The 54431-nt window shown below is 69.9% G+C and carries 57 protein-coding genes and 2 tRNA genes (1 of these 59 running past the window's edge); 32 read left to right on the forward strand and 27 right to left on the reverse strand.

Annotation, left to right across the window (positions count from 1 at the left end; genetic code table 11):
- Nucleotides 1–307: 307 nt before the first annotated feature.
- Together J7U37_RS10145 and J7U37_RS10150 are read right to left on the reverse strand one after the other, a co-directional pair.
- Complete coding sequence (locus J7U37_RS10145; protein WP_056183735.1) at nucleotides 308–508, reverse strand: hypothetical protein; 201 nt, start codon at nucleotides 506–508, stop codon at nucleotides 308–310.
- Nucleotides 505–1557 (reverse strand): hydantoinase/oxoprolinase family protein, encoded by a 1053-nt coding sequence (locus J7U37_RS10150; protein ID WP_247635638.1) that lies wholly within the window; start codon nucleotides 1555–1557, stop codon nucleotides 505–507. Before J7U37_RS10150 ends, J7U37_RS10145 begins: the two co-directional genes overlap by 4 nt.
- A gap of 62 nt (nucleotides 1558–1619) precedes the next feature.
- Between J7U37_RS10150 and J7U37_RS10155 the strand changes: the two genes are divergently transcribed.
- Entirely contained in the window at nucleotides 1620–2315 is a 696-nt protein-coding gene (locus J7U37_RS10155) for a HisA/HisF-related TIM barrel protein (protein ID WP_247635639.1), read from the forward strand.
- 136 nt (nucleotides 2316–2451) lie between these two features.
- Here the strand turns inward: J7U37_RS10155 and fae are convergent, their stop codons facing one another.
- The 7 genes from fae to J7U37_RS10190 form a co-directional block, all read right to left on the reverse strand.
- Nucleotides 2452–2964, reverse strand: a complete 513-nt coding sequence (fae, locus tag J7U37_RS10160) for a formaldehyde-activating enzyme (RefSeq protein WP_056183739.1) — start codon at nucleotides 2962–2964, stop codon at nucleotides 2452–2454.
- Between the two features lie 219 nt (nucleotides 2965–3183).
- Nucleotides 3184–4086 carry a triphosphoribosyl-dephospho-CoA synthase gene (locus J7U37_RS10165; RefSeq protein ID WP_247635640.1) on the reverse strand — a complete coding sequence of 301 codons (903 nt, stop codon included), beginning with the start codon at nucleotides 4084–4086 and terminating at the stop codon, nucleotides 3184–3186.
- Nucleotides 4083–4994 (reverse strand): RimK family alpha-L-glutamate ligase, encoded by a 912-nt coding sequence (locus J7U37_RS10170; protein WP_056183742.1) that lies wholly within the window; start codon nucleotides 4992–4994, stop codon nucleotides 4083–4085. The genes J7U37_RS10165 and J7U37_RS10170 overlap by 4 nt, the downstream gene beginning before the upstream one ends.
- A gap of 187 nt (nucleotides 4995–5181) precedes the next feature.
- Entirely contained in the window at nucleotides 5182–6168 is a 987-nt protein-coding gene (mch, locus tag J7U37_RS10175; protein WP_247635641.1) for a methenyltetrahydromethanopterin cyclohydrolase, read from the reverse strand.
- Nucleotides 6165–7115 carry an ATP-grasp domain-containing protein gene (locus tag J7U37_RS10180; RefSeq protein WP_348772987.1) on the reverse strand — a complete coding sequence of 317 codons (951 nt, stop codon included), beginning with the start codon at nucleotides 7113–7115 and terminating at the stop codon, nucleotides 6165–6167. The genes mch and J7U37_RS10180 overlap by 4 nt, the downstream gene beginning before the upstream one ends.
- A 212-nt stretch (nucleotides 7116–7327) precedes the next feature.
- Nucleotides 7328–8221, reverse strand: coding sequence for an NAD(P)-dependent methylenetetrahydromethanopterin dehydrogenase (locus tag J7U37_RS10185; protein WP_056482610.1), 894 nt, complete (start codon nucleotides 8219–8221; stop codon nucleotides 7328–7330).
- Nucleotides 8222–8331: 110 nt separating this feature from the next.
- Nucleotides 8332–9300, reverse strand: a complete 969-nt coding sequence (locus tag J7U37_RS10190; RefSeq protein WP_156376060.1) for a beta-ribofuranosylaminobenzene 5'-phosphate synthase family protein — start codon at nucleotides 9298–9300, stop codon at nucleotides 8332–8334.
- 405 nt (nucleotides 9301–9705) lie between these two features.
- Between J7U37_RS10190 and J7U37_RS10195 the strand changes: the two genes are divergently transcribed.
- The 16 genes from J7U37_RS10195 to folK all read left to right on the forward strand — a co-directional run bounded on the left by J7U37_RS10195 (nucleotide 9706) and on the right by folK (nucleotide 24036).
- Nucleotides 9706–10785: a hypothetical protein gene (locus tag J7U37_RS10195; RefSeq protein WP_056183750.1), complete on the forward strand. Its 1080-nt coding sequence runs from the start codon at nucleotides 9706–9708 to the stop codon at nucleotides 10783–10785.
- Nucleotides 10779–12422, forward strand: a complete 1644-nt coding sequence (locus J7U37_RS10200; RefSeq protein WP_056183751.1) for a formylmethanofuran dehydrogenase subunit A — start codon at nucleotides 10779–10781, stop codon at nucleotides 12420–12422. The genes J7U37_RS10195 and J7U37_RS10200 overlap by 7 nt, the downstream gene beginning before the upstream one ends.
- A 49-nt stretch (nucleotides 12423–12471) precedes the next feature.
- Nucleotides 12472–13428, forward strand: coding sequence for a formylmethanofuran--tetrahydromethanopterin N-formyltransferase (fhcD, locus tag J7U37_RS10205; protein WP_056482598.1), 957 nt, complete (start codon nucleotides 12472–12474; stop codon nucleotides 13426–13428).
- The gene (locus tag J7U37_RS10210; RefSeq protein WP_247635642.1) at nucleotides 13425–14219 is read left to right on the forward strand and encodes a formylmethanofuran dehydrogenase subunit C; all 795 of its coding nucleotides are present in this window, start codon (nucleotides 13425–13427) and stop codon (nucleotides 14217–14219) included. Before fhcD ends, J7U37_RS10210 begins: the two co-directional genes overlap by 4 nt.
- A gap of 205 nt (nucleotides 14220–14424) precedes the next feature.
- On the forward strand, nucleotides 14425–14631 hold the full coding sequence (locus tag J7U37_RS10215) for a hypothetical protein (RefSeq protein WP_056183757.1): 207 nt from the start codon (nucleotides 14425–14427) through the stop codon (nucleotides 14629–14631).
- 268 nt (nucleotides 14632–14899) lie between these two features.
- Nucleotides 14900–16537, forward strand: a complete 1638-nt coding sequence (locus tag J7U37_RS10220) for a HAMP domain-containing sensor histidine kinase (protein ID WP_247635643.1) — start codon at nucleotides 14900–14902, stop codon at nucleotides 16535–16537.
- On the forward strand, nucleotides 16534–17238 hold the full coding sequence (locus J7U37_RS10225; protein WP_056183761.1) for a response regulator transcription factor: 705 nt from the start codon (nucleotides 16534–16536) through the stop codon (nucleotides 17236–17238). The genes J7U37_RS10220 and J7U37_RS10225 overlap by 4 nt, the downstream gene beginning before the upstream one ends.
- 217 nt (nucleotides 17239–17455) lie before the next feature.
- Nucleotides 17456–17545 (forward strand): pyrroloquinoline quinone precursor peptide PqqA, encoded by a 90-nt coding sequence (pqqA, locus tag J7U37_RS10230; RefSeq protein ID WP_055889187.1) that lies wholly within the window; start codon nucleotides 17456–17458, stop codon nucleotides 17543–17545.
- Between the two features lie 58 nt (nucleotides 17546–17603).
- Nucleotides 17604–18506 (forward strand): pyrroloquinoline quinone biosynthesis protein PqqB, encoded by a 903-nt coding sequence (pqqB, locus tag J7U37_RS10235; RefSeq protein WP_247635644.1) that lies wholly within the window; start codon nucleotides 17604–17606, stop codon nucleotides 18504–18506.
- Nucleotides 18507–18648: 142 nt separating this feature from the next.
- Nucleotides 18649–19731 (forward strand): pyrroloquinoline-quinone synthase PqqC, encoded by a 1083-nt coding sequence (gene pqqC / locus J7U37_RS10240; protein WP_247635645.1) that lies wholly within the window; start codon nucleotides 18649–18651, stop codon nucleotides 19729–19731.
- Nucleotides 19728–20885: a pyrroloquinoline quinone biosynthesis protein PqqE gene (gene pqqE / locus J7U37_RS10245; protein WP_247635646.1), complete on the forward strand. Its 1158-nt coding sequence runs from the start codon at nucleotides 19728–19730 to the stop codon at nucleotides 20883–20885. Before pqqC ends, pqqE begins: the two co-directional genes overlap by 4 nt.
- Nucleotides 20882–21607: a hypothetical protein gene (locus J7U37_RS10250; RefSeq protein WP_056482580.1), complete on the forward strand. Its 726-nt coding sequence runs from the start codon at nucleotides 20882–20884 to the stop codon at nucleotides 21605–21607. Before pqqE ends, J7U37_RS10250 begins: the two co-directional genes overlap by 4 nt.
- Entirely contained in the window at nucleotides 21588–21968 is a 381-nt protein-coding gene (locus tag J7U37_RS10255) for a hypothetical protein (RefSeq protein WP_056183771.1), read from the forward strand. Before J7U37_RS10250 ends, J7U37_RS10255 begins: the two co-directional genes overlap by 20 nt.
- Before the next feature lie 432 nt (nucleotides 21969–22400).
- Complete coding sequence (folP, locus tag J7U37_RS10260; protein WP_156376059.1) at nucleotides 22401–23174, forward strand: dihydropteroate synthase; 774 nt, start codon at nucleotides 22401–22403, stop codon at nucleotides 23172–23174.
- Nucleotides 23171–23545: a dihydroneopterin aldolase gene (gene folB, locus J7U37_RS10265; protein ID WP_056183776.1), complete on the forward strand. Its 375-nt coding sequence runs from the start codon at nucleotides 23171–23173 to the stop codon at nucleotides 23543–23545. The genes folP and folB overlap by 4 nt, the downstream gene beginning before the upstream one ends.
- Nucleotides 23546–23562: 17 nt before the next feature.
- A complete protein-coding gene (folK, locus tag J7U37_RS10270; RefSeq protein ID WP_247635647.1) occupies nucleotides 23563–24036 on the forward strand; it encodes a 2-amino-4-hydroxy-6-hydroxymethyldihydropteridine diphosphokinase in 474 nt (157 codons plus the stop codon).
- A gap of 89 nt (nucleotides 24037–24125) precedes the next feature.
- Here folK and xoxJ read toward each other — a convergent pair whose 3' ends face one another.
- The 6 genes from xoxJ to J7U37_RS10300 all read right to left on the reverse strand — a co-directional run bounded on the left by xoxJ (nucleotide 24126) and on the right by J7U37_RS10300 (nucleotide 30733).
- The gene (xoxJ, locus tag J7U37_RS10275; protein ID WP_247635648.1) at nucleotides 24126–24980 is read right to left on the reverse strand and encodes a rare earth element methanol dehydrogenase accessory protein XoxJ; all 855 of its coding nucleotides are present in this window, start codon (nucleotides 24978–24980) and stop codon (nucleotides 24126–24128) included.
- The gene (locus J7U37_RS10280; RefSeq protein ID WP_282103755.1) at nucleotides 24980–25585 is read right to left on the reverse strand and encodes a c-type cytochrome, methanol metabolism-related; all 606 of its coding nucleotides are present in this window, start codon (nucleotides 25583–25585) and stop codon (nucleotides 24980–24982) included. The genes xoxJ and J7U37_RS10280 overlap by 1 nt, the downstream gene beginning before the upstream one ends.
- 135 nt (nucleotides 25586–25720) lie before the next feature.
- Nucleotides 25721–27523 carry a lanthanide-dependent methanol dehydrogenase XoxF1 gene (gene xoxF1, locus J7U37_RS10285; protein ID WP_247635649.1) on the reverse strand — a complete coding sequence of 601 codons (1803 nt, stop codon included), beginning with the start codon at nucleotides 27521–27523 and terminating at the stop codon, nucleotides 25721–25723.
- A 673-nt stretch (nucleotides 27524–28196) separates the two neighbouring features.
- Nucleotides 28197–28967 carry an ATP-binding cassette domain-containing protein gene (locus J7U37_RS10290; RefSeq protein ID WP_247635650.1) on the reverse strand — a complete coding sequence of 257 codons (771 nt, stop codon included), beginning with the start codon at nucleotides 28965–28967 and terminating at the stop codon, nucleotides 28197–28199.
- Entirely contained in the window at nucleotides 28948–29685 is a 738-nt protein-coding gene (locus J7U37_RS10295; RefSeq protein ID WP_056183787.1) for an ABC transporter permease subunit, read from the reverse strand. Before J7U37_RS10295 ends, J7U37_RS10290 begins: the two co-directional genes overlap by 20 nt.
- A 55-nt stretch (nucleotides 29686–29740) precedes the next feature.
- The gene (locus tag J7U37_RS10300) at nucleotides 29741–30733 is read right to left on the reverse strand and encodes an ABC transporter substrate-binding protein (protein WP_247635651.1); all 993 of its coding nucleotides are present in this window, start codon (nucleotides 30731–30733) and stop codon (nucleotides 29741–29743) included.
- A 250-nt stretch (nucleotides 30734–30983) separates the two neighbouring features.
- On the opposite strand from J7U37_RS10300, the gene J7U37_RS10305 reads away from it, so the two are divergent.
- A complete protein-coding gene (locus tag J7U37_RS10305; RefSeq protein WP_247635652.1) occupies nucleotides 30984–31361 on the forward strand; it encodes a 4a-hydroxytetrahydrobiopterin dehydratase in 378 nt (125 codons plus the stop codon).
- A gap of 21 nt (nucleotides 31362–31382) precedes the next feature.
- On the opposite strand, the gene J7U37_RS10310 is transcribed toward J7U37_RS10305, so the two are convergent.
- From J7U37_RS10310 to J7U37_RS10320, 3 genes are all read right to left on the reverse strand, one after another.
- The gene (locus tag J7U37_RS10310; RefSeq protein ID WP_056183792.1) at nucleotides 31383–31604 is read right to left on the reverse strand and encodes a hypothetical protein; all 222 of its coding nucleotides are present in this window, start codon (nucleotides 31602–31604) and stop codon (nucleotides 31383–31385) included.
- A gap of 66 nt (nucleotides 31605–31670) precedes the next feature.
- A complete protein-coding gene (locus J7U37_RS10315; RefSeq protein ID WP_056183795.1) occupies nucleotides 31671–32516 on the reverse strand; it encodes a metallophosphoesterase in 846 nt (281 codons plus the stop codon).
- A gap of 16 nt (nucleotides 32517–32532) precedes the next feature.
- Nucleotides 32533–33171, reverse strand: coding sequence for a cation transporter (locus J7U37_RS10320; RefSeq protein WP_056183797.1), 639 nt, complete (start codon nucleotides 33169–33171; stop codon nucleotides 32533–32535).
- A 288-nt stretch (nucleotides 33172–33459) separates the two neighbouring features.
- Here J7U37_RS10320 and croR point away from each other — a divergent pair, with 288 nt between their 5' ends.
- The 9 genes from croR (at nucleotide 33460) to J7U37_RS10365 (ending at nucleotide 42784) form a co-directional block, all read left to right on the forward strand.
- Complete coding sequence (gene croR, locus J7U37_RS10325; protein WP_247635653.1) at nucleotides 33460–33939, forward strand: MaoC family dehydratase; 480 nt, start codon at nucleotides 33460–33462, stop codon at nucleotides 33937–33939.
- Nucleotides 33940–34015: 76 nt separating this feature from the next.
- Nucleotides 34016–34756 (forward strand): RNA methyltransferase, encoded by a 741-nt coding sequence (locus J7U37_RS10330; RefSeq protein ID WP_056184309.1) that lies wholly within the window; start codon nucleotides 34016–34018, stop codon nucleotides 34754–34756.
- Nucleotides 34757–34940: 184 nt separating this feature from the next.
- A complete protein-coding gene (gene crtI, locus J7U37_RS10335) occupies nucleotides 34941–36521 on the forward strand; it encodes a phytoene desaturase family protein (RefSeq protein ID WP_056482546.1) in 1581 nt (526 codons plus the stop codon).
- 17 nt (nucleotides 36522–36538) lie between these two features.
- Nucleotides 36539–36961 carry a DUF2141 domain-containing protein gene (locus J7U37_RS10340; RefSeq protein WP_056482839.1) on the forward strand — a complete coding sequence of 141 codons (423 nt, stop codon included), beginning with the start codon at nucleotides 36539–36541 and terminating at the stop codon, nucleotides 36959–36961.
- Nucleotides 36962–36968: 7 nt separating this feature from the next.
- On the forward strand, nucleotides 36969–37955 hold the full coding sequence (locus J7U37_RS10345) for an ABC transporter ATP-binding protein (RefSeq protein ID WP_247635654.1): 987 nt from the start codon (nucleotides 36969–36971) through the stop codon (nucleotides 37953–37955).
- Nucleotides 37952–39160 (forward strand): ABC transporter permease, encoded by a 1209-nt coding sequence (locus tag J7U37_RS10350; protein WP_247635655.1) that lies wholly within the window; start codon nucleotides 37952–37954, stop codon nucleotides 39158–39160. The genes J7U37_RS10345 and J7U37_RS10350 overlap by 4 nt, the downstream gene beginning before the upstream one ends.
- A gap of 123 nt (nucleotides 39161–39283) precedes the next feature.
- Complete coding sequence (gene crtI, locus J7U37_RS10355) at nucleotides 39284–40825, forward strand: phytoene desaturase family protein (RefSeq protein WP_056183811.1); 1542 nt, start codon at nucleotides 39284–39286, stop codon at nucleotides 40823–40825.
- Between the two features lie 58 nt (nucleotides 40826–40883).
- A complete protein-coding gene (locus J7U37_RS10360) occupies nucleotides 40884–41654 on the forward strand; it encodes a lysophospholipid acyltransferase family protein (RefSeq protein ID WP_056482535.1) in 771 nt (256 codons plus the stop codon).
- Nucleotides 41654–42784 carry a glycosyltransferase gene (locus J7U37_RS10365; protein ID WP_056482532.1) on the forward strand — a complete coding sequence of 377 codons (1131 nt, stop codon included), beginning with the start codon at nucleotides 41654–41656 and terminating at the stop codon, nucleotides 42782–42784. Before J7U37_RS10360 ends, J7U37_RS10365 begins: the two co-directional genes overlap by 1 nt.
- Here the strand turns inward: J7U37_RS10365 and cutA are convergent.
- A complete protein-coding gene (gene cutA / locus J7U37_RS10370; protein ID WP_247635656.1) occupies nucleotides 42763–43107 on the reverse strand; it encodes a divalent-cation tolerance protein CutA in 345 nt (114 codons plus the stop codon). The genes J7U37_RS10365 and cutA overlap by 22 nt on opposite strands.
- A 171-nt stretch (nucleotides 43108–43278) precedes the next feature.
- On the opposite strand from cutA, the gene J7U37_RS10375 reads away from it, so the two are divergent.
- On the forward strand, nucleotides 43279–44049 hold the full coding sequence (locus J7U37_RS10375; protein WP_056183818.1) for an NAD kinase: 771 nt from the start codon (nucleotides 43279–43281) through the stop codon (nucleotides 44047–44049).
- Nucleotides 44050–44100: 51 nt separating this feature from the next.
- Here the strand turns inward: J7U37_RS10375 and J7U37_RS10380 are convergent, their stop codons facing one another.
- The 3 genes from J7U37_RS10380 to J7U37_RS10390 all read right to left on the reverse strand — a co-directional run bounded on the left by J7U37_RS10380 (nucleotide 44101) and on the right by J7U37_RS10390 (nucleotide 47370).
- Nucleotides 44101–45663, reverse strand: a complete 1563-nt coding sequence (locus tag J7U37_RS10380) for a DUF2336 domain-containing protein (protein ID WP_247635657.1) — start codon at nucleotides 45661–45663, stop codon at nucleotides 44101–44103.
- The gene (locus tag J7U37_RS10385; RefSeq protein ID WP_247635658.1) at nucleotides 45660–46790 is read right to left on the reverse strand and encodes a lytic transglycosylase domain-containing protein; all 1131 of its coding nucleotides are present in this window, start codon (nucleotides 46788–46790) and stop codon (nucleotides 45660–45662) included. Before J7U37_RS10385 ends, J7U37_RS10380 begins: the two co-directional genes overlap by 4 nt.
- 181 nt (nucleotides 46791–46971) lie before the next feature.
- A complete protein-coding gene (locus J7U37_RS10390; RefSeq protein ID WP_247635659.1) occupies nucleotides 46972–47370 on the reverse strand; it encodes a rhodanese-like domain-containing protein in 399 nt (132 codons plus the stop codon).
- A gap of 87 nt (nucleotides 47371–47457) precedes the next feature.
- Here J7U37_RS10390 and ftrA point away from each other — a divergent pair, with 87 nt between their 5' ends.
- Complete coding sequence (gene ftrA / locus J7U37_RS10395) at nucleotides 47458–48453, forward strand: transcriptional regulator FtrA (protein WP_247635660.1); 996 nt, start codon at nucleotides 47458–47460, stop codon at nucleotides 48451–48453.
- 80 nt (nucleotides 48454–48533) lie between these two features.
- Here ftrA and J7U37_RS10400 read toward each other — a convergent pair.
- From J7U37_RS10400 to J7U37_RS10415, 4 genes are all read right to left on the reverse strand, one after another.
- Nucleotides 48534–48608, reverse strand: a tRNA-Gly gene (locus J7U37_RS10400).
- Nucleotides 48609–48718: 110 nt separating this feature from the next.
- A tRNA-Gly gene (locus J7U37_RS10405) sits at nucleotides 48719–48793 on the reverse strand.
- A 124-nt stretch (nucleotides 48794–48917) separates the two neighbouring features.
- Entirely contained in the window at nucleotides 48918–49394 is a 477-nt protein-coding gene (locus J7U37_RS10410; RefSeq protein ID WP_247635661.1) for an NUDIX domain-containing protein, read from the reverse strand.
- Nucleotides 49395–49399: 5 nt separating this feature from the next.
- Nucleotides 49400–50098 carry a fumarylacetoacetate hydrolase family protein gene (locus J7U37_RS10415; RefSeq protein ID WP_247635662.1) on the reverse strand — a complete coding sequence of 233 codons (699 nt, stop codon included), beginning with the start codon at nucleotides 50096–50098 and terminating at the stop codon, nucleotides 49400–49402.
- Between the two features lie 158 nt (nucleotides 50099–50256).
- Here J7U37_RS10415 and J7U37_RS10420 point away from each other — a divergent pair, with 158 nt between their 5' ends.
- From J7U37_RS10420 to J7U37_RS10430, 3 genes are all read left to right on the forward strand, one after another.
- Nucleotides 50257–51690, forward strand: coding sequence for an FAD-binding oxidoreductase (locus tag J7U37_RS10420; RefSeq protein WP_247635663.1), 1434 nt, complete (start codon nucleotides 50257–50259; stop codon nucleotides 51688–51690).
- Between the two features lie 322 nt (nucleotides 51691–52012).
- Nucleotides 52013–52306 carry a DUF2218 domain-containing protein gene (locus J7U37_RS10425; protein WP_056183833.1) on the forward strand — a complete coding sequence of 98 codons (294 nt, stop codon included), beginning with the start codon at nucleotides 52013–52015 and terminating at the stop codon, nucleotides 52304–52306.
- 94 nt (nucleotides 52307–52400) lie between these two features.
- A complete protein-coding gene (locus tag J7U37_RS10430; protein WP_247635664.1) occupies nucleotides 52401–53681 on the forward strand; it encodes an aminopeptidase in 1281 nt (426 codons plus the stop codon).
- Nucleotides 53682–53837: 156 nt separating this feature from the next.
- On the opposite strand, the gene J7U37_RS10435 is transcribed toward J7U37_RS10430, so the two are convergent.
- Nucleotides 53838–54431 carry the 3' portion of a DUF1223 domain-containing protein gene (locus J7U37_RS10435; RefSeq protein WP_247635665.1) on the reverse strand. Its footprint extends 177 nt past the window's final position, so the window shows 594 of its 771 coding nt (coding positions 178–771); the start codon falls outside the window, past its right edge; its stop codon occupies nucleotides 53838–53840.

Below are 54431 nucleotides of genomic sequence, written 5' to 3' on the forward strand. Positions count from 1 at the left end.
ACTGCGTCCAGGACGCGAATGCGCAGATCGTGACTGTAGGCACGGGCCATGGCGATCTCCCTGACGAACCTTCAGGGATCAACGCTCACCTCGCCGCAACGACTCAGGGATCGTGGAAAACGCTCTAAGTCCGCTTCAATGCATCCGCTGTTCGGAAGCGGACTGGCAAAAATCCACCCGTCCCGGACGCAGAACGCCGCCGCACCATGTCGCCTGCAAGCGGATGTTCCGGGCATCTCCAAAGGGTCGCAAACGGACGGGACCGAGCGTCAAGCTCTGACCACGAGCGCTTACGACCGCCCGCACCTCACGCCGCAGCCGGTGGCTCCGGGGCCTCGGGCTCTTCCGGCGAGTTCAGGATGTCCTCCAGCTCGTCCACCAGCATGTCGATCTGCTCGGAGGTGGCCAGGACCTTGAGGGTCTGGCCGGACTCGGTGGCCAGCGCCAGCTCGATCCCGCTGCCTGAGCGGGCGGCCAGGATGCGGGCGAGTTTCTGCGTCGTGCTCATGCGCGGGGTCTCTCTCCGGGGTTCCAGGATGGATGGGCGGCCAGCAGCGCCACCGCCACGGCGGGGCCGCAGGTGGAGGCCCAGTCGGCGCCGGCCTCGGCGAGGTTTTCGGCGATCAGGTCGGTGAAGGCGACCGCCGGCCGGCCGAGGCGCGCGGCCAGGCGCTCGGCGAGGAAGCGGCCGGCGCCGCAGACCACCAGGGGCGCATCGGCCGGGAGGTCGGGCCGCGACAGCAGCAGGGCGGCCGCATCGTGCAGCAGCCGCATCTGGCTCTCGGAGAAATGCGCCGCCAGGGCGCGCCAGTCGGCGGCGCTGCCCTCGCGATGGTCGCGGCCGACGATGCGGGCCAGCCGGGTCTCGCTCTCGGGGAGCGACTTGCCCTTCAGGTCGACGCTGTGCTGCTGGTCGGCCCCCTCCGGCAGGTCGCCGAGGATGCGGTAGATGTCGGCGGTGGTGGCGAAGGTCTCGGCCATCAGCCGGGTGCGGCGGCCCTGGAACGGAGCGTGGTCGGACAGAGCGACGAGGTGCGAGCGGACCACGCCCGTATAGACGAGTTCGCCCGTCTCCAGGCGCTCGGCATCGCTGTAGCCGGTCGCCGCCGGCTGGCCGCTCACGATGGGGATCAGGTCGGCGGTGGTGGAGCCGATATCGACCAGGAGGGCGTCGGCGAGGTGGTGTCCGATCAGGGCCGCCGTGGCGTGCCAGTTCGCCGAGGCGATGGCGGCGGCGTGCGCCGGAGCCATATCCGGATCGAGCAGCCCGGCGCGGCCGCCGTAGATCCGCACCGCGCCCGGAAGGGTCCGCCCGGCCCAGCCGGCGAGCTGCGTCACCCCGTCCTGCCGGTCGGCGAAGCAGTCGGTGAGTTCCCCCGTCATGGTGACGACGTGGTGGGCCTCGGCCCGGGCCCAATCGGGCAATTGCGCGAACGTCTCGTCGAGGGCCGGCAACCCGCGCCAGAGCCGGCAGGGCGCCTGCACCACGGTCTCGACGCCGCCGTTGCGAACCAAAGCTGCCTTGACATGGACCCCGCCGAGATCCCAGCCGATCACCGGCGTGTCAGGGGATGGAGTCTGTGGTGTCACGGGCGGGCCTGAACATCGGAGGAAGCCGGATGGCGGACGAATTCGAGATCATTCCGGTGATCGATCTGCGCCACGGAGCGGTGGTGCGGGCACGGGCCGGGGACCGCGACTCCTATGCCCCGATCAGGACGCCCTTGGCAAAGGGGTCGGCGCCGGCGGACGTCGCCCGCGGGCTGCTGGGGGCGGTGCCGGCCCGCATCCTCTACGTGGCCGACCTCGACGCGATCGTCGATGGTGCGGCGCCCGACATCGCGAGCCTTTCCGCCATCGCGGCCGCCTGCCCGGGCACAACCCTGTGGGTCGATGCGGGATTTTCGCGACCGGCCGGGGTCGAGGCCTTCCTGGCGGCCCATCTCGGCCGGCCGGTGATCGGCAGCGAGAGCCAGGCCGATGCGGATCTTGTTCGGACGCTCGGTGACCGGGCGGTGTTCTCCCTCGACACGCGCGGCGGCGAGCGGCTCGGCCCGGCGGCCCTGCACGACGCGCCGGCGCATTGGCCGCGCGACGTGATCGTGATGACCCTGGGGCGGATCGGCATCGGGGCCGGACCGGACCTCGACCGGCTCGCGGCCCTGGCGGCTTCGAATCCTTCGACGCGTCTCTACGCGGCGGGCGGGGTGCGGGGCTGGGCCGACGTGGCCGCCTTGAAGGCGCACGGCATCGCCGGAGCCCTGATCGCCTCGGCGATCCACGACGGCGCCCTGCGCGGGCCTACAAGGCTCTGAGGCACCGGACAAAAAAGAGGGGCGGCCCGAAGGCCGCCCCGTCTCATGTTCATCGTCCGAGGAAGATGGAAGCCAGTCGCTGGAGCAGGCCCCGCGGTGCGGGCGGAGGCGCGCTCTGCCCAGGACTGCCCCCGATCTAAGCGTTCGACGCGAAGGGGTGCGACGCGGAGTTGCGCTGCTCGGTGACGACGGCAGCGGTGGGCTCGCCCTTGACGGCGCGCTCGATGGAGAGCTTCACGGCGTCGTAGTTGTACTTCTGGATCTTGGCGTCGTCGGCCGCTTCCCAGTGAATGAACACGCCGACCAGGATGAACAGGTCGTCGGCCTCATCGGCGGGAATCGTGCCCTCGGCCACGCAATCCTGAACGGCCTTGGCAACGCCGTGCTGAGCAGGGCCGAACATCTGGACGGCCTGACGGGCGTCGTTGATGGTGACCTTGTTGAACATCAGGGTGTTGGGCTTGCAGGGCAGGTTCGGCGCGATGACCGCGAGCAGGCTGGTGAAGCCGTGCTTGTTGTTCACGAGGCCGTTGCAGAAAGCGGCCTCGGCCGGCGAACCGCGCGGTCCGATGATCAGATCGATGTGGGCGACTTCGTTGCCATCGCCGACGAGGGCTTCGCCGACCATAACCTTGTTGATCTTCGCCATGTGGGGTTTCTCCCAAAGTCTTGAAAAGACGTGGCCGCTCCCGAGCTCAGGGGGCGGCCGGCAGCTATCCTTGTTCACGGCGTCCAGTCCATCGAGGGACCGGACCGGTTAGCCCGGATCGCGGCGCGGACCCTACTCTGGGGTCTGGCCGGGAACAACCCTATGCGGACGGTGCAGGCCGGCAATTTATTCGTGTCCGGACGGAACCTTCGCATGAGGTTAGGAAAACCGGCGATCCGCGTCGGCTTTCTCGGCATCGTTTCCGGACGCGGCCGTCGCGTCCGCTTCGCCCAGCCCGCCGAGGAGCCGCGCCAGGAACAGCGTGGCCACGGTGAAGTCCGCACTGGTGCCGGGGTTGAGGCGCGCGGCCTTCCAGGCCGTGTCCTGCGCCAGCAGGACCGTCACCGGCGCTTGCGAGAGGTCGAGTGACAGCAGAGCCTCGGCCTCGATCCGCAGGGCTTCCGCCCGCTCGGGGCCGTGCTTGCGCGCCACGTGGCTGTCGGGCACCTGGGCCAGATAGGCCAGGAACAGGGCCGTCGTGCTCCAGGGCGGCGCCAGACCACGCGCTGCGGCGCTCGTCAGGGCCGGCAGGCCGATGGCGAAGAGATCGGCGAACCCGGTGACGTAGGCGCGCGCGATGGCGTCCCGCGGCGCGGCTTCCGCCATGGCGGCCCGCAGCGAGAGGGGGACCGCCGGATCGGTGACGTCGTGGCGCTCGGCCCGGCCGAGGCCGCCCGGGTTGGCCCGGCGAATCGCCGCGAAGACGTCGCGCGCGTCCTGTTCGTCGAAGCCGTCGAGTTCCGCCTGAAGCGCTAAGCGCAGCGGGCGACCGGTCTCCGCCGCCTTCGCCAGGGGCGCGCACAGCAGCAGGATGCCCAGGTTGGTGTTCTGGCCGACGCGCTCCATCGTCGCCTCGACGGCCCGGAGCACGCGCCGGCCGACCGGGGCGCCGGCATCCGTCAGGTGCGGCGCCGAGATCTCGGCGCTCGCCACGAAATCCGCCACCGCCATCCGGTGGCCGTCGGCGAAGGCGTGGACGTTGCCGGGCTTCAGGGCGTCGAGTTCGTCGCGGCAGCTCGCCCGATAGGCCTCCGCGATCGTGCCCGGATCGAGCCCGCTCATCCCAGGGCCGATACGAGGCGGGGCGGATGCGCCGCCCGCACCGCGTTGAGGAAGCCGCGCGCCACGGCGAGCGCGATGTCGACCTCGGTGACCCGCTGCAGCCCCGACCAGGCCGGCATCGAGTTCACCTCGAGCACGAGGTAGCCGCCCGCCCCATCCTCGACGAGGTCGATGCCGGTGTAGTCGACGCCGACCGCCGCCGCCGCGCGCTCGGCCAGTTCGGCCGCGGCCTCCGGCATCGCCCAGGGCAGCGGCCGGCCTCCGCGATGGACGTTGGTGATCCAGCCGTCGCCCTCGCGAATCATGCCCGCGATGGCGCGGCCCTCGCAGACGAAGACCCGGTAGTCGCGCCACAGCCCGTCGGTGCGGGCGATGTAGCGCTGGAGATAGTAGACCCGGGACACCGCCTCCTCGTCCGGCAGGTCCTCCGGACGCTCGATGAGCTGGAGCCCCTCCCCCTGCGAGCCGAACAGCGGCTTCAGCACCAGGGGTCGGCCCGGCCCCGCCTCCCGTGCCACCAACTCGGCGGCGGCCTCGCGCCGGGAGACCACGAAGGTCTCGGGGGTCGGCAGGCCGGCGCGATCGATGAGCAGGCTGGTCATCGCCTTGTCGACCGAGCGCTCGATGGCGCCGGGGGAATTCCACAGCGTGGTGCCGGTGGCAGCCAGCGCGTGCAGGACGCCGAGGCGCAGGGTGGTCGCCTCGAAGGTGCCGCCCGCGATGGTGCGCAGGAGGACGCCGTCCGGCAGGGTCTGGAAACCCGGCACGCGCAGGGGCTCGGGGCCCCCGGTCACCACCGCGACGTCCGCCAGGGAGAACAGCACCGGCTCGGCGCCGAGCTGTTCGAGGGCGGCCTTCAAGCGCGCCTTGTGCCAGTTGCCGTTATCGGCCGCGAGCCCGATCCGCATTGTTCTTCGTAAACCTCGACGTCGATCCCGTCTCCTCACCGCCGGAGACGGTGGCCCGTCAGGCGGGTCGGGCCGGGACTAAATCCCGCGAGAGGGGTGGGCCAGATTCGGAGAGGCCTTGGCCCCTCTCCCGGTCGCTCCGCGACCACCCTCCCCCGCAAAGGGGGAGGGTTCATGCATCGGCGCTTTACCGGAACGACGCCTCGACCAGCTCCGGCATCAGCTTGCCACCGCGAAAACTCTTGCCGGTGGTGACCGAGGTGACGATGACTTCGGCGGGGCTGAAGAGGGCGCCGTCGATCTTGTAGAAGTCGCCGTTGACCCGGGAGAAGATGTCGGCGAAGGGCGCGCCGTGGTCGGCGGAATTCGACGACGGGATCTGCTCGGCGAGCTGCTGGGCATCGGCCTCGTCGGCTTCGACGAAGAGCTGCACCCGGCCGCCGTAGATGATGGCGTCGTTGGTGCGGCCCATGGCCTGGATGAAATCCGGGTGCGGCGGCGAGAGCGGGGCGGTGCCGATGCCGTCCACGATCTTGTGCAGATCGAAGCCGACCGTGTGGGCCTTGTGCAGGGCGACTTCGAGCACGCGGGCGACGACCTGGGTCGAGCCGGCCAGGCTCTGGGTCGGGGCGTAGATGAAGGTGAGCTGCTCAGGCGCCAGGCCGGTGGCCTCGGCCACCTTGGCGATGACGGAGGCCGGCGGGCCGCCGGCGGCTTCCAGCACCAGGGCGGTCTGCTTCGCGGAATCCTTGTAGCCGAGCTCGCCGTAGAGGTCCTCCACCACCGCGACGGCGCGGCCGGGGCCGGAGCCGAGGGCGAAGAAGCCCGAATCCCCGGTCTCGTCGGCCAGCGACCAGCCGGCATACTGGCTGCCGAGGCAGGCGATGACCGGATCGGCGGCGTGCACGATGACCGAATAGGGCCAGGACGCGATCGGGCCGGAGGGCGCGATCGAGACGGTGCCGAGGCCGCCGAGGCAGATCTCGGCGATGCGGCGGCCGGCCTCGATGGAGCCGCGCACGGTGGCGCCGGCATCGACCATGCGGGCGCCGTTCTCGGTGGTCACGGACAGGCGCAGGGCCTCGGCATCGGCGACCAGCCGCTCCACCAGGGGAGCGGTCAGAGCGTTGACGCTCGGAAACGGGAATTTCGCGCCGCTCGGGCTCGTGGTCATGGGTGTCCCTCCGTCAGGGCGAGCTGGGTCCGCAATTCGGCGGCCCGGCCTCGCAACATCGCTCTCGTGGCGGCCGAGTCCGGCCCTGTGGCGAACAGGGTGCACAGGGGCGCGTGGCGCGCCACCGTGGTGCCGGGTCTTGGGCGGTCGCGCACGAAATCCGGCCAGGTGATCGGCGGTATCGGCGCGTAGCCGCTGGCCGCGTAGCAGATTTCGGACGCCGCCGCATCCACCGGTGCGGGTTCGGGATCGCCAAGGTGGCCGAGGCTCGCGGCGATATGCAGGCCGAGCAGGGGTGTCGCGCGCCGGTCGAGCACGTCGAGGGTCGCCCCCGGGCGCGGATTGATCTCGGTCAGCCACCAGGCCTCGCCGTCGACGAGGCAGTCGGCGCTGGCGAGGCCCGTGAGGCCGGTCGCCGCCGCGAGGCGGGTCACGCCCGCGACGATGTCCGCCTGCAGGCGGGGCTCGAGGATCGGCGCCTCGTGGCGGCCGCGCTCCAGGGCGCCGGCATAGCGGAAGGGATGCAGGGGAGACGGGGCGCACCATTGCTCGGTGACGCCCACCACCCGGACGGCGCCGCCGGCCGCCAGGACCGAGATTGCGACGGCGCGGCCCGGCACCCGGGCCTGAAAATAGGCACCGGGCGGCGCTGCACCGGCGGTCGCCCGGCGGATATGGGTGCCGCCCGAGCCCCCGGCCCGCTTGAGGAGCCAGGCGGACCGGTCCGGCACGGGGTCGCGGGTGACGGCCGGGTGCGGCACGCCGTGCGCCCGGCACAGGGCCGCGAAGGCGAGCGGGTCCTTCAGCGCACCGACGCAATCCGGGCCGGCGCCGAGGAGAAGGTAGCGACCCGCGATGGCCCGCATCAGTGCGGGCGCCGCCTCGAAGCCGCTGCCCAGCACGATGCCGAGGGGCTTGTCCGATCCGAGGGACGCGAGTTCGTCCAAGCGGGCGACGAGGGCATCACCCGCGAGCCCGGCCCCGAAGCGGCCCTCGGCCTGGCGGTAGCCCTCGGCGAGCGCCTGCGTGTCGGCATCGCCGAACAGGTCGAGGACGAGGGGCCGCAGACCCGCCCGCCGGGCCGCCTGGGCCAGGGCCCGGCCGGACTGGGCCGCGATGAGGAGGGTCCGTCCGGCACCCGGCTCCGATTGGGCCGCTCTCAGCCCGCCACCTCGACGGCCAGCGTGTAGGCATCGCGAAAATCGAGGCAGAGGGGCTCGTCGGCGTCGAGCATGCGGCGGAACAGGCGGGATTCGGTCTGGTACTTGACGTTGCCGACCGCCAGCGCGCCGATGCCGACACCGCGGCCCGTGGGCAGCGGCACGTCGACGGCGTTGACGTCGATGCCGGCGATGCCCGCCGGCGGCACGGCGTTGACGTCCGAGGCCACGAGCAGGTTCGGGGCGGATTCGAGATCCTCCGCCGTCAGGATCGGGATGCCGGCCGGGCCGGCCGACAGGATGACGTCGGCCTTGCCGATCGCGGCGCGTCGGGCGGCGACGGTGGAGCCGTCCACGGCCTCGACCTCGACGCCGAAGCGCCACCGCATGGTGTTGGCGATCTTGCTGACACGCTCCTCGCCGTCATGGCCGACGATCACCGCGTTGGCGCCGTGGAGGGCGCCGATCACGGCGGCGACATAGGCGACGACGCCGGCACCGCCGAAGATCACGATGCGCTTGCCCTCGAGGCCGGTGTCGAACTTCGATTTCAGGGCGCGGGTCACCTCGGCCACCATCGCGGCACCGGTGGTGAAGGAGCCGGCGGGGTCGGCGAAGATGTGGTTGGCGAAGGGCGGCACCAGGGCTTTCTTGGCCCGGTCGACCATGTCGAGGGCGTCCTCGGCGTTCTTGCCACCGATGAAGATGCCGGTGCGGACGCCGTCCTGCGGGCTGCGCGAGAAGATCGAGTCCTGAACCAGGGTCGTCACGTCCGCGAGCGTGGCGTTGGTGTAGGTCGCGATCGTCTCGAAGCCCGCATCCGCCGCCATGTTCACGTCGAACGGGCTCATATGCTTCAGGGGCGTGATCATGTGCAGGATCGAGCGGGCCATCGTCGGACTCCCTTCATGCTGTGACGCGGCCCGATCGTGCGCCGAGGCGTCGAATTGTCAAAGGCGACCCGGTCCGGGTGCCCCGAAGCTTCGGTTTAGCGGGCTTCGTCTTAAAGCGTCGTCACCGACGCGCCGGTGTTGCGCCCGCGGGCGATCAGGAATTTCAGGGGACCGGGCCGCTCCAGCCGGGCCACGAGGGCGCGCGCCTCGGCCTCCGAGGGCATCAGGGCGAAGCCGGTCGGCCCCCATGAGCTCTGGCCGTAGCCGGCCACGCCCTCCGCCGCGATCGCCGCGAGGGCTTCGGCCACGGCGGGGCTGGCGAAGCGTCCCCCCTGGTGCGGGGCGAAATGGTCGCCGATCAGCTGCTGGATCCGGGTGATGCCGGACCCGAACCCAAGCGGTTCGGCGGTGACGGCCGCCGGCAGCACCTGCATCAGCACGATGCGGCAGATCTCGGCGGCCTGGGCCTCCGGAAAGCGCGGCAAATCGCGGAACGCCGCGACCTCGCGGCTGCCGTGGACGCCGGTCATGCCGGTGTCGAGGATCAGCACGACGCGCCAGGCCTCCGGGTAGGCCAGCCGGGCGATCACCGGGGGCGGGTTGCCCTCGGGGTCGCGCCCGCCGTCGACGATGAGGCCGCCCTGGGTGAAGGCCGCAAGGCCGACGCCCGACCGGTTGCCCCGGTCGAGGGCGTCGGCGAAATCCTCCGGCGCGAAGGGGCGCCCGGCGAGGCCGGCGAGCGCCGCCGCGACGCTGAGCGCGAGCTGCGTGCCCGAGCCGAAGCCCGCATGGGCGGGAATGGCGGAGTCGATGGTGAGCGCGGCGTGACCGGGGATGCCGAGATGCGTCGCCGCCGCCAGGGCGTAGGCCGCCGCACGGCGCGATTCCGGCCCGGTGACGTCGAGGCGGTCGCTCGGCCGCGCCGTGAGGTCCACGGCGGGGGCGTCGAGGGCGAGGCCGATGCTGCCGAAGCGCCGGCCGAGGCCGCCATGCAGGTCGAGAAACCCGAAATGCAGACGGGCCGGGGCATGGACGCGCAGGCCGGCAGCGGCTGCGCCCGGTCCGCTCGTCGGGCGCATCACGTCGAGTCCCTCCATCGTGACACGTCCCTGTCCCACGCGGTCCTGTCCCATCCGACCTCGTGCCTCGGATCACTCGGCGAGCCATGACGCTTCCGCCAAGACTCCTCCGCCACGACTCTTCCGCCACGACTCCTCGGTCACGACCCCTCGGTGATGACCCCGGGCCGCGACCCTTGCGCCCGGCGGCTTCTCCCACGGAGCGGCGACCCGTCGCAAGCGCATCGGTCAAATCTTCCGGCGCGGCGCCGGGACCCTGATTCGCCCGAAGGGGTCCGGGGGGGTTGCCTGGAAAGCGGCCGCGATGCAAACGTGCCGCCCCAACGACATGGACTGGCTCAGTCCCGCCGTGCGCGACGCCGAACACGGCGCGCGCCGGGCCCTCGATTTTCCAAGGTGCAACGCATGGCGGCCTGGGTGAAGGGTGGTGCGACGGACGCGGACGCGGCGGTGGAGGCCGCCGCCACGCTCCTCGCTTCAGCGCAGAATGCTGTCCTGGCGGGGCTCTGCGCCGAGTTGAGCGCGGTGCGCGCCGCGTACCACCTCGCCGACGCCCTCGGCGCCTCCGTCGATCCCGTAGCCGGCCCGAGCCTCTATGCCGAACTCGGAGCCCTCAGCCACACCGGGGCCATGACGACGACGCCGGCCGAGACGGTCGGCCGGGCCGATGCGGTCCTCATCGTGGGCAACGCCCCCTGGGACCGTCCCATCGTGCAGGACATCGCCGGCACGCAGGCGACGCGGGGCCGCGCCGCCGGCGCCGAACGGGTGATCCTGTCCCTGGGTGGTCCGCGCAACGGCGCCACCCGGCACGTGGCCTACCCGGCGGAGGCCGGCGGCCTCGCCGTCTCGGTGGCGCACCTGCGCGCCTTCCTCAAGGGCAACCTCGCCGGCGAGGCGGCCTATGCCGATCTGGCCCGGCGCCTCGCCGCCGCTCAGTACGGCGTCGTCCTGTACGACCCGGCCGAGATCGGCGAACTCGGCGTCGAGATGCTCCAGGGCATGATCAAGGATCTCAACGAGGTCACGCGTTTCTTCGGCCTGCCCCTGGCCGATCCGTTCCAGGGTCGCGCCCTGCTGCAGCTCGCCGCCTGGACCACCGGCCAGGCCCCCCGCGTCGGGTTCGGCCGTCATGTGCCGGAGCACGATCCCTGGCGCTTCGACAGCGCCCGCCAGATCGCCGCCGGCGAGGCCGATGCGGCCCTGTGGCTCGCCTCCCTGCCCGCCCCGCGCCCCGACTGGCTCGGCACCCTGCCCAGCGTCGCCATCGTGGGCGTCGGCAGCCCGGAGGCCGGCGGCGACGTCGCCGACGTGGTCTTCGCCGTGGGCGTCCCCGGTGAGAGCGCCGGCGGAACCCTATGGGACGAGCGCCGGGCGGCGATCACCTATGCGCCGGCACCCGGCCCGACGGCCGAACTGAGCGCGGCCGGCATCCTCACCGCCATTCACGAACGCCTCATGCAGAAGAAGGCCGCCGCATGCTGATCCGGATTCACGGAGGCCGGGTCGTCGACCCGACGGCCGGCCGCGACGCGGTCGGCGAGGTCTGGATCGAGAACGGGCGCGTGGTGCCCGCCTCGGACCGTGCGCCCGACCGCACCATCGACGCCACCGGCTGCGTGGTGATGGCCGGCGGCGTCGAGGTTCATTCGCACATCGCCGGCGGCAACGTGGTGATGAGCCGCCTGCTGCTGCCCGAGCTCTACGCCAGCGAGGCCGCGCCCGAGGGTCATCCGTTCGCGCATGCGGGCGGCTCGGCCGCCTGGATCGGCGCGAACTACGCCCGGATGGGCTACACCCTCGCGGTCGAGCCGGCGATGCCGCCCGCCAACGCCCTGGCGACCCAGCTCGAACTCGCCGACATCCCGCTCCTCGATCGCGGCGCCCTGACGGTGATGGGCAACGACGACCACCTGCTCCAGCTCCTGCGGGAGCGTGAGGGCAAGGCCGCGGTGCGCGATCTCGTTGCCCTCTCGGTGGCGACTTCGCGCGGCCTCGGCGTGAAGTGCATCAACGCGGGCGGCGCCTCGGCCTTCAAGGACGGGATGCTGAAGCTCAGCCTCGACGACGAGATCCCGGTCTACGGCCTGTCGACGCGCAAGATCATGGGCGCCCTCCTCGACGCGGTCGAGGAGATCGGCGTGCCGCACCCGCTGCACGTCCACTGTAACAATCTCGGCATCCCGGGCGCGGACGAGTCGTTCGTCGCGACCCTGGAGGCGGCGGAAGGGCGGCGCATCCACTTCGCCCACGCCCAGTTCTACGGCTACGGCGTCGCCGACCCCGAGAATCCGCTGACCGGCGGCTTCCGCTCGGCGGCCGAGCGCATCACCGAGGCGATGGAGGCGCATCCCAACGCGACCTACGACGTCGGCCAGGTCGCTTTTGGCCAGACCGTGACGATCTCGCTGGACATCCTGCGCCAGTTCGCCGGCCGCAAGGGCGCCAACCCGAAGAAGTGGATCGTCAACGCGGGGGATGCGGAGGGCGGTGGCGTGGTGCCGTTCCTGTATAAGCCGCGCGGCCCCGTGAGCTCCCTGCAATGGGCGATCGGCCTCGAGCTGATGCTGCTGTCCAAGGAGCCGGAGCGCACCATCCTGACCACCGACCACCCTAACGGTGGCCCGTTCACCGATTACCCGCGCATCATCCACTTCCTGATGGACAAGGAGGAGCGCGACCGCGAGATCGCCGGCCTGCACAAGGTCATTGCCGAGCGCTCCGGCCTCTGTGCCATCGAGCGCGAGTACAGCTTCTCCGAGATCGCCCAGCTGACGCGCTCGGGGCCGGCCAAGCTGCTCGGGCTCGCCGATCGCGGCCACCTGCGCGAGGGCGCCCGGGCCGACGTCGCGATCTACCGCGACGACCCGAACCGCACCGCCATGTTCGCCCGCGCCAAGCTGGTGCTCAAGGACGGCGAGACCATCGTGGAGGACGGCGAGGTGGTGGCCTGGCGCTCCGGCCGCACCCTCGAACTCGCCGTCGAGTCCGACAAGGCGATGGTGGCCCGCTCCGAAACCTATCTGCAGGACCGTTTCGGCACGGGCCTGAAGAGCTTCGCGGTGCCGGACGAGGCCTTCCCGAAACCGGACGTGTTCGCGGAGGTCGCATGTCGGTCATGAACGAAATCGGATGTGCGCTCCGCGCAACGCGTGAGGACCGGTGACTGAGATGACGGACCTCACCCTCAACGGCATTCCGGTGATCGACACCTTCGCGGAGGCGTTCGACGTCGCCGGAACGGCGATCATCATCACCAACGACACGGCCAAGTGGGCGATGATCGCCGCCACCGTGATGACGGGCTTTGCCACCTCGGTGATCGGCTGCGGCGCCGAGGCCGGAATCGACTGCGAGCTGTCTCCGGAGGAAACCCCGGACGGGCGCCCCGGCGTGCGCGTGCTGCTGTTTGGCTTCGAGCCGAACGGCCTCAAGGACCAGCTCCTCAAGCGCGTCGGCCAGTGCATCCTCACCTGCCCGGGCACCGCCTGCTACGCCGGCGTGGAAGGCCCGACGAAGATCAAGCTCGGGGGCGCGATCCGCTATTTCGGCGACGGCTTCGCGGTGGCCAAGCGCCTGACCGACCCGGTCACCGGCAAGGCCCGCCGCTACTGGCGCATCCCCGTCATGGACGGCGAGTTCCTGTGCGAGGACTTCGTCCGCGCGGTGGACGGCGCGGTCGGCGGCGGCAACCTGCTGTTCCTCGGGCGCAAGCACGCCGACACCCTCAAGGTCGCCGAGATCGCGGTCGAGGCCGCCCGTTCGGTTTCGGGCGCGATCCTGCCTTTCCCGGGCGGCATCGTCCGCTCCGGCTCGAAGGTGGGCGCCCGCACCAAGGGCATGATGGCCTCGACCAACGATGCCTACTGCCCGACCCTCAAGGGCCGGGCCGGCACCGAACTCTCGGCCGAGGTCGGCGTCGTGCTGGAGATCGTCATCGACGCGCTGACCTCCGATGCGGTGGCGGAATCGATGCGCGCGGCCCTGCATGCGGCCACTGAAGTCGGTGCGGCGCACGGGCTGGTGGCCGTCACGGCCGGTAATTACGGCGGCAATCTCGGCCGCCACCATTATCACCTGAAGAACCTGCTCTCGAAGGAGCCGGGCAGCGAGGCTGGAGCGGCATGAGCACCCTCACCCTGCGCCAGGAGCCGCCGGAGCGGCTCGACTTCCTGCACGTCAATCCGCTGGCGCTCAGCGGCCTGACCGAGGCCGAGGCGGCCAGGCTCCCCGTCGGCACCGGCCGGCGCGGCCTGACCCTGGGCGACTGCTTCACGCTCGCCCTCGACGGCTCGGACGAACTCGTCATCGAGGGGGGCTCGTCGCGCCTCGACCGGGTCGGCGCGTCGCTGAGCGGCGGTTCCATCCGCGTCACCGGCGATGTCGGACAGCGCCTCGGCGAAGGCATGAGCAGCGGCTCGGTGACGGTGACCGGTTCGGCCGGCCCCTTCGCGGGTTCGGGCGCCACCGGCGGTACGATTACCATCGAGGGCGATGCCGGCGACCATGCCGGCGGTGCGGTCTACGCCGCCAAGGCCGGTCTCGACGGTGCCACCCTGGTGATCCGCGGCAGCGCCGGCGACTATCTCGGCGACCGCATGCGGCGCGGACTCATCCTGGTCGGCCGGGCGGGCGCCCATGCGGGCGCGCGGATGATCGCCGGCACCATCGCGGCGACGAGTCTCGGCGATCATCCGGGCTTCGGCATGCGCAGGGGCACCATCCTGACCGGCGCGGTCGGGGCGCTCAGCCCCAGCTTCGTCGAGACCGGCTCGCACGATCTCGTGTTCCTGCGCCTCCTCGCCCGCGCCCTGCGGCCCCTCAGCCCCGCCCATGCGGATCTCGCCGCCGGAGCCCTGACGCGCTACTCGGGGGATCTCGCGACCCTCGGCAAGGGCGAGCTCTGGGTGATGGCCTGAGGCCGTCGCCGGCCGTCCGGGCTCGCCTGCCGGGGCGGCCCGGCGGAATGCGCCGATCCCCTCGCCCTCGGTTGAGCCGGGGGCGATCCGGGACCAATCGCCATCCGGACTTGCACAATCCTCCCGATCGGTCGATTTTCTGCCACCGCGGGCGGCAGCATAGTGCCGGCGTTCCGCGTTTCCGCAGCGCGAACCCGGCCTCCCGATGCTCATTCTGCTCTCGATCTGCCTCCTGTCGCAGCCCTCGCAGTGCCGCGAGGACAAGATCGACCTGTCGTTCGAAGCGCGCAGTCCGAACATCTGCCTGCGCAACTCCCAGAGCGCCATCGCCAAGTGGCAGGCGGACCATCCCGAATGGCAGGTGACCAAGTGGCGCTGTGCCGTCCGGGGCAGCCAGCCGCGCGACCTCTGACCGGGACGCCCTCGCTTCCCGCATCTCCTGTCCGCGCCGGGACGCTTCCACTGGATGACGCTCCCACACGGTAGCGCTTGCAACGGAGCCGACCCTGAGCCTACAGAGCCTGCATCCGCGATGTTGTTCGCAAGATCGCCGGAGCAGACGGGATGATCAGGTAAGCACGGATGGCAGTGCAGTCCTGGTGAGGCCCGGGGAATCATCTCGGGACGATTTGGCAAAGCGGTTCGGTAAGACGATCGGGTAGGACGATGTCGGCACCACCATGCGCTCGCTGAAGGTCCGATTCGCCCTGCTGCTCGGGGGCACCGCGCTCCTCGTCGTCCTGGCGGCCATCGGCGTCCTCGCCTCGATCAGCGCCGCCGAGCGCACCATCGACCGGACGCTGGCGGCGCAGGGGCGCCTGGAACTCCTGGTCGAACTCTCCGGCCGCATGACCCAGTACGGGCTCGCCGCCCTGGAGGCGGTGAGCAACCCGGACGCGCAGCCGGAGGGACTCGCGGTGGCGCGCGCCAATGTGGACCGCGCCCTGGTGGCGGTCGACGAAGCCCTGGGGCGCAGCATCGCGGCGAGCGACGATCCCCTCGACCGGACCCAGTATGCCGCCCGCACCCGGCCCCTGGCCCAGCTGCGCGCGGCGCGCGCCGTGCTCGACCGGCAGGTGACGCAGGTGCTGCGCCAGTCCGAGGATGAATCCCGCCGGGCGGCGATCCGGGGTGCCCTCAACGGCTTCGGGGCCATGACGGGCCAGCCCCTCTCTTTCCTGATCGAGGTCGAGCGCCGCTCGATGATCGCCGGCTCCGACGCGGCGCGCGCCCTGTCCGGTACCCTGCGGATCGCCTCCCTCGCCGCCGTGGCGGGGGCCCTCGCCCTCGTGCTGCTGCTCTACCGGGCGGTGACCCGGCCGGTGCTGGCCCGGATCGAGGCGGTGCGCCGCGCCGCCAGCGCGGTCGGGCGCGGCGAACTCGACACCCGCCTGTCGGTGGCGACCCGGGACGAGCTCGGCCTGCTGGTGGCGAACTTCAACCGCATGGCCGCCCGTCTGGCCCGGCGCGAGGGCCGGCTCGCGGCGGACCGGGCCTCGCTCGAGGACACCGTTGCGGCCCGTACGCTCGACCTGCGCGCGGCCAATGCCCGCCTGGAGGCGGTGGACCGTTCGCGCCGGCGCTTCTTCGCCGATGTCAGCCATGAGCTGCGCACGCCCCTCACGGTGATCCTGGGCGAGTGCGACATCGCCGCCCGCTCGGCCGGGCGTCAGGTCGATTTCGGTCCGGTCTTCGCCACCATCCGCAAGCGGGCCCTGCGTCTGCAGCGCCGCGTCGAGGATCTGCTGCGGGTCGCCCGCTCGGAATCCGGCCAGATCGAACTGGACCGGCGCCCGGTCGCCGTCGCGGCGATCCTGTCCGACGCCGTCGACGGCATGGCGTCGGAGGCCGCGCGCCGGCGCGTGGCGCTGAGTCTGGCCCCCTCCGGCCACGACCCCAGGCTGCTCGCCGACCGGGAGTGGCTGCGCCAGGTGATCGAGAGCCTGATCGACAACGCCCTGCGCCACGCCACCGGGCTCACCCACGTGACCGTGGCGCTGGCGGCGGTGGAGGGATTGCGCGGCGTGGTGACGATCACGGATGACGGGCCGGGCTTCCCCGATCTCGGCGATGGGCTGTTCGAGCGCTTCCGCCGCGAGAGCCCGTCGGGCGAAACGGGGTTCGGCATCGGTCTGGCCCTGGCGCGCTGGGTGGTGGAGCGCCATGATGGGTCGATCCACCTGCGCAGCGGACCCGACGGCCGGGGCGCTCAGGTCGCCCTCGAATTGCCGGTCATGGACTCCGCCGTGACCGAATCCGATCCCGGGACGCAGCATCAGGACGGCCCGGACCGGGTCGGAAAGGAGACCGCGGCATGACGCGCGTATTGATCGTGGAGGATGACAGCGACATCCGCGCCATGCTGGCCCGGGGACTCGAGGCCGAGGGCTTCTCGGTCGGCGTCGCCGGCTGCGTCGACGACGCCCTGGCGGCGGCTCGGGCCGATTCACCCGAAGCCGTGGTGCTCGACATCACCTTGCCGGACGGGTCGGGCCACGATGTCTGCCGCTCGCTGCGCGAAGGCGGCTATCCGGGACCGATTCTCTTCCTCTCGGCGCGCGACGAGGTCCGCGACCGGGCCGAGGGGCTGGCGCTCGGCGCCGACGACTACATCGTGAAGCCCTTCGTCTTCGACGAATTGCTGGCCCGGCTCCAGACCCATCTCCTGCGCCGCAAGGCGTCGGAGGAGCCGCGCACCATCGTGACGGCCGGGAAGCTCGTCCTCGACCTCAACATCCGGCAGGTCGGATTCCTGGATGCGACGGCGCGCCTCACCCCCCGCGAGGCGGAACTGCTCGCCCTGCTCATGGACAACGCCAACCATCCGGTGACGCGGGGCGACATCTTCGACAAGCTCTGGGCCGGCCAGGGCGGCCTGTCGCTGAATGTCGTCGATGTCTACGTGGGTTACCTGCGCACGAAGCTCTCCGACTTCGTCCGCCTCGGCGGTCCGGTCATCGTCACCGTCCGGGGACGGGGCTTCATGCTGGACCTGAAAGGTCAGGATTTCCGGCACTGAGGCCGGATTTCCGGCACCGAGGTGGCACCCCGCGTTAACGTCGGCCGCGGATTCGCAGGGGTTGATGGGAGAAACCGGCAATTTAGCGCTTGAACTGCCGAGCCAAATTGTCGATATCACTCCGGCGACAGAAACCACTGCGCCGTCAGTGTCTTACGATCTTCTTATGGGATCGGGATGCTGCTGACGTTCAGAAGAAACCTTCAGGAGAAACACCATGACCTGGGCTGCCCCCATCGTTTCCGAGATCTGCGTCGGCATGGAAGTCACCAGCTACGAGTCCGCCGAGATCGACACCTTCAACTGATCTCTCGCAACTGAGATTCGTTGAACCCGAGGGTTCTTGAGGCAGCGTCGGTTTCCCCATGCATGTCCTGATCCTCGGTTCGGCCGCGGGCGGCGGCCTTCCCCAGTGGAATTGCCGCTGCCCGATCTGCGCCCTTGCCCGTGAGGACGCCACCCGCGTCAGGCCGCGGACCCAGTCGAGCATCGCCGTCTCCCCCGATGGGGAACGCTGGCTCCTGGTGAACGCCTCCCCGGATATCCGCCAGCAATTGTTCGACAATCCCGCAATGCATCCGCGCGAAGGCCTGCGCCATTCGCCGATCCACGCGGTTCTGCTGACCAACGGCGACGTCGACCACGTCGCCGGGCTGCTGACGCTGCGCGAGGGGCAGCCCTTCACGCTCTACGGCACCGCCGGCATCCTCGACTCGGTCAAGGCCAACCGGGTCTTCGACGTGATGGCCTCGGGCGTGGTCGCACGCGAACCGATCGCCCTCGACCGCAGTTTCGAGCCGGTGCCCGGCCTGACGGTGACGCTGTTCGCCGTGCCCGGCAAGGTGCCGCTCTGGCTCGAGGACGAGACCCTGGAACTTGGCGCCGAGACCGAGACCACCGTGGGGGCGATGATCGAATCGAACGGGCGCCGCCTCGCCTACATCCCCGGCTGTGCCCGCGTCACCGAGGGGCTGAAGGCCCGGATCGGCGGTGTCGAGGCCTTGCTGTTCGATGGAACCGTTCTCCTCGACGACGACATGATCCGGGCCGGTGTCGGCACCAAGACCGGGTGGCGCATGGGCCACGTGCCCATGACCGGCGAGGGCGGTTCCATCGCGGCGCTCGCCGATGTGGCCATCGGGCGCCGGGTCTTCGTTCACATCAACAACACCAACCCGGTGCTGGTGGAAGGCTCGGACGAGCGCCGCCGGGTCGAGGCCGAGGGCTGGACCGTGGCCCATGACGGTTTGACGCTCGACCTTTCGTGACGCGTCCGGCTGGCAATTTAGTGCCGGGACCATACATTGTGTCCGATTGAATTGCGTGATCTGAGCCGATCCCTTCACGGCTCGGTCCGCAAAGGATAAGAAAAGTTCCTAAAACCGACCCCGCAGATCCGCGAGCCACGCCATGACCGCGCCCTTTCCGACCCCGAAGACCGACGAGGCGCAGCGCCTGCTCTCGCCTGAGGAATTGGAGGCGGCGCTTCGCGACATCGGCGCGCGCCGCTACCACAACCTGCACCCGTTTCATCGCCTGCTGCACGGTGGCAAGCTGAACAAGGATCAGGTCCGGGCCTGGGCGCTCAACCGCTACTATTACCAGGCGATGATCCCGGTGAAGGACGCCGCCGTGCTGGCTCGCATGACCGACGCGTCCCTGCGCCGGGTCTGGCGCCAGCGCATCGTCGATCATGACGGCGATGCGCCCGGCGATGGCGGCATCGAACGTTGGCTGAAGCTCGCCGAGGGCGTCGGCTTCGCACGCGACTACGTGGAATCCACGCAAGGGATCCTGTCGGCGACCCGCTTCTCGGTCGACGCCTACGTGCATTTCGTGAAGGAGCGTTCGCTGCTGGAGGCCATCGCCTCGTCGCTGACCGAGATGTTCTCGCCGACCATCATCTCCGAGCGCGTCGCCGGGATGCTGAAGAACTACGATTTCATCACCAAGGACACGCTGGCCTATTTCGACAAGCGTCTGACCCAGGCGCCGCGGGATGCCGACTTTGCCATCGCGTATGTCAAGGAGCACGCCACCACGCCGGCGTTGCAGCGTCAGGCGATGGACGCCCTGACCTTCAAGTGCAACGTACTGTGGACTCAGCTCGACGCCCTGTACTTCGCCTACGTCGCCCCCGGCATGATTCCGCCGGATGCCTGGACGCCGGGCGCCGGCCTGGTGCCGGAGCGGGCGATCTCTCAGGCGGCCGGCACCGGCACGATCACGGCCCACGACGTGCCGCGCCTGCCGCGCGGCGTGCGCCTGCGCCATGACGCCGTGCGCGATCAGTACGTCCTGCTGGCGCCCGAGCGAACCTTCGACCTCGACGCCAACGCGGTGGCGGTTCTCGAACTGGTCGACGGCCAGCGCAGCGTGCGCGACATCGCCACCCTGCTCGGCGAGAAGTTCACGGCGGACCCCGCCGTGATCGAGGCCGACATCCTCGTGATGCTGAACGATCTGGCCACGAAACGGGTTCTGGAGCGATGAACGCGATCACGCCGAACGTCCCCACTCTGCCCGCACCGGTCGGGCTCCTGGCGGAGCTCACCCATCGCTGCCCCCTGCGCTGTCCCTATTGCTCGAATCCGCTCGAACTCGATCGGCGTTCGGGCGAACTCGACACCGCCACGTGGCAGCGGGTGCTGACGGAAGCGGCGGGCCTCGGCGTGCTCCATGTCCATCTCTCCGGCGGCGAGCCGACGGCCCGCAACGACATCGTCGAGATCACCCAGACCTGCGCCAAGCTCGGGCTCTACTCCAACCTCATCACCTCCGGCGTCGGCGGCGCGCTCGCCAAGCTCGACGCCTTGTATGACGTAGGTCTGGACCACGTGCAGCTCTCGGTTCAGGGCGTCGATGCCGCCAACGCCGAGAAGATCGGCGGCCTCAAGAACGCCCAGCCGCAGAAATTCGCCTTCGCCGAGCGGGTGACTCACCTCGGCCTGCCGCTGACGCTGAATTCGGTGATCCACCGGGGCAACATTCATGAGGTCGAGGGCTTCATCGACCTCGCGGTCAAGCTCGGGGCCAAGCGCCTGGAGGTCGCCCACACCCAGTATTACGGCTGGGCCTACGTGAACCGTGCCGCCCTGATGCCGAACAAGGCCGAGGTCGATCGCTCGATTCGGATCGTCGAGGCCGCTCGCGAGCGCCTCAAGGGGCAGCTCGTCATCGATCTGGTGGTGCCGGACTACTACGCGAAATACCCCAAGGCCTGCGCCGGCGGCTGGGGCCGCAAGCTCATGAACGTGACGCCGCAGGGTAAGGTGCTGCCGTGCCACGCGGCCGAGACGATCCCGAACCTCGAATTCTGGTACGTGTCCGATCATTCGCTCGGAGATATCTGGGCGCATTCGCCGGCTTTCACGGCCTATCGGGGTACGGGCTGGATGCAGGAGCCCTGCCGCTCCTGCGACCGGCGGGAGAAGGATTGGGGCGGCTGCCGCTGCCAGGCCCTGGCACTCGCCGGGGATGCGGCGGCGACCGACCCGGCCTGCTCGCTCTCGCCTCTCCACGCCAAGGTGCGGGACCTCGCCGTCGAAGAGGCGGCCGAGACCCCGCCCGATTACGTCTACCGGACCATCGGCAGTAACGTGCAGCCCAATGTGCGTACGCCGCTGAATGAGGAAGCGCCGCTTTGAAGCCCGTCACACTTGCCGCGTTGCTGATGCTCGCAGGCGCACCCGCCCTCGCCCAGACCGCGCCGGCCACGCCCGCGAGCCCCGAGGTGCCTGCCGTCACCAAGACCAACACCACGACGGCGCCCAATGCCTCGGACCTGCTCTTCGAGCAGCCGCAGATGAAGAATGTCCCGCCCGGAACGAGCCTGACCTACACCTACCTGCGCCGCAGCGGCATTTCGAAGGGGCCGTTCGGACCGCCCCTCGACGATACCATCAAGCTCGGCATCGAGCCGGGCAACGCCGCCGAGAACCGCAACATCCGGGTGCAGATGTTCTCCGGAGCCAACCGTTTCCCGGCCGGCCCGTTCGAGGACATGCCGGGCAACCCGGTGATGACGCTCTTCCTCGAGCATCACCTGATGGATCTCGCCCGCGTGCTGATGGCCAACCCGCGCTACATCAAGAACGCGATCCGCAAGGGCCTGCGCGACAACGCCACCGTGACGCCGACGCAGGTCGACTATAAAGGCCGGAAGGTGGACGCTTGGCGCATCACGACCCAGCCCTTCGTCGGCGACAAGATGAAGGAGCGTATGCGTGGCTTCGAGAACCTGACCTATACCTTCGTCACGTCCGACGCGGTCCCGGGCGAGTTGGTCTCGATCGAAGCCTCGTCCAAGAACGCCGAGGGCGGCGAACTCCTGCAAGAGAACCTGACCTATGATCAGAACGCTGGTTAAGCTCTCCCGCGGCGTGGCCGCCGGGGCCTGCGCCGTCGCGTTCCTGGCCGGACCTTTGGCCGCCGCCGAGCTCGAGAACGACTATCCCACCGAGGCGCGCGCCGATTACATCTTCGGTTGCATGGCCGCCAACGGGCAGTCCCGCGAATCCCTGTCGCGCTGCTCCTGCTCCCTCGATGCCCTCGCGTCGCTGCTGTCCTACGACAAGTACGTCCAGGCCAGCACGGTGCTGTCGCTGCGCCAGGGCATCGGCCAGCGCACCACCCAGTTCAAATCGACGAAGGTGTTCGACGACCAGGTCGCCGACCTGCGCCGTGCCCAGGCCGAGGCCGAGATCCGCTGTTATCGCGGCGGGACCTGACGGACGCACGGTGCCGCCCGCACGGGCTGGAATTTCGGCCCCTGCGGGTCGGCGCGTCGAGAGAAACCGGGATGGTGCCCCAGCGTCTCGGGGTGCCGCCCGTGGTTGTCGACAATGAAGGATCGTCCCGAGAGGCGTACGCTCCAGTAACGGTCGGCGTAACCCGATGTTGGCCCCACGTATGCGCCGCAACGCCCTCAGACGTCCGGGGTCGCGGCAAGAGCCGAAGACCGGAGTGACGGAGCGCCGTGGTCCGCGATCGACTGCCTCCGGCGTTGCTCCGGCCTCGCATTGCGTTCAAAGACAGCGGCATCCCGGTCGATCGTGCGGCGTGCCCGCCCCGGCCGCTCCGACCGTGAGAGTCCCGTGCCCCCAGATCTGCCGGCTTCGCTGACGACGCTCCTGCCCGATCTCGGGCGGCGGGTGCTCGTGATGGGCATCCTCAACGTCACACCCGATTCGTTTTCCGATGGCGGTCGGTTCGCGGACCTCGATCCCGCGCGCGCTCAAGCCGAGGCACTTGTGGCGGAGGGAGCGGCCCTGGTCGATATCGGCGGAGAATCCACCCGCCCCGGCCACGTGCCGGTCTCGGCCGAGGAGGAGCAGGCCCGCATCCTCCCGGTGATCCGCGATCTCGCCCCGCGCCTGCCGGTGCCGATTTCCATCGATACCTACAAGGCCTCGACGGCGCGCGTGGCGCTGGAGGCCGGCGCCCGCATCGTCAACGACGTCTGGGGCCTGCAACGGGAGCCCGACATCGCCCGGGTTGCGGCTGATCACGGCGCGCCCGTGATGGTGATGCACAACCGCGAGAGCATCGACGCGTCGATCGACATCGTGGCCGACATGCTGCGGTTTTTCGAACGCTCGCTGACGATCGCCCGGGCGGCCGGCATTCCGGACCGCGACATCGTGCTCGATCCCGGCATCGGATTCGGCAAGAGCTGGGAGCAGCATCTCGAAGCCCTTCGGCGCCTGCCCGAGATCGTTGCCCTGGGCTACCCGGTCCTCGTCGGGGTCTCGCGCAAGTCGCTGCTCGGGCGCCTGCACGATGCCGAGACCCGCCCGGTGGACCGGCTGTTCGGCTCCATCGGCAGCCACGTCCTGGCGGCGACGCTCGGGGCACAGATCGTGCGCGTCCACGATGTGCGACCCCATGTCGATGCCCTTCGGGTGGTCGATGCCGTGCTTCGGAGGCCCGCATGAGCGACCGCATCCTCGTCACCCGCATCGCGGTCTTCGCCTATCATGGTCTCCTGGCCGAGGAGGCCCGCCTCGGTCAGCGCTTCTACATCTCCCTCGATTGCCGGCTCGATCTCTCTCCCGCCGGCCGGTCCGACGACGTCGCCCGGACCGTGAGCTATGCCGATCTCACCGAGATCGTCACCCGCATCGCCACCGAGCGGCGCTTCGCCCTGATCGAGGCGCTGGCCGAGGCGATTGCCGAAGACATCTTGGGCCAGCACCCGGCCATCACCGAAGTTCGGGTGCGGGTGGACAAGCCGAGCGCTCCCGTGCCGGCGGTGATCGAGGGCGTCGCCATCGAGATCGTCCGAACGCGGGCGGGCGGCCGATGACGGCCGCGGACACGTTGGTGCACGTGGCTTATCTGGGCCTCGGCAGCAATCTCGGCGACAAGGCCGCGACGCTGGCCGACGCGGTGGCGCGACTCGCCGCGACGCCGGGTATCCGCGTGGTCGCGCGCTCCTCGAATTACCGCACGCCGCCCTGGGGCGACACCGATCAGGACTGGTTCCTAAACGCGGCCATCGGCGTCGAGACCACCCTGACGCCCCATGCGCTGCTGGAGGCGGGCTTGGCCATCGAGACGGCCATGGGGCGGGTCCGCGAGCGCCGCTGGGGGCCACGGGTGATCGATATCGACGTCCTGTCCTATGCGGGGGCCGCGATCTCCGACGAGCGCCTGGTGCTGCCGCATCGCTTCGTGCGCGAGCGCGCCTTCGTGCTGGTGCCGCTCGCCGAGATCGCACCGGACCTGCGCATCGGCCCCGAGACAGTGACGGAGGCCCTGGCGAAGCTCGACCCCACCGGAATCGAACGCGTCTAACCTGCGAGATGCCGGGACAGTCCGGAAACCACACGGGCGGCGGATTCTCTCCGCCGCCCGTGTGGTTCGTCAGGTCCGAGGGAGCCGCTTCAGGGCGCCGGGATCTCGAGGAGCTTGTTGCCCTCTTCCTCCAGCAGCGGCACGTCGTAATCCCGCAGGACCCGCTCGATATCGGTCCGACGCTTGCGCAGGATGGTGTTCAGTGTCCGCTTCCAGTCGTTCTCCTCCAGCCGCACGCCGAGCGCGATGCGGAAGGTGAGCGGCGGGCGGTCGGGTTCCTGCAACAGGGGTACGACGCTCATCGGCACGCCGCTCTGCTTGGCGAGCCAGCCGGCGGCGGGTCCCCACAGGATCGCGGCGTCGATGCGCTTCTCGGCGAGATCGGCGATGACCTCGGCCGAGACCGTCTGGTGCTTGCGCGACGGATCGAGCTGGTAAGGTGCGTAGGCCTTCATCGCAGTGATCAGGCCGACTTCGCCCATCCGGTTGACCGGCGGCGTACCGCCGATGACGCCGATCGATTTGCCCTTGAGCTTCGGATCGTCGAGACGCGTCACGTCGTCGAGTTCACCCTTGCGGGTGACGAGGGTGTAGGCGGAGCGATAATAGGGATTGGAGTGCTGGACGAGTTCACCGCCGGCGGCCGAGCCGATGATGAGATCGCACAGGCCGGTGCCGAGGGTGTTGCGGACGAAACCCGGTCCCTGCGTCAGCCAGTAATAGCGGATCTTGACCTTGAGTTCGTCGGCGATGATCGCCGCGATCTTGTTCTCGAAGCCGTCTTCCTTACGCTGCGAAAACGGCATGTTGCCCGGATCGCCACAGACCCGCAGCGTATCGGTCGTCACCAGATCCGGCAGCGACTGTGCGGAAACGGGTCGCGCTCCTGCCGAGAGCAGCAGGAGCGCGAGCGCGACATATGTCCGGATGCGTGAGCGGGTCATTAGCCGCCCAGGCACTCCTTCTCGGCCGCCTTGGCGGCATCGGGCTTGTCTTCCTTGTCGGTCGGGCGCACGCGCGGCATGGCGCCGGAGGCACGGGCCTTGAGGTAGACGTAGAGATCGTCAGCGTAGCACATGACGTTCTTGTTATCGCCGAAGGCCGGCATCACGCGCTCCTGGCCAGCCTGCGAGTCACGCTTGCCGCCCGCGAGGATGCCGATGAACTCCTCGTAGTTGATCGTCTTGAGCGAGTCCTTCAGGGCCGGAGCATAGGTCGAACCCATGGCGTCGGGGCCGTGGCAGACGTGGCACTCGGCATGATAGCGGCGGTAGCCCGAGTAGGCGTACCAGTCGAACTTCTTGCCGTCATTGGTGATGTGATAGGTCGGGTGACCCTCGGCGTCCTGATACTTTCCGTCCTCGACCTTCACGGCCGCGAACTTGTCGATCAGCTTCGAGTCCTTCTCGGACGCGTTGGGATCGAGCTGATTGGCGAGGGCCGGATCAGCCTTCTTCGCATCCTGGGCCTGCACGGCGAGCGTCGAGAACGACGCAAGGGCAATCGCTGCCGCGAGAGGACGGATGACGGCTTTGCTAATGGTGTACAACGACGTTTCTCCCAGGAACACCACGTCGGCTCACGAGCCGCGTGTTTCGCGTGTTGTTCTTCCAATTCTAATCATAAAGGTGCCGGCGCGGAAACCCGCGCCGGCACCCTTTGATCTACCGCTACGTGCGACCGATTAGTTCGGCAGCGAGAAGACGGTCAGCTGACCACCGAGGTTGGTGTAGTTCGAGAGGGCAGCGTAGCCACCCACCGCGCCGAGACCGGCGTTCGGGTCGGTCAGGCCGGCCGCGAGGCCGATGCCAGCCCAGCCACCGACACCCGACAGGATGCCGACGAACTGCTTGCCCTTGTGCTGGTAGGTCATCACGTTGCCGATGATGCCCGACGGGGTCTTGAACTTGTACAGTTCCTTGCCGGTCTTGGAGTCGACGGCCTTCAGGTAGCCCTCGAGGGTACCGTAGAACACCACGTCACCGGCGGTGGCGAGAGCGCCCGACCACACCGAGAACTGCTCCTGGTTCGACCACTTGATCTTACCAGCGACGCCGTCCCAGGCGATGAAGTTACCCATGCCGCCGTGGCTGTTGGGAGCCGGGTACATGGCCAGCGTCGCGCCGACATAGGGCTGACCCGGGGTGTAGCTCACCCGGAACGGCTCGTAGTCCATGCAGACGTGGTTGGTAGGCACGTAGAACAGGTTGGTCTTGGGCGAGAACGCAGCAGGCTGCTGGTCCTTGGTCCCGAGAGCCGCGGGGCAGATACCCTTGGAGTTGGTATCTTCGCCGTTCTGCTCGGTGGAGTACTTGGCCTGGACGAGCGGACGACCGTAGGTCTTCGAGCCCTTGTCCATGTCGACCTTGGAGGCCCAGTTCACCACCGGATCGAACTTCTCGGCGACCAGGAGCTCGCCGGTGGCGCGATCGAGGGTGTAGCCGAAGCCGTTACGATCGAAGTGCGTCAGGAGCGGACGCTCCTTGCCGTCAACCTTCTGATCCGTGAGGATCATCTCGTTGATGCCGTCATAGTCCCACTCGTCGTGCGGGGTCATCTGGTAGACCCACTTGGCGGCGCCCGTGTCGGGGTTACGCGCCCAGATGGTCATGGACCACTTGTTGTCGCCCGGACGCTGCTTGGGGTTCCAGGTCGAGGGGTTGCCCGAGCCGTAGTACATCAGGTCGAGCTTGGGATCGTAGGAGAACCAGCCCCAGGTGCAGCCGCCGCCGGTCTTCCACTGATCGCCTTCCCAGGTCTTCAGTGAGGAGTCCTTGCCGACCGGCTTGCCGAGCGACGTGGTCTTCTCGCCATCCATGATCATGTCGGCGTCGGTGCCGACGGAGTAGCCGCGCCACACCTTCTTGCCCGACTTGGCGTCGTAGGCGGTGACGTGGCACTGCACGCCGAATTCGCCGCCGGAGATGCCGACGATGATCTTGTCCTTCACCGGGAGAACGGTGGCGGTGTTGGTCTCACCCTTCTTGGGGTCGCCGTTGACGACGGACCAGTTCACCTTGCCGGACTTGGCGTCGAGCGAAACGACCGTGGTGTCGGCCTGGTGCAGGATGATGGCGCCATCGGCGTAGGCGAGACCACGGTTGACCGTGTCACAGCACATCACCGGGATCACCGACGGGTCCTGCTTGGGCTCGTACTTCCAGACGATCACGCCGTCCTTGTCGAGGTCGAGGGCGTAGACGATGTTCGGGAAGGGGGTGTGGACGTACATCATGTTGCCGACGACGAGCGGGGAGCCCTCGTGGCCGCGCAGCACGCCGGTCGAGAAGGTCCAGGCGACCTGGAGCTGCTTCACGTTGCTGGCGTTGATCTGGTCGAGCTTGGAATAGCGCGTGTTGGCGTAATCGACGGTCTGAAGGACCTGCTCGGCCGGGTTGGCCGTGCGCTTCAGGACGTCTTCGTTGGCGAACGCCGTGGTCGAAGCGACCATGCCGGCGCCGAGTGCGAGAAGATGTACCGCTCTCATGGATTCCTCCGACAGATCTTACAGCTGCGATCCTACGGAAAATCCGCATGATCACGCTGTGATCTGACTGTTTGCGACAGGGATAGGTTCGCTACGGTAGCGGACGCCAAGTCCTTCGCTTCCCATCCTTGAGAGGATGGTTGCAAGAACCTTACGGTCAGGGGCCGCTATCCCTTTGCGGCGCCCCTCGAAACCGAAGCTTGAATGAACTCTAAGAAAAATTCCGCCGGCGTCAACTCGCTTGCGCGCCCTCTACCTGCGACGCGCACAAGTCCTCGTGAATGATTCCAAGGGAACGACATGGCGCAGGCTGCGCAACATCATATGGTGCAGTGCAATACAAGCTGGCGCTAAGACAAAGAGTTTTTATCACCTTCCGACATTCTTCATGCGAGGGGTGCATGGGGCTGTCGCGAAAGCTTCTCTGGCATGCTTCCGGCACGCTGACCTTGGCGACGGTACGGTGGCATACCAAGCGTCTGCCAAGATCGGCGAGAGAAGTAGAACAATAATTCAGAAGGCGTGGCCGATGCGCCGGCCATCCGAGGAACTGAGCCGTTGCCGAATCTGCCCGAGTCGAGAGGTTTCGATGCGCGGTCTCGCCGCATCCGGTCGAGGAGTTCCGCCGGAGGCTTCGCGTCACGGGCGGGCCTTCGTGGGTCCGCCCTGAGAATCAGCCGGCGATGACGGTGGGGAATCGCATCGCGAGATCCGTTCGGCGGGCCTCGATCCAAGACCGCTCGCGGCTGCCCCGGGCGATTTCGAGGGGGATGCTGCCCAGCAGCGTCGCCGGCCGGCCGGACACCAGCAGCAGCCGGTCGGCGATCTCGATAGCCTCCGCGACGTTGTGGGTGACCATCAGGACGCCCATCCGGGTGCGATCGACCGCCTCCACCACGAGGGCGCGCAGTGCCGCCGCGGACGTATCGTCGAGGGAGACGAAGGGCTCGTCCAGGATCAGGATGCCGGGCTTCTGCGCCAGCGCCCGCGCCAGAGAGACCCGCCGCGCCATTCCGAGCGACAACGCACCGGGATAGCGACTCCGCCACGGCGTAAGCCCGAGTGAGGCGAACAGCGCGTCGAGATCCTGCCGGCGCGCGGTGCGCGGCAGGGCGAGGCGGACATTCTGTTCCACCGTGCGCCACGGCAGCAGGCGCGGCTCCTGGAACGCCATGGCGATGCCGGCCTCGTCCGGGTGCGGCGTGACGCTGCCCTCGTAATCGGGGTCGAGGCCGAGGAGGATGCGCAGGGTCGTGGTCTTTCCGGCGCCCGAGGGGCCGATCAGGCAGGTGATCTGGCCGGCGGCGACGGAGAAGGCGAGATCGCGCACCGCCTCCACCGGTTCCGGACCGCCGGCACCGTAGACCTTGCGGGCGATGACGACGCGCAGGGCCGCATCGCCGCGATCGGCCGAACCGCTCCCCTCAGCGCCAGCGTCGGACATAGGCTTCCAGTCGCTGCAGGATGAGGATGTCGATGGCGATCATCACGCTCATGAAGACGAGGCTGTAGCCGAGGATGGCCGCCACGTTCAGGCTCTGGACGAAGTAGTAGTTGATCGCGAAGCCGACCCCGTTCGGGCGCCCCAGAAGTTCGATCACCAGCACGATCTTCCAGGCCAGGGACAGGCCGGAGCGCGCCGCCGCCACCACGAAGGGCTGGAGCTGCGGCACCAGCACGTGGGCGATCCAGGTCCGCCGGTCGAAGCGGTAGGTCCGAGCCATCTCCTCCAATTGCGGATCGAGGCCGCGGGCGCCCTCGCGCAGGATCACGGCGACGTTCGGCAGCTTGTTGAGCACCACCGCGACGATCGCGGCCGCCTCGTTGAGGCCGACCCAGATGTAGGCCAGCACCGTGATCACCAGGGCCGGGGTATTCAGGAGGATGAGGAGCGGCGTGTCGAGGACGAGGTTGAGGCGGCGGGAGCGGCCGAGCGCGATGCCCAGCAGCACGCCCAGCGTCATCGCCAGGAAGAAGGAGATGCCCACCCGCGAGAGGGTGATGCCGACATTCCACCAGAGGTCGCCGCGCGCCGATTCCCGCGCGATGAAGTCCAGGATCGCGAGGGGGGGCGGCAGCAGCCGCGAGCCGGCAGCGGAGGCCGCGACCTGCCACCCGGCAAGGAGGATCAGCACGGAAACGAGGCGGGTGGCAAAGCCCATGGGTCAGGGCGTCATGGCGCCGGGGCCTCGGAGGGCGCGCGCCGCGCCCGGCGCCTCAGCCATTCCCGCCGCCATCGAAATAGAGGCCCGGCGGAAGGGTCGCGCCCGGCCCGACCAGGCGTTCGCCGCCCAGGCGCGCCATCACGCCGAACAGCTTCTCGCCGTCAGACCGCTCGGTCGCCAGCGGCCGGCGCGGGATGCCGGCGAGGAAGTCGCGCTTCAGGGCCTGGAAGGTGGCCTCGTCGTCCGCCGCCATCAGGGGGCGCACCACGTCCCATGCCTTCGGATCGTTGGCGAGCGCCTCCTTGGCGGCCTTGGAGGCACGGGCGAAGCCCTCGACGGTTTCCGGCTTCTCCTTCACGGTCTCGCCGTCGAGGAGGTAGCCGATCAGCGCCATCGAGCCGGTGGCGCCGAAGGCCCGCATGATGTCGTCCGAGCCGATCAGGCGGCGGAAGCCCTTGGGCTCGAGGCGGGCGCAGTAGGTCCAGTACAGCAGCCCGGCATCGAGCTCGCCCTGCTCGAGCTTCAGCGCCAGCAGCGGCGGAGCGCCGAAGGCGAGATCGGCCTGGGTCTCGAGGTCGATCCCGGCGGTGTCCCGGGCCTGCGCCTTCAGCAGCAGCCAATTCTTGTCGAGGGGGCCGCCGGCGACCCCGAGGCGCTTGCCCTTGAGGTCGGCGAGCGTCCGGATCGGGCTGTCGCCCGGAACCATCAGGGAGCCCTCGGTGGTCGAGTAGGGAAAGAAGCGGATCGACCGGCCTTCGTTGCCGAGGCGCGCCGCCCAGAGCAGGTCGCCCACGATGGTGTCGACCTGACCGCCCAGGAAAGCGATCCGCGCGGCGTCGTTGCCGGCGAGCTTGACCACGTCGAGGGTGAAGCCATTGGCGCTGTCGAGCCCGCGGGCCTTGATCACCGCGGCTTCCCAGGACACCGTCCCGAACGGCAGGCTCCCGACCCGGAACGTCGACGCGGCTGCGCGGGCCGGCCTGGCGAGGCCGAAAGGCAGGGGCCAGAGAGCCGCCGTCGCGAGCAGTGCGCGCCGTGACAGCATGGGGGACTCTCCCTGAATTCTCGGTCGAACGTCCGGTCTGTCCCGAGAGGGCCGGCGCTGGTTGGCGCTCTTCATAGGAGTTCGGGTGGAGAGCGTCCACTGGCCGATCGGGCGGGTGCCGGAGGCCGATGGTCGCCCCCGGGGGCTTTCGGTCGACGCCTCGGACCGAATTCAGTGGGTCCGGACCACCTTGCATGCTTCAGGAGTGCGGCGCAGGCTGCCCTGAAATCTTACCGGGAGGAACGGAATCATGGCCGGAACACGGGACGACGTCATCGACGACGCAACGATCACGGTGCGGCTCGCCGAGGAACTGCCGGCCTGGCGCCTCGAGGAGGGCTGGATCAAGCGGACCTACAAGACCTCGGGCTGGAAGAGCACGCTGATGGTGATCAACACGGTGGGGCACCTCGCCGAGGCCGCCTGGCATCACCCGGACATCACCGCCTCCTATGCGTGGGTCGAGGTGCGGCTGACCAACCACGCCGCCAAGGGCGTCACCGAGAAGGATTTCGCCCTCGCAGCCAAGATCGAGGAGGTCGTGGGGTGGCAGCCCGGAACCGAGGGCGGAGCCCTGGAGGGCACCCCGACCGACCCGCGCTTCGCCTACATCAAGCACGACCGGTAGCCGGACCGCGCAGCGGGCGGTTCAGTCCGCCTGCTTCACCCGGCGGCATTCGGTCTTGAGGTAGCTGGTCTTGCCCACCTCGTCCCGCAGGTCGGTGCGGGCGATGATCTCCTGCCAGCCGTTGGTGCAGCCGAGCTCGTTGGAGACGCGGACCTTGCGGACTTCGCTCGCCCGGTCGTCGGTGCAGCCCTCGATCGGGATGCCATTGGCGCAGACGAGGACCACGGCGATGAAGGCGTTCATGGGGGGCTTTCCTGAGGGGGCTCCGACACGGCTCGGATACGGTACGCCCGTGCCAGGCCTCGGGTCTCACCCGATCGTGAGAATGTGATCGGCCGAGAAATCCCGGCCTTCGACCGGGTTGGCGACCCAACGGGTGCGGCCGACCCACAGGTCGTGCCCGGCATGGAAATGCCCCGAGACCCATAGGTCGGGCCGCGCGGCTTCGGGGAGGTCTTCCAGCACGGTGGTGGCGTAGAAGGCCGGAACCCACCACGGGACGCCGGGCACGTGGCGGAACGCATCCGCTGCCCGCGGACTCGCCGGATGGTGCGTGATGCAGACCGTCGGGCCGTCATGGGGCTGCGACAGGGCGGCGATCAGCAGGGCGCGCTCCTCCGCATGGGCCGCCATCGCGTCGGCCGGCGACCAGACCGAGCCGTCGCCGTTGCGGATCGAACCCCGGAACTCGCGTGAGCCGGTCACCGGGTCGGTCATGCGCGCGGCTGCGAACGCGACCGGGTCCGGGGGATGGTCCGGCACCGTCTCGTCGAGCCAGCGACCGGCCAGCGACCAGTCGCTCCACAGGGTGGTTCCGACGAAGCGGACGCCGTCGAGGAGGATGGACGAAGCCCGCTGGAGCAGGTGGATCGCCGCGCCCGCCCGGTTCAGCCGCGCCACCTCGGCCTCCAGGGCCTTGAGGAGGTCCGGCGCGGTGCGCCCGTCCCCGGTCGGCGCATAATGCTCGTGGTTGCCCGGGACCAGGACGATCGGACGGCCCTGCGCCAGGGCCAGCAGCGCCGCGAGCCCCGATTCGGGCCGTCCCTCGTGCAGGTCGCCGGGGCAGACCAGGACGTCGAAGGGCGCACCCGGGCGCGGGATGACCTCGAGGCGACGGCGTTCCAGGTGCAGGTCGGAGATCGGGAACAGGCGCATGACGGCGCGGAACCTCTCAGGGAAGCGATGAACCGGATTCGGTTTCGGGCGCGGGCTCGGACACAGCCTTGGCCGCCCGCCATTCCGCCCGCGCCGCCTTCAGGATGTCGCTGGCCGAATCGGCATTGAGGATGGCGATGCCGGCAGCCGCGATCAGGTCCGGCCAGGCTGACAGGGTCAGGGCGGTGGCGAGACCGGCGGCGATGATGGCGAGGTTGGCGAAGGCGTCGTTGCGGGCCGAGAGGTAGGCCGCCCGGGTCAGGCTGCCGCCGCCCGAGCGGTGGCGGCTCAGCATCATCGCGCAGGTGAGGTTCACCGCCAGCGCGCCGAGGCCGGTGAGCGTGAGCGGCACCGGGGCGGGTGGCGCCATCGTGGCGAACTTCGCCCAGGCCGCATAGGCCGTGGCAAGCGCGGGCAGCAGCAGGATGCCGGCCAGCACCGCCCCGAGGCGGGCCCGGTTGCGCACGCTCCAGCCGATCCCGGCGAAGATCAGCAGGTTGATTGCCGCATCCTCCAGGAAGTCGAGGCTGTCGGCGATCAGCGCCAGCGAACCGATCGCCAGCGCGACGCTGATCTCGACGGCGAAATACCCGAGATTCAATCCCGCCACGCGGGCGACGACCGGGCGCAGGGTGGCGGAGGGGGTGGCGGGCACGGAACGCTGCTCGACTGGAGGTGGCGGAGGGGTGATCGCGCGGGCGCAAGGCTCGCGGTTGGTCGGGACCTCCGCCCGGTGACGCCCTCCTTGACGCGAGAGGCGTCCCCCTGTCGAGACCTCGTGCGAAGCGTTGCTTGTCGACCCTCGGCTTTTCGCGAGGCTGATACTGGATTTGGCCCGCCGCCTGTGCGAGGCGAAAAGCCAAGCCGTCCGACAGCGACTCTGCAAGACACTCACGCCGCACGCGATCGTCGTGCCACCAATCGCGATCAGGGAAAAACGCCGATGATGCCCGAACTGCGCGTCCTGTACTTCGAGGACCTCGAACTCGGTTTGTCCGAGACGCTGAACAAGGTCATCGCCTCCTCCGACGTGGTGGGTTTCGCCGAGATCACCGGCGACCGCAACCCGATCCACCTCTCCGAACACTTCGCGGCCCGCACGCCCTTCGGCACCCGCATCGCCCACGGCCTCTACACCGCGGGCCTGATCTCGGCGGTGCTCGGCACCCGCCTGCCGGGCCCCGGCGCCATCTACATCAGCCAGACCCTGAACTTTCGGGCACCGGTTCGCATCGGCGATACGGTCCAGGTCACCGTCGAGGTGGCCGAACTGGTGCCGGAGCGCCGCCGGGCGCGCCTGAAATGCATCTGCTCGGTGGCCGGCGAGGTCGTCCTCGACGGCGAGGCCCTGGTGAAGGTGCCGACCAAGGCCGAGGCCGATCCGCTCGCGGTGCGCATGGGTGGACGTCCGGCGGGCGCCTGACCCCGCCTTGAGCGCCGCCCCCAAGCCGGTCGCCATCGACGATCCCGCCGATCCGCGCCTCGCGCCCTATACGGCGATGCGCGAGCGCGACCTCGTCGGGCGCGCCGGCCGCTTCATCGTCGAGGGCGAGGTGACCCTGCGGGTCATGCTCTCGGGGCGGGCGCGCTTCGGGCTCGAATCGGTCCTGCTCGCGCCGGAGCGGCTCGACGGCCTCGAAGAAGTCCTGCGTCGCCTGCCCGAGGGGGTGCCGCTCTACACGGCGACGAAGCCGGTGATGAGCGCGATCACCGGCTTTCCCATCCATCGGGGCGTGCTCGCGGTCGGCCTGCGCGGACCCGAGGTCGAGCCGGATTTGCCGCCCGCGCCCGCATCCGTCCTGGTGATCGGCCTCGTCGGCCTGACCAACCACGACAATGTCGGCGGCCTGTTGCGCAACGCGGCCGCCTTCGGCGCCGACGCGGTCCTGCTCGACGCGGCCACCTGCGATCCGCTCTACCGCAAGGCGATCCGCGTCTCGGCCGGCGCAGCCCTGACGGTGCCGTTCCGCCGCCTGGACGATGCCGACGCGCTCCTGGCCTACGCGGATCGTCACGGGCTGACCCCGCTCGCCCTCAGCCCGGGCGGTGGCGAAATCCTGTCCGGTCTGGCCCGCCCGGACCGCACCCTGCTGATCCTCGGCACCGAGGGGCCAGGTCTTCCGCCGGCTCTGATGGCGCGCCTGCGCACCGTGCGCATCCCCATGGCGGCCGATTTCGACTCGCTCAACGTCGCCACGGCTGGCGCCATCGCGCTCCACCACCTGACAACCTCGCGCTGAGCGCCGAACGAATACGGCGCCGACACCACGATGACGCGCGACCAAGATTACGCGCGACATTGCGCCCCCATTGCCGCACGCGCTGCTACGGTCAAGATTACGCGCACGGCTTTCGAGCCCTGGACGGACCATCGTTCCGCGCCACATGGCAGGGGTGAGGGCGCAGACGAAGGAGTAGGTAGCGTTGTTGCAGTCACGGGATGGCTTGCGGACCTTGTCCGGACGCCGCGTCATCATCGTCGGCGCCGGTCCCGGCGGCCTCGCCACCGCCCTCCTCCTGGCCCGAGCGGGCGTTCACGTCACGCTGCTGGAGAAGGATCCGGCGGTGGGCGGCCGCACCAAGACCATCGAGGCTCCGGGCGGCTTCCGCTTCGATATCGGGCCGACCTTCTTCCTCTATCCCCAGATTCTCGCCGACATCTTCGAGACCTGCGGCGAGCGCCTCGAGGACCACGTCAAGCTCGAGCGGCTCGATCCGCAATACCATCTCGTGTTCGAGGCCGGCGGCGAGATCCGCGCCACCAACGACATGGACCGGCTCGAGGCCGAGGTGGCGCGCATCGCGCCGGACGACGCCAAGAACGTGCGCAAGTTCTTCGCCGACAACCGGGTCAAGCTGAAGTTCTTCAAGCCGGTGCTGGAGCAGGCCTTCCACACCCTGCGGGCCATGGCGTCCCCGGCGATGATCGCCGCCCTGCCCCATCTCCATCCGGGCCGCAGCGTCGACAAGGACCTGCAACGCTACTTCAAGGACCCGCGCGTCCGCCTCGCCTTCGCGTTCCAGACCAAATACCTCGGCATGTCGCCGTTCCGATGCCCGAGCCTGTTCACCATCCTGTCATTCCTCGAATACGAGCATGGTGTCTACCATCCGGTCGGCGGCTGCGGCGCGGTCTCCGAGGCCATGGCGGGGCTCGCCCGGCGCATGGGCGTCGATATCCGGCTCGGGGCCGGCGTCGATCGGGTGCTGTTCGAAGGCAAGCGCGCCAGCGGGGTCGTCTGCAACGGCGAGACGATCCATGCCGACGCGGTGGTCATCAACGGCGACTTCGCCAAGGTCATCCAGGATCTGGTGCCGCAGGAGCATCGCCCGCGCTGGCGCGATGCCAAGATCGCCAAGGCGCGCCTCTCCTGCTCGACCTTCATGCTGTATCTCGGCCTCGACGGGCCGATGCCAGAGGCGCTCGGCCATCACACCATCCTGCTGTCGGAGGATTACGCCCGCAACATCCGGGAGATCACCGACGGCATCCTGCCGATGCAGCCCTCCCTCTACGTGCAGCATGCGGGCTTCACCGACGGCGGCATGGCGCCTCCCGGTCAGACCAGCCTCTACGTTCTGGTTCCGGTTCCGAACCTCAAGGCGGGCATCGACTGGAGCGGGCTGCGGGAGACCTATCGCCAACTCGTCCTCGACCGCCTGAAACTGCTCGGGCTCGGCGATATCGAATCACGCATCCGCTACGAGCGCATCGTCGATCCGACCGAGTGGCGCGACGACTTCTTCGTGCACGAGGGCGCCACCTTCAATCTCGCGCACGACCTAATGCAGATGCTTTACTTCCGGCCGCACAATCGCTTCGGGCCGGGGCTCTATCTCGTCGGCGGCGGCACCCATCCGGGCTCCGGCCTGCCGGTGATCTACGAGGGCGCGCGCATCACCGCCCGCCTCCTCATCGAGGAACTCTCCGCAGGGCGCGTCGGCGCGACGAGCGCGGGCATCCCCACCACCGCCCCGCTCGCCGCCTCGGGCGACGCCTCTTGAGGCGCTCGGCCCGGCTCCTGTCGCAGGCCTCGGCGGGCGTCTGCGCTCTTTGTCTCGGCGCGGGTGCAGCGCCGGCCGCCACCGTGGCGGTGGAGGTCGAAGGCATAGAACCCGCCGGCCTGCTCTCGGTCGCCCTGTGCCAGGACGGCCTGACCGAGGCCGATTGCCAGACGGGACAGCAGGCCCCACCCCAGGCCGTGGCGCAGCGCTTCGTGTTCGCGAATGTGGCGCCCGGGGTCTACGCGGCTGTCGCCTATCAGGACAGCAACGGCAACGGCCGCCTCGATCGCACCGGCCTCGGCCTGCCGCTCGAGCCCTACGGGTTCTCCGGCGAGACCGCCCGCTCCGCACGCCCGGACTTCGCGCGCGCGCGCTTCTCCGTGCGCGAGCCCGGCGCGACCGTCCGGGTCCGCCTGTCGCGCGCCCTGCCCCGCCGCTGAGAACCGCGTGAGCGCCCGTTCCGAGCCGCTCCTGCGGGTGGCCGGCGCCGCCCTCGCCTATCGGGGCACCCCGGTGCTGGAGGGCGTCGATCTGACCCTCGGCGCCGGCGAGACCCTCGCCCTGCTCGGACCCAACGGCGCCGGCAAGACCTCGCTGATGCGCCTCATCGCCGGTCGTCTGGCCCCGCAGGTCGGCACCGTCCGCTTCGCCGGCGACGATCCGCATCGCAGTCCGGCCGCCCGGCGGGCCATCGGTTGGGTGCCGCAGGAGATCGCGCTGTATCCCCGCCTGTCGGTGGCCGAAAACCTGTCGGTGTTCGCCCAGCTCGCGGGGGTCGCGCGGCGCGAGCGGGCGGAGGCGGTGGCCCGCGGGCTTTCGCTCTGCGCGCTTGCCGAGGTCGCCAAGCGCCCGGTCGGCCTGCTCTCCGGCGGTTACCAGCGCCGGGTCAACATCGCCGCCAGCCTGATGGCGCGGCCCCGCCTCGTCCTCCTCGACGAGCCGACGCAGGGGGTCGACCTTCATGCACGGGCGGCGATCCACGCCGTGCTCGGGCGCCTGCGTGAAGCGGGCACAGCCCTCATGGTGGCCACCCACGACTTCGCCGAGGCCGAGCGCCTGGCCGACCGGGTCCTCATCCTGGCCCGGGGCCGGATCGTCACCGACGGACGCCTGGCCGAACTCCTGGCGCGCCTCCGCGCCGATGCGCCCGAGCACGAGGCGGCCCTGGTCGCCCCCGCCGACGCGGCAGCGGAGGCGGTGCTGCGCCGGACCGGCTTCCTGCCCGTGGATACCGGCTCGACTTGGCGGGCACGCCGGCTTTCCGACAAGCCGCGCGATGGCGCCGACCTGCTCGCCGCCCTCCGGGATGCCGGGGTGCCGATCGCCGAGATCCGCATCCGCGCGCCCGGCCTGGAGGCAGTTTATCGCGATGCGTTGGCGCAGTCCTCGGCGCAGGCCGGCGACGGGGCCGTCGCGCGGGAGCGCACCGCATGATCTCGGCCGCCTTCCGCGTTATGCTGCTCGGGCTGGTGCGCGACCGCGCCGCCCTGGTGATGGCCTTCGTGCTGCCCACCGTGATCTTCGTGATCTTCGCCGCGATCTTCTCCGGCGCTTTGGGCGACCGCATCCGCATCCATCTCGGCCTGCTCGACCTCGCGCGGACGCCGACGACGCAGCGCCTGATGCAGGCCCTGGAGGCGGATCCGTCCTTGCGGGTCGGGCGCCTCTCCGCCACCGATCTCGACGGCGCGCTCGCGGCGGTGCGGCGCGGCGAGGTCGATGTCGCCCTGGTGCTGCGCGGCGACCTCGATGCCGGCTCGCCGGGAGGCGCTTCGACGCGCGCCGACCAGCCCGTGGTGCTGATCGAGAACCCCGCCAAGGCGCTGGCAACCCCGATCGCCCTCGGCCAACTCCAGCGCGTCCTCAACGAGGCCCTGCCGGACGTGGTCCTGGCCCGGATCGTCGCCGACGTGGAGCGTTCGGGCAAGATCGGCCCGGATGAGCGTGCCTTCCTCAACCAGGCCTTCGCGGAGCAGCGCGCCCGCAAGGAGCCGTTCTCCTTCGCCACCCTGGTCGAGCGGCGCAGCACCGCCTCCGGCGCCACCAACGACCGCGTCAGCTACTACGCGGGCGCGATCACCGCCGTGTTCCTGCTGTTCGCCGCCATGCAGGGCGCCCTCTCCCTCGTCGACGAGCGCCAGTCGGGCCTCGCCGACCGTCTGATGGCGGGGCCCGGCGGCCTCGCCGTGGTGGTGCTGGGCAAGTTCCTGTTCCTGGTCGGCCAGGGCCTGGTCCAGGCCGGCCTGATCTTCAGCGCCGCCGCCCTGCTGCACGGGGTCGACATCCTGCCCCACCTGGGTGCCTGGCTGGTGACCTCGCTGCTGGTCTCCGCCATGGCCGCCGGCCTCGCGCTGGCCGCCTGCGCGGCCTCGGCCACACGCCAGCAGGCGCATCTGGCCGCCACCTTCGGCGTGCTGCTGCTGTCGGCAGTGGGCGGCAGCATGGTGCCCCGCTTCCTGATGCCGCCCTGGCTGCAGCAAGCCGGCTGGCTGACCCCCAACGCCTGGGCGATCGAGGGCTACCAGAACGCCCTGAGCGAGGGCTGGACCGCTGCCCTGCCCGCCTGGGGCGTGATGGGGATCGTGGCGGCGGTGGGATTGGGTCTCGCGCTGAGGCTGGTGTCGCGGCGGGCGGGGTAGATTGCGGAGCCAAAGCCGGTGAAAGTCCGCGCCGCGACCGGTTAGCGCGTTGACCGCGCGCCCATCCGGTCTAGCTTCATGACGGATAAGGGCTTTCGAACCGGCCCGGGGAGTGACACGAACATGCGGGCTGGGTCTTCGGTCGCCGTCGTCGGCGCAGGGTTGGGCGGCTTGGCGGCGGCCTGTGTGAGCGCCGCGCGGGGCCATACCGTCACGCTCTACGACAAGAACGACTGGCTCGGCGGCAAAGCCGCGGTCCTGCACGAGGGCGGGTTCCGCTTCGACATGGGGCCGACCATCCTGACCGTGCCGAAGGTGCTGGAGCGGATCTTCCAGGAGGCCGGACGCAACATCCACGACTACCTGGACCTGCGCCGCCTCGATCCGCAATGGCGCTGTTTCTTCGACGACAACACCCATCTCGACCTCATGGCCGACGTCCCCACCATGGCGGCCGACATGGAGCGTTTCGCGCCCAACACCGGCGCCGGCGAGGGCTACAAGAAGTTCCTCGAGATCTCCGAGCACCTGCATGACGTCTCGAACAAGTTCTTCTTCTGGAAGCCGGTCGAGGACCTGTTCGACACCATCAACATCCGCGCCAACATGAACCCCGGCACCCTGCGCGACGTGCTCTCCCTGCGCATGGGCTCGTCGGTGGCGGGCACCATCCGGTCGAAGGTGAAGGACGCGCGCCTCGCACAGATGCTCGATCACTTCGTGCAATATGTCGGCTCCTCGCCCTACGGCGCACCGGCCGTGCTCTGCGCCATCGCCCATATGCAGACGGCGGAGGGGGTCTGGTACCCGATGGGCGGCACCCGCGCGGTGGCCGAGGCCCTGACGAAGCTCGCGGGTGAACTCGGCGCGACCCTGCGTCCCGGCGACGAGGTCACCGGCCTCGCCATCGAGAAGGGCGCGGTGAAGGGCGTGAAGACCGCCGCCGGCATCACTCCGTTCGACGCCGTGATCTCCAACATGGATTCGGTGCGGACCTATCGCGAACTCGTCGGCGGCGACGTCGGCAAGACCTACGAGAAGAAGAGCTTCGAGCCGGCCTGTTCCGGCGTGGTGCTCTATCTCGGGCTGAACAAGCGCTACGAGCACCTGAACCACCACGACTTCGTCTTCTCCCGCGATCCGGAGGAGGAGTTCGACTACATCTATCACAAGGGCGAGCCGGCCCCGGACCCGACCGCCTACCTCGCGGCCCCCTCCTCCACCGATCCCTCAGTGGCGCCCGAGGGCGGCGAGGCGCTCTACGTCCTGGTCCATACGCCGTACCTGCGCCCGCACCACGACTGGTCGAAGATGTTCCCGGCCTACCGCCAGGTCATCCTCGACAAGCTCAAGCGCACCGGCAACATGCCCGACCTCGAGGAGCGCATCGTGGTCGAGCGGCACCTGACACCGCAGGATATCCACGAGCGCTACAAGGTGCTGAACGGCGCGATCTACGGCCTCGCCTCGCACGGCAAGTTCATGGGCGCCTTCAAGCCCGGCAACCGCTCGCGGCAGGTGCGCGGCCTCTACCTCGCCGGCGGCGCCGCCCATCCGGGGCCGGGCATGCCCATGGTGATGATGTCGGGCTGGATCGCGGCCGACGCCCTCGACACCGATGCGCGAGGCAGCGACGCGAGCAGCGAGGTGCGCGCCAGCGCCTGAGGCCCGACGCGTGTCCCGCGAGGACGTTCCGGCCCGATCACCCGCCCTGTGGCGGTTCATGGTCGGGTATTTCGACCGCTACCTGCGGCGCCACCTCAACGCCCTACGGCTCGCCCGCTGGGGCGTGCCGGCTTGCGCGGATCATCCCGGTCCGGTGGTGGTGTATTGCAACCATCCGGCCTGGTGGGATGCCGCCGTGGTCATCCTCCTGGCCGGGCGGCTGTTTCCGAGCCGCGACAGCTACGCGCCCTTCGATGCGCGCATGCTGGAGAAATACGCGGTGTTCGCCCGGATGGGGGCCTTCGCGGTGGATCTCGAATCGGCGCGCGGCGCCGCCCAGTTCCTGAAGGCGAGCCGGCGCATCCTGGGGGTGCCGAACCGGATGATCTGGATCACCGCGCAGGGACGGTTCCAGGATGTCCGCGCGCGTCCGCTGGCCCTGCGCGGCGGCGTCGGACGCCTGCCCGAGATCGCGCCCGAAGCCCTGTTCGTGCCCCTCGCCCTCGAATACGCCTTCTGGGAGGAGCGCGGCGGGGAGGCCTTCGCGGCCTTCGGCAAGCCGGTGTCCGGTGCCGAACTGCTCGCCCTCCCCCGGCCGGAGCGGCTCGCCCGGATGGAGGCCGACCTGACCGCCACCCTCGATCGCCTCAGCGCCGACGTCGTGTCCCGCGACGCCGCGCGCTTCACGGCCGTCGCCTCCGGTGCCAAGGGGATCGGCGGGGTCTACGATGTCTGGCGGCGCCTGCGTGCCGTCCTCGGCGGCCGGCGCTTCGAGCCGGCCCATCAGGCGGGGGATGCACCCAGCCGCAAGGGAGATCTGGTCCCGTGATGTTCGGCCTCGCGATCCTGGCGCTCGTCTGCGCCCTGCTGCCGGGCCTGATCGCCTGGATCAACCTGTCCATCCTGCGAACCCCCGAACCGGATCTCGACGTCCGGGCCAAGGTCTCTGTGCTGATCCCGGCTCGCAACGAGGCGGAGGTCATCGCCGCGACGGTGCGGGCCGCCCTGGCCAGCGCGGGAGTCGCCCTGGAGGTGCTCGTCGGCGACGACCAGTCCACCGACGACACCGCCGCGATCGTCTTCGCCATTGCCGCCACCGACCCGCGCCTGCGCCTTGTCCAGATCCCGCCCTTGCCGGACGGTTGGACGGGCAAGAACCACGCCTGCGCCCGCCTCGCCGAGGCGGCACAGGGCACCCATCTCCTGTTCGTCGATGCGGATGTGACCCTGGCCCCCGCCGCCGCCGCCGCGCTGGCCGCCCATGCCCGTCGGACCGATGCGGCCCTGGTCAGCGGGGTTCCGCGCCAGCATATGGGCTCCCTCGGCGAGCGCCTGACGGTGCCCATGATCAATTTCCTGCTCGTCGGCTACCTGCCGATGGCGATGATGCGAGCCTCCCTGCGCCCCAGCCTTGGGGCCGCCTGTGGCCAGCTCGTACTGGTCGCGCGCAGCGCCTACCGGGACATCGGTGGCCACGGCGCCCTGCGCATGAGTCTCCACGACGGTGTCGTGCTTCCGCGCCGCTTCCGCTCGGCCGGCTACCGGACCGATCTCGTGGCCGCGCACGCCCTCGCCACCTGCCGGATGTATCGCGGGTTCGGCCAGAGCTGGGCCGGCTTCTCGAAGAACGCGCGCGAGGGCATGGCAACGCCCGGAGCCCTGCCGGTCTGGACCCTGCTGCTGGCGGGCGGACACGTCCTGCCCTGGCTTCTCCTGATCCTGGCCCTGTGCGGCATCGGTTCGGGGACCGCCGCCTTCCTGGCTTTCGCCGCTGCCCTGCTCTCGCTGGCCACCCGGGCCGCGATTACCCTGGTGACCCGCGAGCCGGCGGGCACCATCCTGCTGCATCCCCTGACCGTGCTGGTGGCACTGGCGATCCAGTGGACCGCGCTGCTGCGGCGCAAGGGGGCCGGAACCCCGATGTGGAAGGGTCGCAGCTATCCGGTCGGTGATTCCTGAATATGGGCGTCCGTCTCGGCGAGGATCCAGGCCGCGGTGTCGGGGTCGGCCCCCGTCACCGGGAGATGCAGGATGATCGGCGTCTCGTAGGGGTGACGCGCCTTCAAGGCTGCGCCGAGGGCTTCGGCCAGGCTCTCCCGGCTTTTCAGGATGGCCGCCACCTCCTCGCCCCGCTCCACCACACCCTTCCAGGCATAGACCGACAGCATCCCGGGCAGGACGTTGACGCAGGCGGCCAGCTTGAGGCGCACCAGTTCCTCGCCGATCGCCAGGGCGGTGCCGGCATCCGGGAAGGTGGTGTAGACGAGAAGCGGTCGCTCCATGCTATGGGTCTCCGACCAAGGTTCTGCCGCTCCCCAGGCGGGAGCGTATCGGCGGAATGCCGATGGGATTTTAACGCGAACGCCGAAGCGGACGCTCCGCCTCGGAGGGGCGTTCGGCAAAGTGTCCGGCAAGGTAACCGGTCGGTTGTTCGGCAAGGCGGATATAGGCCCATGGCGCGGCGGTTCGAACGGCTTGCCTTCGTCGCGAGTCCCACGGAGGACGCCCGGCAGGCTGCCGCCATCCTGATGCGCCGCTACGACCACGTGCCCCCCGACGAGGCCGACGTGGTGGTGGCGCTCGGCGGTGACGGCCTGATGCTCCAGACCCTGCACCGCTTCATGCATGCCGGCACGCCGATCTACGGCATGAATCGCGGCACGGTCGGCTTCCTCATGAACGAGTTTCGCGAGGACGGCCTGATCGAGCGCCTGGAGAACACCAAGCGCAGCATCATCCACCCGCTGATGATGGAGGCGGTGGACACCGAGGGGCGCCGGCACGAAGCGCGCGCCCTCAACGAAGTCTACATGCTGCGCCAGACCCATCAGACCGCCAAGCTGCGGATCTCGGTCGATGGACATGTGCGCCTGCCCGAACTGATCGCCGACGGTGTGCTGGCGGCGACTCCGGCCGGCTCGACGGCCTACAACCTTTCGGTCGGCGGCCCGATCCTGCCCCTCAACGCCCGGCTCCTGGCCCTGACGCCGATCTCGGCCTTCCGGCCGCGGCGCTGGCACGGGGCGCTGCTGCCCGATTACGCGCGCATCCACATCGAGGTGCTGGATCCCGCGCATCGCCCGGTGGCGGCGGTGGCCGACCATACGGAATTCCGCCGGGTCTGCACGGTCGAGACCTGGCTCGACCACGCCACCAACCTGACCCTGCTGCACGATCCCGGCCACAGCCTCGACGAGCGCATCCTGCGCGAGCAGTTCGGCTGAGGCTCGGCCGAGCATCTCCCGGCCGGCTCGGCGGCCAGGGCTGCCAATGCCTCAGGCGGCGATCCGCGCCCGGTCGTCGCGATAGCTCGCGATCAGGGCGTCGGGGATTGCGTCCAGCACGACTTCGACGGTTACCGCGTGGACCCGTGCGCGGCTACCCTGGAACTCGGCCATGATCGAGTCGGACAGGCCATCGAGGATGAGGCCGACCGGATCGGTGCGGGCCGAATCGGATTCGGGCAAGGGAGAAGCGGGCAAGGGAGAAGCGGGCAAAGGAGAAGCGGGCAAAGGAGAAGCGGGCAAGGCGAATTCCACGTCGCGTGCTTGGACTAAGGGCGCTTCGACCGGTGCCGGGGCGGCCATCGCAACGGCCGGACGCTCCGGCTCATCCCAGCGGGCGATGACTTGGCGCTGCGCCTCGCGCCATTCGGCATCGAGGATCTCGCGCTCGATCCGCAGGATTTCGGTCTGCTCCGCTTCCGCCGCGAGTTCGCGCGCGAGCACCCGCGCCTCGTCGCGGGCCGCTTCGGCTTCGAAGCGGGACAGCAAGGCCATGACGCTCTGCGCCTCGGCGAAGGGCATCGTCTCGCAGGCGGTCAGCGCCCGCTCGATCATCAGGCGCGACAGGCCGGCGCCCGCCCTGGTGGTGGTGCCCTGGCCGGCCTCGCGCCAAGCCGAGAGGGCGGCGCTGAAGGCCGGCAGAAGCACGGCGGGCAGGCCAGCCTTGCGGTGGAGGGCGGCGAAGGCGGCGCTCGAGGCCTCCTGCATCAGGCCCGCCACCCGCCGGGCCGGAAGGCCTGCAAGATCGGCCAGAGCCATCTCGGCGAAGGCCATGTGGCCGGACAGGATCGCTCGCAGCAGCAGGCCGGCATTGAGCTGGCCGCAGGCCTTGAGGTGGGCCACGAGGCGGGCGAGATCGATCGGATGGGCCTCGGCGCAGAAGGCCAGGGTGGTGCGCTCCTGGGCCTCGCGGCTGGCGCGCGCGCTACGGGCCGGCGTGAGCCAGCCGGAGGACACCGCGAAGGCGGAGAGCGATTCGGCGAGACGCATCGTCACGCACTGGCGCACCTCGAGGGGCAGGTACGGACGGGCCAGGACTGCCTCGCGCAGGGCGGCCACGTCGCCGTGGCGCTCGACCATCCGCATCAGGCTGCCGGTGGTGATGTGGGCGCTGCGGTTGCGAACCAGCACGACCAGTGCCTCGGGCTCGGCGATTTCGGCGAGCGCCCCGGCGACGGCGGGCGACAGGTCCACCCGGCTCGCGATGGCGCGGCGGGTGGCGGGGCAGCCGATGGCGACGCCGTCGACGAGGTCGGCGTCGCTCAGCACCGGCGAGCGGGCCAGCACCAAGGTGGCGATCTCGGCCTGGTCGCTCGCCAGGGCCACGATCAGGGTACGGGGGGCGTTCGCGCACGCGGCGCAGGCCTCGGCCAGGGCGCGGCGGACCAGGCTCGAGGGATCGTCGAGGAGAGCGAGGAGCGCGGCTTCCGCCTCCCAGGCGACGTCCTCGCCGAGGCCGCCATACAGGTAGGCACGGGCCAGGGCACCGGCCGCCTCCGCCCGTCGCGCGGCGGAGGTGTGCTGCGTCCAGGTGAGGAACTGGCGGATGATCATGAGCCGCTCCGAATGGTGAAGAGGGACAAATCGAGGGGTGCGCCGACCCGCGCCGATGGTCCGGACCCGCCGAACTCCGCCGGCCGGCGCGGCGGCTGCGGCGCGCCGACGAGGGCCGCCGAGGGGACCGGGAGAGCGGGCGTCGATACCGCCGGGGCGACGGCGGCGCTCCCGGTCTCGGTGCCGTCCGAGCGGGGGAAGTAGGTCGGCGCGGCTCGCGGCGGCTCCGCCCGAACCGCATCCTGGCCGGCGTTTCGCCCCTGCCAGAGGCGGGCGACGCCGGCCGAGACGCCACCCTGCTGGCGCGGATCGGTCTGGAACATCGAGCGCAGGCCACCCTCGTTGAGGGAGGCGTAGGCGGTGGTACCCTCGGGCAGCGCCAGGGTTCCGGAGACTGCCAAGGTGCCGGAGATTGCCTGGGTGCCGGACACCGCCTGCGGCGCTGCGGGGCGTACCGCGGCCAGATGGGCGTAGAGTTCGGCCGCTCCGCGCGGACGCCCGGCCTTGTCGTAAAATAGGCTGCGGTTCGCTGCGGCCGCCTCCGGCATGTCGAGGGCGGCGACTCGGGCGGGGCTCGCCTGCGCGGTGTTGATCAGAGCGGCGGCCCCGCGCGCGCCGAGGACGTGGGCGGCGTAGAGGTCGCCCCCCGTGGGCTCGCGCCCGAGGGCGGCCGTCAGCGTCTCGCGGTTCCGCTCGGTCAGCGCGCCCGCCATGGTGGCGGCGATCCGGGGATCGCGACGCAGGTCCAGGATGGTCTGCTTGGCGGCCGGATCGCTCACGCTGTAGGTGCCGTCGGTCCCCTTGGTGATTGCATCGGCGTAGGTGGTGAAGCCGAGGCGCGGCCCGGCATTCTTCATGGTGCCGAGCCAGGTCTGCTCGATGAACTGGAACAGGCCGGTGGCCGAGGAGGTGCCGGCCTTGGCCGAGGGGTCGAGCGAGGATTCCCGCTGCGCCGTGGCGAGGAGATAGTCGAAGCCGGTCCCGGAGGTCTGCGCCCCGTCCCGGATCGCCTCGATCACGCCGCCCGGTGCGGTCGCGCGCCCGGCGGGGGGCGTGTCGCGCAATCCCGCATCCCGGCTTGCGCCGGAATCGCGGGAATTGGCGGGGGGCGTGGTGAACAGGAACATGGACGTCCGGCTGGAGGCGGACCCTGGCGACGCCCCGAGGGTAACTTTGTTCGCTCTATGGTAAAGGAAGATTGAAGAGTGCGGTCCTGATCTTGCCCGATTTCAGGATCGCGTCCGAATTCCGGGTTCCTTCTGCTGCGCAGACGCATCTCCCGCGCGGGTCAGGCCTCGCCCGCGCGGGTCAAATCTCGCTTGCGAAGGCCAGGCCTTCGTCGGCCCAGCCCGTCAGACCCCCGAGCATCACCTTCACCGGGCGGCCGAGTTCGGCGAGCCGCAGGGCGGCCCGGTCGGCGCCGTTGCAGTGGGGCCCGGCGCAATAGACCACGAAGAGCGTGTCCGCGGGCCAAGCGCCCAGGCGCTCCGCCGTGATCCCGCGAGCCGGCAGATGCAGCGCCCCGGGGATATGGCGCTTGCGGAATGCGGCCTCCGACCCGACCGCGTGCAGCAGCACGAAGTCGGGCGCACCCGCCCGAAGGGCCGCAGCCACGTCGGCACAATCGGTCTCCAAAGCCAGACGGCGTCGGAAATGCGCGCGTGCGATGGCGGGCGAACAGTTGGGAATGGCGCTGACGAGGCTCATCGGTGATCTTCCTCCAACGTGGACGACCAAGCTACCAACGCCCGGGCGGCTTGGCGGCGGGCCGGATTGCCAGTTAGCGTTGCGATCATGCCAAAGCCGCAGGTGCGCCTTCCCCCAGCCGACCGTCTCGTGGTGGTGCTGGCCTATGACGGGCTCTGCACCTTCGAATTCGGTGTCGCCGTGGAGATCTTCGGATTGCCGCGTCCGGAAATGGGAGCGGACTGGTACCGATTCGCGGTGGCGGCCCTCGATCCCGGCCCGATGCGGGCCGAGGGCGGAGTCCGCTTCCTCGTCGACGGCGGGCTCGACCTCCTGGATCAGGCCGGCACCATCGTGGTGCCGGGCTGGCGGGGTGCGGAGATACCGGTGCCGGAGGCCCTCGTGTCGGCCCTCCGGGCGGCCGCCGCGCGGGGCGCGCGCATCCTGTCGATCTGTTCGGGCGTCTTCGTCCTCGCGGCGGCCGGGCTGCTGGACGGCCGACGCGCCACCACGCACTGGCGCCACGCTGAAGCCCTCGCCATCCGCCATCCGGGCATCCGCTTCACTCCGGACGTGCTCTACGTGGACGAGGGCGCGATCCTGACCTCGGCCGGCAGTGCCGCCGGGATCGACCTCTGCCTGCACCTGGTGCGGCGCGATTTCGGCCCGGTCGCCGCCAATCGCGTCGCCCGACGCCTCGTGGTCCCACCCCACCGGGACGGCGGACAGGCCCAGATCGTCATGGGCGCGGTGCCGTCGCTGCACGAGGCCGCCCGGATCGGCCCCCTCCTCGACGCGATGCGGGCGAACCCGGCCGGCGCCTGGCCGGTCGCCCATCTCGCCGCCCGCGCCGGCATGAGTTCCCGGACCCTGTTGCGGCGCTTCTCCGCAGCGACAGGTACGACGCCCGCCCGCTGGCTTCTCGACCTACGCCTCGCCCGTGCCCGCGACCTGCTGGAGCAGGCGGATCACCCCCTCCAGGCCGTCGCCGAAGCGGCCGGCTTCACCACGGCCGCAGCCCTTCGCCAGCAGTTCCGCCGCCGCTTCGCGGTGACGCCGTCTGCTTATCGGGAAAGCTGTCTCGGACGATCCCGCGGTCCTTGAGCCGGCGCTGGCAACGCACGGCCCTCAAACGCAAAAACGCCCCGAGGGGCGTCAAGTCGATCAGACTTCGGCTGGAAAACTGGAGCGGGCGAAGGGATTCGAACCCTCGACCCCAACCTTGGCAAGGTTGTGCTCTACCCCTGAGCTACACCCGCTCACACCCGTCGTGGCCCAGGCGTTGTTCCCGGCCGGACGGTTCTTCGTCTCAACGAAGCAAAAAGCCGCCTTGCAGCGGCTGTCGCTCCGGTCGTCTCGGTCTGTCAATTGGAGCGGGCGAAGGGATTCGAACCCTCGACCCCAACCTTGGCAAGGTTGTGCTCTACCCCTGAGCTACACCCGCTCACAACCGCACCGCTGGTGGGAAAGACCCGCCGGCGGCCCCGGACGGCGTCTCTAAACACCATTCCGCCGGGCGTTGCAAGCGCTGAATCGCCGGGGCGGTTTGCCGGCATCGCGTCCGGCCCTCAGGCCTGCCAGTGGGCCGATGACGGCACACCCTCGCGGATCTCGCGCAGGCGCGCGCGGGTCGCGGCGGTGGTCTCCGGGGGCAGCGCGTCGAGGGCGAAGAACCCGCAGGCCGCGATCTCGCCGTCCGGCGCCTTCGGAACCCGAACCGAGAAGGCGTGCACCACGTAGAGAGCGACGTGGTCGCGCCCCGCCGCCGTTCGGTTGTGGTAGAACCCATGCAGCCGCATCGGTCGGTCGGGATCGACCACGATTTCGGCCTCCTCGCGGAACTCGCGGATCATCGCCGCCGCCGCGCTCTCGCCGGCCTCGACGCCGCCGCCCGGCAGGTGCCAGCCCGCCACGTAGGTGTGGCGCACGAGGCAAACCCGGCCCTCCGCGTCGAGGGCGGCGCCCCGGACGCCGAGCGTCATGCCGCGCGTCGCGAGGGCGCCATACTGGATCAGGCGCCGCATCCAGGATCGGTCGAGCAGCATCCGCCTCAGACGACCCGCAGGCGGATGACGCCCAGGCCGTCGATGGCCGCCGTCATGGTCTCGCCGCGCGACACCGCGCCGACGCCGGACGGCGTGCCGGTGAAGATGAGGTCGCCCGGGTGCAGCTCGAAATAGGTCGAGAGCAGCGCGATCTGCTCCTGGGTCGACCAGATCATCTCGGAGAGGTCGCCGCGCTGGCGCTCCCGCTCGTCCACCGCCAGCGTGATGGCGCCCCGCGCGGGGTGACCGATGGCCGAGGCCGGGTGCAAGGGTCCGATCGGTGCCGAGGCGTCGGCGGATTTGGCGAGGTCCCAGGGCCGTGCCAAGCGCTTGGCCTCGTCCTGGACGTCGCGCCGGGTCATGTCGAGGCCGACCGCATAGCCGTAGACATGGCCAAGGGCGGATGCCTCCGCGATGTCGCGACCGCCGAGGCCGAGGGCCGCCACCATCTCCACCTCGAAATGGTAGTTCTCGGTGCGCGGCGGATACGGATGGTCGACCGGATCGTCGCCCGTGACGATCTGCAGGGCGTCGGCGGGCTTCATGAAGAAGAACGGCGGTTCCCGGTCCGGGTCCTTGCCCATCTCGCGGGCATGGGCGGCGTAGTTGCGACCGACGCAGTAGACCCGCCGCACGGGGAAGAGGTCGTCGCTGCCGACGATCGGCAGGGCGATGCGGGGTGGGTTTGGAATCACGGACAACATGGGAAGCCAACCTCATTTCCGGGACGATGCGGCGCTGCGCCCGGTCGCCCGCCCTGCACAGGACGTCCCGCCATCCCTATCATAGGCTGCAGGCTCGGCCGCGCCATCCCGTCGCGGTGCGGGTCCGGGCCGGTGAGATCCAACGTGCGAGACCTGTGGTGACCGATCCTTCCCGCCTGCTGGCATACCTCACCACGTGCCTCGGCCCCGCCCATGTCCTGACCGACGCGACCGACCTCGCGCCCCACCTCGCCGAGACCCGTGGCTTGCAGCGTGGGCACGCCCTGGCGCTGGTGCGGCCTGCCGACACCGCCGAGGTCGCCGGCGTGGTCCGGGCCTGCGCCGAGGCCGGCGTGCCGGTGGTGGCCCAGGGCGGCAACACCGGTCATGTCGGCGGCGGCCTGCCGCAGGGCGGCATCGTGCTGTCGATGGCACGCCTGACGCGCCTGCGGGCGATCGACCCCGTCAATGCCAGCATCACCGTGGAGGCCGGCATGGTGCTGGCCGACGTTCAGGCGGCGGCCCAGGCCGCCGGCCTGCTGTTTCCGCTCTCACTGGCCTCCGAGGGCTCCTGCCGCATCGGCGGCAATCTCTCCACCAATGCGGGTGGGACCGCCGTGCTGGCCTACGGCAACGCCCGCGACCTCGTCCTTGGGCTCGAGGTCGTGCTGGCCGATGGCCGGATCTGGAACGGGCTCAAGGGCCTGCGCAAGGACAATGCGGGCTACGATCTCAAGCATCTGTTCCTCGGCTCGGAAGGAACGCTCGGGCTGATTACCGCCGCGGTGCTGAAACTCTTTCCCCGGCCGACCTCCCGCGCCGTGGCCTTCGTCGGCCTCGCCTCGGCCGATGCCGCCCTGGACCTGTTCCGGCGCCTGCGGGCGGAGGCCGGGGCCGGCCTCACCGCCTTCGAGTACATCGCGCCCTTCGGGTTGGAGATCGTCCTGCGCCACCGGGCCGGCGCGCGCGCGCCCCTGGCCGGGCGCCACGGGGCCTACGCGCTGGTGGAGGTTTCAACCACGCGCCCGGGCGAGGAGGCCGCGACCCTGATGGAGACGCTGCTCGCCCGGGCCCAGGACGAAGGCCGCCTCGACGATGCCGCACTGGCGGCCAGCGAGGCGCAGGCGAACGCCTTCTGGGACCTGCGCGAGAGCCTGTCCGAGGTCCAGAAAGCCGAGGGCGGCTCGATCAAGCACGACGTCTCGGTGCCGCTCTCCCGCCTGCCCGAATTTCTCGCGCGGGCGACGCAGGCCTGCGAGGCGGAGATGCCGGGCCTGCGCGTCTGCGCCTTCGGGCATTTCGGCGACGGCAACATCCACTTCAACCTGAGTCAGCCCGTTGGCATGGACCGCGCCGCCTTCCTGGCGGATTGGGGGCGGTTCAACCGGATCGTCCACGACATCGTTGACGCCCTCGGCGGATCGATCGCGGCTGAGCATGGAGTCGGCCTGCTCAAGCGAGACGAACTGGCGCGCTACGCCGACCCGGTCGCCCTCGACCTCATGCGCCGCCTCAAGGCCGCCCTCGATCCGGGCGATCTGTTGAACCCGGGTAAAATCCTTGCCCCGAGCAAGATTCTGAACCCCGGCTGATCTCGAATGCTCGATCGTGAGTAGCCGCAGCGCCTCCCCGCTTCGCGGCGTCATACGTCTTATCGGAGGCCTCAACAAAAATTTAGCCGGAACCCTGTCGCATCCCGTCGGATTACTATTGTGCGCCGCACAAAGGATTGTCAGATTGTCGACGGCGGCGCGCCATAAATCGGCTGTTCTATGGGCTGAAGAGGCTGAACCGCAACGACGGCCGATTGGGTGCAGTGCGGCGAGTTAGGCTGGCCTTAACCGCTTTGTCCTCTCCTGCGGAGAGGCAGCACCACGCGGTTCGCAACCGAAGACCGAGCAGGAGACACGTTCGATGCCGACTTCCCAGGCGAGAGTTCCGACCGCCGAGGCGAGCCGCTATCTCAAGCAGCTCTGCCGTCACTGGAGCCACAAGTTCCCGGTGGAAGCCACCGAGGATGCCGGTCGCGTGCCGTTCGGCGAGGACCGGGTCTGTACCTTCGAGGCCGGTCCCGACGCGCTCCTGATGCGGGTGGCCACTCCCGATCCGGCTGCCCTGACCCGCCTGGAGAACGTGGTCTCCGACCACCTCCTGCGCTTTGCCTTCCGGGAGAACCTCGGCCAGATCACCTGGTCGCGCGCGGCCTGACCTGGCGCGGGGGCGGCGCGCGCAGCGCTTGACCTGGCCTCCCGAGACCTGATCTTGAGCGCGAGACGCTTCAGGCAGGACCGGGAGACACGGGATGGACGGGATCGCGCAGACGACGCACGGAGCGGCACCTTTGGGCCCGGCCCCGCATGCGGAGCGGCTCCAGCGCCTCGCGGAAGTCGCCGTGAAGGTCGGCCTCGGTCTGCGGCCGGGACAGGAACTGGTGATCACGGCGCCGCTCGAAACGGTGCCGCTGGCTCGCGCCATCACCGAAGAGGCCTACAAGGCCGGAGCCTCGCTCGTCACCACCTTCTACGCGGACGATGCCGCCACCCTGGCGCGGTTCGCCCACGCGCCGGACGACGCCTTCGACACGGCCGCCGGCTGGCTCTACAGCGGCATGGCCGAGGCCTACCGCAACGGCGCGGCCCGCCTCGCCATCGCGGGGGACGACCCGTCCCTGCTGGCGGGCCAGGATGCCGGCAAGGTCGCGCGCGCCAATCGCGCCCGCTCGAAGGCCTATGTGCCGGCTCTCGAACTTATCGCCAACTTTTCCACCAACTGGACCATCGTCTCGGCCGCGACCACGCCGTGGGCCAGGACGGTGTTCCCCGACCTGCCCGAGGGCGAGGCGGTCGCCCGCCTGTGGGATGCGATCTTCGCGGCCTCGCGCGTGGACGGTCCCGACCCGGTCGCGGCCTGGGAGGCGCACAATGCCGCTCTCCACACGCGCATGAACGCCCTCAACGCGCACCGCTTCGCGGCTCTGCGCTTCTTCGGTCCCGGCACCGATCTTACGGTCGGCCTCGCCGATGATCACGAATGGTGCGGCGGCGCCTCGGCCTCGCGCAGCGGCATCGTCTGCAACGCCAACATACCCACCGAGGAGGTGTTCACCACCCCGCACAAGGACCGGGTCGACGGGACGGTCACCAGCACCAAGCCCCTGTCCTACCAGGGCACGCTGATCGACGGCATCCGCGTGCGCTTTGAGGACGGCCGCATCGTCGAGGCCACCGCCCGCACTGGCGGCGACGTCCTGGCCAAGGTCCTGGAGACCGACGAGGGCGCGCGCCGCCTCGGCGAAGTCGCGCTGGTGCCGGCTTCCTCGGCGATCTCGGCCTCAGGGCTGCTGTTCTACAACACCCTCTACGACGAGAACGCCGCCAGCCACATCGCCCTCGGCCAAGCCTACAGCAAGTGTTTTCGCAATGGCGGCGCGGATTTCAGCGAGGACGACCTCGCGGCGCGCGGAGCCAATCGCAGCCTCATCCACATCGACTGGATGATCGGCTCGAAGGAGATCGACGTCGACGGTCTCTCCGCCGAGGGCCGCGCGATTCCGGTGATGCGGGCTGGCGAATGGGTGGCGTGAGCCCGGATCGGAACCGTGGCCTGATTCAACCTCAACCCGCGTGAGGTCAGCCTCGAACCACGGGCCGCTCGGGCGGCGACGACCCGGGAAGCCGTGCCCGGGCGGCGCCCGCATCGCGTCCTGAGGACAGGGGGCGTTCCCGGAAGCCGGGGGCCTTCAGAATCCTGGCGCTTTGGCGGCACCAAGAATGCGGGTCGGGCGACCCTCGTTGCCGCCCTGGAGCACCACGACGTAGGTGTCGGCCTCGGTCACTTCGGCCATCCGGTGCGGGATCTCGAAATGCGCCGCCTGTCCGGTCCAGGCGCCGATCCGGTGCATCCCCCGCACCACGTTGATGTAGTCGAAGACCTGCCCCTTGTTCTCGCCGCCGCCGATGGCGAGGCGGCGCCGGCGCATGACCGGCAGGAGCCACAGGTCGGCTTTGGCCTCCGGCCCAGTGCTCGCGCCGACGTCGATGCAGATCCGGTCGCCCTCCTCCCAGCTCTTCACCGAGACCGACGGCACGCTGCTCGCCCGGGCGCGCCGCAGGGCGCGCTCCAGGGAGTTCCGGTCGGAGCGGATCATCGACGGCTCGCCGTTGACGATGGCCTGGGGCGTGAAGATCTGCCGTTCGCCGCGCAGGGACGCATAGGCCCGCTGCCGCGCCGTGAAGGCCGGCTGGCCATAGGCATCCTTCCAGCCGAGATAGTCCCAATAGGTGATCGGGAAGGTCAGGGCGATGACGCCGGGCTCCCGGGCGAAGTCTCCGAG

Origin of the sequence: Methylobacterium sp. 37f, from assembly GCF_023093475.1 — a bacterium.
Classification (GTDB): Bacteria; Pseudomonadota; Alphaproteobacteria; order Rhizobiales; family Beijerinckiaceae; genus Methylobacterium.

Coding starts and splice junctions, on each gene's coding strand:
- J7U37_RS10145 (WP_056183735.1), bottom strand. CDS start 508: ATGAGCACGACGCAGAAACTCGCCCGCATCCTGGCCGCCCGCTCAGGC.
- J7U37_RS10155 (WP_247635639.1), top strand. CDS start 1,620: ATGGCGGACGAATTCGAGATCATTCCGGTGATCGATCTGCGCCACGGA.
- fae (WP_056183739.1), bottom strand. CDS start 2,964: ATGGCGAAGATCAACAAGGTTATGGTCGGCGAAGCCCTCGTCGGCGAT.
- J7U37_RS10165 (WP_247635640.1), bottom strand. CDS start 4,086: ATGAGCGGGCTCGATCCGGGCACGATCGCGGAGGCCTATCGGGCGAGC.
- J7U37_RS10170 (WP_056183742.1), bottom strand. CDS start 4,994: ATGCGGATCGGGCTCGCGGCCGATAACGGCAACTGGCACAAGGCGCGC.
- mch (WP_247635641.1), bottom strand. CDS start 6,168: ATGACCACGAGCCCGAGCGGCGCGAAATTCCCGTTTCCGAGCGTCAAC.
- J7U37_RS10185 (WP_056482610.1), bottom strand. CDS start 8,221: ATGGCCCGCTCGATCCTGCACATGATCACGCCCCTGAAGCATATGAGC.
- J7U37_RS10190 (WP_156376060.1), bottom strand. CDS start 9,300: ATGCGCCCGACGAGCGGACCGGGCGCAGCCGCTGCCGGCCTGCGCGTC.
- J7U37_RS10195 (WP_056183750.1), top strand. CDS start 9,706: ATGGCGGCCTGGGTGAAGGGTGGTGCGACGGACGCGGACGCGGCGGTG.
- J7U37_RS10200 (WP_056183751.1), top strand. CDS start 10,779: ATGCTGATCCGGATTCACGGAGGCCGGGTCGTCGACCCGACGGCCGGC.
- fhcD (WP_056482598.1), top strand. CDS start 12,472: ATGACGGACCTCACCCTCAACGGCATTCCGGTGATCGACACCTTCGCG.
- J7U37_RS10210 (WP_247635642.1), top strand. CDS start 13,425: ATGAGCACCCTCACCCTGCGCCAGGAGCCGCCGGAGCGGCTCGACTTC.
- J7U37_RS10215 (WP_056183757.1), top strand. CDS start 14,425: ATGCTCATTCTGCTCTCGATCTGCCTCCTGTCGCAGCCCTCGCAGTGC.
- J7U37_RS10220 (WP_247635643.1), top strand. CDS start 14,900: ATGCGCTCGCTGAAGGTCCGATTCGCCCTGCTGCTCGGGGGCACCGCG.
- J7U37_RS10225 (WP_056183761.1), top strand. CDS start 16,534: ATGACGCGCGTATTGATCGTGGAGGATGACAGCGACATCCGCGCCATG.
- pqqA (WP_055889187.1), top strand. CDS start 17,456: ATGACCTGGGCTGCCCCCATCGTTTCCGAGATCTGCGTCGGCATGGAA.
- pqqB (WP_247635644.1), top strand. CDS start 17,604: ATGCATGTCCTGATCCTCGGTTCGGCCGCGGGCGGCGGCCTTCCCCAG.
- pqqC (WP_247635645.1), top strand. CDS start 18,649: ATGACCGCGCCCTTTCCGACCCCGAAGACCGACGAGGCGCAGCGCCTG.
- pqqE (WP_247635646.1), top strand. CDS start 19,728: ATGAACGCGATCACGCCGAACGTCCCCACTCTGCCCGCACCGGTCGGG.
- J7U37_RS10255 (WP_056183771.1), top strand. CDS start 21,588: ATGATCAGAACGCTGGTTAAGCTCTCCCGCGGCGTGGCCGCCGGGGCC.
- folP (WP_156376059.1), top strand. CDS start 22,401: ATGGGCATCCTCAACGTCACACCCGATTCGTTTTCCGATGGCGGTCGG.
- folB (WP_056183776.1), top strand. CDS start 23,171: ATGAGCGACCGCATCCTCGTCACCCGCATCGCGGTCTTCGCCTATCAT.
- xoxJ (WP_247635648.1), bottom strand. CDS start 24,980: ATGACCCGCTCACGCATCCGGACATATGTCGCGCTCGCGCTCCTGCTG.
- xoxF1 (WP_247635649.1), bottom strand. CDS start 27,523: ATGAGAGCGGTACATCTTCTCGCACTCGGCGCCGGCATGGTCGCTTCG.
- J7U37_RS10290 (WP_247635650.1), bottom strand. CDS start 28,967: ATGTCCGACGCTGGCGCTGAGGGGAGCGGTTCGGCCGATCGCGGCGAT.
- J7U37_RS10295 (WP_056183787.1), bottom strand. CDS start 29,685: ATGGGCTTTGCCACCCGCCTCGTTTCCGTGCTGATCCTCCTTGCCGGG.
- J7U37_RS10300 (WP_247635651.1), bottom strand. CDS start 30,733: ATGCTGTCACGGCGCGCACTGCTCGCGACGGCGGCTCTCTGGCCCCTG.
- J7U37_RS10305 (WP_247635652.1), top strand. CDS start 30,984: ATGGCCGGAACACGGGACGACGTCATCGACGACGCAACGATCACGGTG.
- J7U37_RS10310 (WP_056183792.1), bottom strand. CDS start 31,604: ATGAACGCCTTCATCGCCGTGGTCCTCGTCTGCGCCAATGGCATCCCG.
- J7U37_RS10315 (WP_056183795.1), bottom strand. CDS start 32,516: ATGCGCCTGTTCCCGATCTCCGACCTGCACCTGGAACGCCGTCGCCTC.
- croR (WP_247635653.1), top strand. CDS start 33,460: ATGATGCCCGAACTGCGCGTCCTGTACTTCGAGGACCTCGAACTCGGT.
- J7U37_RS10330 (WP_056184309.1), top strand. CDS start 34,016: ATGCGCGAGCGCGACCTCGTCGGGCGCGCCGGCCGCTTCATCGTCGAG.
- J7U37_RS10350 (WP_247635655.1), top strand. CDS start 37,952: ATGATCTCGGCCGCCTTCCGCGTTATGCTGCTCGGGCTGGTGCGCGAC.
- crtI (WP_056183811.1), top strand. CDS start 39,284: ATGCGGGCTGGGTCTTCGGTCGCCGTCGTCGGCGCAGGGTTGGGCGGC.
- J7U37_RS10360 (WP_056482535.1), top strand. CDS start 40,884: ATGGTCGGGTATTTCGACCGCTACCTGCGGCGCCACCTCAACGCCCTA.
- J7U37_RS10365 (WP_056482532.1), top strand. CDS start 41,654: ATGTTCGGCCTCGCGATCCTGGCGCTCGTCTGCGCCCTGCTGCCGGGC.
- cutA (WP_247635656.1), bottom strand. CDS start 43,107: ATGGAGCGACCGCTTCTCGTCTACACCACCTTCCCGGATGCCGGCACC.
- J7U37_RS10375 (WP_056183818.1), top strand. CDS start 43,279: ATGGCGCGGCGGTTCGAACGGCTTGCCTTCGTCGCGAGTCCCACGGAG.
- J7U37_RS10380 (WP_247635657.1), bottom strand. CDS start 45,663: ATGATCATCCGCCAGTTCCTCACCTGGACGCAGCACACCTCCGCCGCG.
- J7U37_RS10385 (WP_247635658.1), bottom strand. CDS start 46,790: ATGTTCCTGTTCACCACGCCCCCCGCCAATTCCCGCGATTCCGGCGCA.
- J7U37_RS10390 (WP_247635659.1), bottom strand. CDS start 47,370: ATGAGCCTCGTCAGCGCCATTCCCAACTGTTCGCCCGCCATCGCACGC.
- ftrA (WP_247635660.1), top strand. CDS start 47,458: ATGCCAAAGCCGCAGGTGCGCCTTCCCCCAGCCGACCGTCTCGTGGTG.
- J7U37_RS10410 (WP_247635661.1), bottom strand. CDS start 49,394: ATGCTGCTCGACCGATCCTGGATGCGGCGCCTGATCCAGTATGGCGCC.
- J7U37_RS10415 (WP_247635662.1), bottom strand. CDS start 50,098: ATGTTGTCCGTGATTCCAAACCCACCCCGCATCGCCCTGCCGATCGTC.
- J7U37_RS10425 (WP_056183833.1), top strand. CDS start 52,013: ATGCCGACTTCCCAGGCGAGAGTTCCGACCGCCGAGGCGAGCCGCTAT.
- J7U37_RS10430 (WP_247635664.1), top strand. CDS start 52,401: ATGGACGGGATCGCGCAGACGACGCACGGAGCGGCACCTTTGGGCCCG.